The sequence below is a fragment of the Klebsiella sp. JN_Kp127 genome (assembly GCF_040062505.1).
In the GTDB taxonomy this organism is placed as follows: domain Bacteria; phylum Pseudomonadota; class Gammaproteobacteria; order Enterobacterales; family Enterobacteriaceae; genus Klebsiella; species Klebsiella quasipneumoniae.
The window spans coordinates 55,464-113,134 of sequence record NZ_JBEAHS010000036.1 but is presented as its reverse complement, the minus strand read 5'-3'; the positions used below and the strand labels follow the sequence as shown (position 1 = coordinate 113,134).

The window sequence follows — 57,671 nt, the reverse complement described above, 5'->3', positions numbered from 1 at the left end:
AGGATCTGCGTCCGTTTAATGCGGGCGACTTTATTGAGGCACTTTTTGCCCGAGAGGATTAAGAATGATTCGCTTTGAACAAGTCAGCAAAGCCTATCTCGGTGGGAGACAAGCGCTGCAGGGGGTGAACTTCCACCTGCAGCCGGGCGAGATGGCGTTTCTGACCGGCCACTCCGGCGCAGGGAAAAGTACCCTGCTGAAGCTTATCTGTGGTATCGAACGGCCCAGCGCCGGGAAAATCTTCTTCAGCGGTCATGAAATCAGCCGCCTGAAGAGCCGTGAGGTGCCGTTCCTGCGCCGCCAGATCGGCATGATTTTCCAGGACCACCATTTGCTGATGGATCGTACCGTGTATGACAACGTGGCGATCCCGCTGATTATCGCCGGCGCCAGCGGCGATGACATTCGTCGCCGGGTCTCGGCGGCGCTGGATAAGGTCGGGCTGCTGGACAAAGCGAAGAACTTTCCGATTCAGCTCTCCGGCGGCGAGCAGCAGCGCGTGGGGATCGCTCGCGCGGTGGTCAACAAGCCGGCGGTGCTGCTGGCGGATGAACCGACCGGTAACCTCGACGAGGCGCTCTCGGAGGGGATTTTACGTCTGTTTGAAGAGTTTAACCGCGTCGGGGTGACGGTACTGATGGCCACGCACGATCTGGGGCTTATCTCCAGCCGTCCGTACCGCGTGCTGACGCTCAGCGACGGCCATCTGCATGGAGGCATTCGGGGTGAATAAGCGCGACGCAATGAACCAAATCCGCCAGTTCGGCAGCAAGTTCGATCGCCTGCGCAACGCGGCGGGCGGCGGCGGCGGCGGGCGCAATGCGCCAAAACGGCCGAAAGCGGCGCCTAACCCGGCCTCGCGTAAGAGCAACGTGTTCAACGAGCAGGTGCGCTACGCCTGGCACGGCGCGCTCCAGGATTTAAAAAGCACGCCGCTGGCGACCTTCCTGACGGTGATGGTTATCGCCATCTCGTTGACCCTGCCAAGCGTCTGCTACATGGTCTACAAAAACGTCAGCAGCGCGGCGTCACAGTACTATCCCTCGCCGCAGATCACCGTGTATCTGGATAAAACGCTGGATGACGATGCCGCGGCGCGGGTGGTCGGCCAGCTGCAGGCGGAGCAGGGCGTCGACAAGGTGAACTATTTGTCACGTGACGAGGCATTGGGTGAATTCCGTAACTGGTCCGGCTTTGGCGGCGCCCTGGATATGCTGGAAGAGAACCCGCTGCCGGCGGTCGCCATCGTGGTGCCGAAGCTGGATTTCCAGAGCACGGAAGCGCTGAACACCCTGCGCGATCGGGTATCGCGGATCCAGGGGGTCGATGAAGTACGGATGGACGACAGCTGGTTTGCCCGCCTCTCCTCGCTCACCGGGCTGGTGGGCCGCGTGTCGGCGATGATCGGCGTGCTGATGGTGGCGGCGGTGTTCCTGGTGATCGGCAACAGCGTGCGCCTGAGCATCTTCGCCCGCCGCGATACCATTAACGTGCAGAAACTGATCGGCGCCACCGACGGCTTTATCCTGCGTCCGTTCCTCTACGGCGGGGCGATGCTGGGCTTCTCCGGCGCGTTTTTATCGCTGATCCTGTCGGAGATTCTGGTGATGCGCCTCTCGTCGGCAGTGACCGAGGTGGCGAAGGTGTTCGGCACCCAGTTTGAGCTGAGCGGCTTAGGCTTTGACGAGTGTCTGCTGATGCTGATCGTCTGCTCGATGATCGGGTGGGTGGCCGCCTGGCTGGCGACAGTGCAACATTTACGTCACTTTACTCCCGATTAAAAAAAGCGTGATATAATCTTTCCCTGCTGCAATGAGTTCCTGTTCGCAGGGAAAGATACCGCAAGCTTGTTCTCCTTTTCCTGCCCTCACTTTTTCATCGTGGTGTCACATTTTGTGCGTAATTTATTCACACCGTTGCAGGGAACTTGTGGATAAAATCACTGTCTGATACTAATGTGAGTGATATTCTCGTTGCTCATGAATGCTGGCATGCTTGTTGCCTGATGGGGACAAGACCACGTCAGAAGATATCAATTGAGAGGATTTGAATGACCAAAGAAATGCAAACTTTAGCTTTAGCCCCCGTTGGTAACCTGGAATCGTACATCCGGGCCGCTAACACTTGGCCGATGCTGTCGGCTGATGAAGAGCGGGAGCTTGCTGAAAAGCTGCATTACCAGGGCGATCTGGAAGCAGCGAAAAAGCTGATTCTGTCTCACCTGCGCTTTGTTGTTCACATTGCTCGTAACTACTCGGGCTATGGCCTGCCGCAGGCGGATCTGATCCAGGAAGGCAATATCGGCCTGATGAAAGCCGTGCGTCGCTTCAACCCGGAAGTGGGTGTGCGCCTGGTCTCCTTCGCCGTGCACTGGATTAAAGCCGAAATTCACGAATACGTGCTGCGCAACTGGCGTATCGTGAAGGTCGCTACCACCAAAGCACAGCGTAAGCTGTTCTTTAACCTGCGTAAAACCAAACAGCGTCTGGGTTGGTTCAACCAGGATGAAGTGGAAATGGTGGCCCGTGAGCTGGGCGTGTCGAGCAAAGACGTCCGCGAGATGGAATCCCGTATGGCGGCCCAGGACATGACGTTCGACATGTCGTCGGACGATGAATCCGACAGCCAGCCGATGGCGCCGGTTCTTTATCTGCAGGACAAAACGTCAAACTTTGCCGACGGCATCGAAGACGACAACTGGGAAGAGCAGGCGGCGAATAAGCTGACTGACGCGATGCAGGGCCTGGACGAGCGTAGCCAGGATATCATCCGCGCCCGCTGGCTGGACGAAGACAACAAGTCCACGCTGCAGGAGCTGGCTGACCGCTACGGCGTCTCCGCAGAGCGCGTGCGTCAGCTGGAAAAGAACGCCATGAAAAAACTGCGTGCCGCGATCGAAGCCTGATACGCCACCCCTGCCTGACGCCAGGCACCCCGATAACGCCCCACCTCAGGTTGGGGCGTTTTGTTTTTCTGCGCCATCCATGGGCAGCAGTACCTCTGGACAGTGCATCCGCAGGCAGCCTATCAGCACGCTGAACGCCGGCGCCATCTGCTCCTCGGGCTGGCTGGCAAATCCCATCAATAATCCTTTCTTACGCGCCGCCGTCAGGTAGTAGCGCGAGAGCGGCCGCACCAGAATGTGGCGCGCATTGGCCTCGCGGGCGATCGCCACATCGTCAGCCTCCTCCGGTAAATTGAGGATCAAATGCAGTCCGGCATTATCGCTGAAGTCCGACAGGGCGTCGGGCATACAGTGCCGCTGAATCAGCTCGGTTAAAAAGGCGCGACGACGGCTGTAGAGCAGCCGCATGCGGCGGATATGCGCCGAGTAGTGACCAGCGGTAATAAACTCCGCCAGCGCCATCTGGATCAGCGAATGGCCGCCGCGATAAAGCTCGGCGTGGGCGTGCTTCAGATCGCTGACCAGCGGGCGGGGGATCACCACATAGCCCAGGCGCAGGCCGGGATAGAGCGTCTTGCTGAAGGTGCCGACATAGACCACCGGCGCATCGGCCACCAGCCCCTGCAGGGCGGGGATGGGCTGCCCGGAAAAGCGAAACTCGCTGTCATAATCATCTTCGACGATCCAGCTGCCCTGCTGGCGGGCGAGCGCCAGCAGCCGCTGACGGCGTTCAAGGCTCATCACCGCGCCCAGCGGATACTGGTGAGAGGGGGTGACGAAGATGAGCCGCGGCGCATCGTCAACCGTTTCCGGCGGGCACAGCCCATTGGCATCGACGGTGATGGGGGCCGCCCGGACGTCGTTCATCGCCAGCACATGGCGAATGCCCCAGTAGGAAGGCTCCTCCACCCATGCCAGATCGCCGTTGTCGCACAGCATGCGAGTGACCAGGTCAATCGCCTGGTGGATCCCCTCGGTGATAAGAATTTGATCTGCCTGACAGTGGACGCCGCGCGATACCCGCAGATAATCCACCAGCGCCTGCTGCAGTTCCGGGGTACCGCCGTTGCAGCTGTAGCTGAGCCGCTCCGGCTTTGGCCGACGGCTGATGCGGGCCTGGATCTTGCTGAACAGCGGATGGGGAAAGGCGTTAACGTCCGGTACGCCGGGAATAAACGCTCCCCACTGGCGTGGGCTGGCGCTGACCTGGCCGAGCAGGTGCTGGCCACGGCGTGAAAGGTGCGCCGTCGATGTCGCGATACTGCTGTTTTCCCGCTTCCCCTTAGCGGTCAATGAACTTTCAGGCGCGGTTTGGGCAACGAATGTTCCGCTTCCCCGACGGGAAACCACATATCCTTCCGCCAGTAATTGTTCATAAGTTGTTAATATGGTGTTTCTTGATACGCCGAGTTCTCCCGCCAGGTCCCGCGACGGCGGCAGGCGGCTTTGCGGCGCCAGCGAACCGTCAAGGATCGCGCGGCGAAGCGCGTTGTATAAGCGTTTGTGCAGAAGAGGGTCGCGCTCTTCCTGCAGACGGACCAGCACCAGGTCACCCACCAGCGAACGCAATTGGATCCCTCAGATATTCAAAATTGGTACTCGATTATAGGGCCAACTCCTGTGTAAATAAACGACATCGTTTCTAATTTGTTGCGATAACGTGACATACACGACAGGAGATTCGCAGGTGAAAAGCTCAGAACTGAATCAACGTCGCCAGCAGGCGACGCCGCGCGGCGTAGGCGTAATGTGTAACTACTTTGTCGAGAAGGCGGAGAACGCCACGCTGTGGGATATCGAAGGCAATGAGGTGATCGATTTCGCCGCCGGTATCGCCGTGTTAAATACTGGTCACCGTCATCCGAAGGTGGTTGCCGCGGTCGCTGACCAGCTGCAGGCGTTCACCCACACCGCCTATCAGATTGTGCCGTACGAAAGCTATGTCACGCTGGCGGAACGTATCAACGATCTGGCGCCGATTGACGGGCCGGCAAAAACGGCCTTCTTCACCACCGGCGCGGAAGCGGTCGAGAACGCGGTGAAAATTGCCCGCGCTTACACCGGCCGTCCGGGGCTGATTACTTTCGGCGGCGGCTTCCACGGCCGTACCTTTATGACCATGGCGCTCACCGGTAAGGTCGCGCCCTACAAAATTGGCTTCGGCCCCTTCCCGGGCTCGGTGTATCACGGTGTCTACCCGAATGCGGCGCACGGTGTCTCCACCGCGGATGCGCTGAAAAGCCTGGAGCGCATTTTCAAAGCGGATATTGCGCCGGATCAGGTCGCGGCCATCATCCTCGAGCCGATCCAGGGAGAAGGCGGCTTTAACGTCGCGCCAGCCGATTTCATGCAGGCGTTGCGCGATCTGTGCGATACCCACGGCATTCTGCTGATCGCCGATGAAGTGCAGACCGGTTTCGCCCGTACCGGCAAGCTGTTCGCCATGCAGCACTATGATGTGAAACCGGATCTGATGACGATGGCGAAAAGCCTCGCCGGCGGTTTCCCGCTGTCGGGCGTCGTTGGTCGCGCCGAGGTGATGGATGCCCCTGCGCCAGGCGGCCTGGGCGGAACCTATGCCGGTAACCCGCTGGCGGTAGCCGCGGCGCACGCGGTGCTGGATGTGATTGCTGAAGAGCAGCTGTGCCAGCGCGCTGAACAGCTGGGTAGCCATCTGCAGGAAGTGCTCAACCAGGCGCGCGCCACCTGTCCGGCGATTGTCGATGTCCGCGGTCGGGGGTCGATGGTGGCGGTGGAGTTTAACGATCCGCAAACTGGCGAGCCGTCGCCGGAGTTTACCCGCCAGGTGCAACAGAAAGCGCAGGAGAACGGCCTGCTGCTGCTGAGCTGCGGCGTCTACGGCAACGTGATCCGCTTCCTCTATCCGTTGACGATTCCGGACGCCCAGTTCTCGAAAGCGCTGGATATTCTGGCGCGCGTACTGAAGAGCTAACGTCTCCCCGGTGGGCTGCGGCGGCAGGGAAGCCGAACAGAAACAGGAAGCCGCAGCCGGCTGTTCATGCTCAGCGTGAGTGGTTTATCACCCTGATATCACCTTTTTTCCGGCGGAGAAAACCGCCGGAGTAAAACGGAAAGTATTATGTCTGAAAACTCCACCTTTTCTCCCGTCCTCACCGGCCGGGAACGTACGGCTGTCCCTGCAAAATCTCTGAGCTTCGTCGAAGGGGTATCGATGATTGTCGGTACCAATATCGGCGCGGGTGTCCTCTCCATCGCCTATGCGTCAAGCAAAGCGGGCTTCTTACCGCTGCTGTTCTGGCTGGTGCTGGTGGGCAGCCTGACCACGGTGACCATGCTCTATGTCGCGGAATCTACGCTCCGCACGCGTAAACATCTGCAGCTCAGCGGATTATCAAAGCGCTACGTCGGCGGCTTTGGCGCGCTGATGATGTTCCTCTCCGTCTGCGTCAACAGCGTCGGCGCATTGACGGCTTATATGACCGGCAGCGGCAAGCTGCTCTACTCCCTGTTTGGCATTTCGCCGGCGCTGGGCAGTGTGCTGTTTTTCGTCCCGGCGGCAGGGGTGCTTTATCTGGGGCTGAAGGCGATCGGCCGCGGCGAGAAATTTATCAGCATCGGTATGGTGGTGATGATCTCGGTGCTGGTGATTGCCACGCTGTTGAAAGAGACCACCCGCGTGGGCTATCTGCTCGACGGCAACTGGCTGTATATGGTTCCGGTCTTCAACGTCGTGGCGTTCTGCTTCTCGGCACAGTATATCGTCCCGGAAATGGCGCGAGGCTTCGCCGACAAACCGGAAAAATTGCCTAAAGCCATTATGGTCGGTATGGCGCTGACCTTTACCCTGCTGGCGCTGGTGCCGCTGTCGGTGATCTCGCTTAATGGCCTGGACAATATTTCGGATGTGGCCACCATCTCCTGGGGCAGGGCGCTTGGCGAATGGGCCTTCTTCTCCGCCAACCTGTTTGCGCTGTGCGCGATGTTGACCTCCTACTGGGGACTGGGCGGCAGCTTCCTGACCAATATCTTCGATCAGTTCCGCCTGGGGAATGATGAACAGCCCGCCCGCCGCTTGATGGTGCTGCTGGTGGTGGCGATCCCGCCGTTCGCGCTGGCCTACAGCGGTATGGTCTCTTTCGTCAACGCGCTCTATTTTGCCGGGGTGTTCAGCGGCGTTATTTTATCGATTATGCCGATCCTGATGCTCAAGGGCGCCCGCCAGCGTGGCGACCTGACGCCGGGCTGGACCTGTCCGGCCTGGATGACCCATCCGCTTATCCAATGCTTCATTGTGTTGTTGTATCTTTGCAGCGCCGTCTACGCGGTAGCGTCCGCGGTAGGCTACCTGCCCGCTGGCTGGTAATCAGGGCCTGTTTTGCACCGCGTCCGGTTCATGCTGGCGCGGTTTTTTTATTTGTCACTTATCTGTTACATAGCCCGCAATTTAGTCGTTTCAAATTCCTCAGAATGACGGTATGTTTAGCATAGTGTGCTGCAAAAGCGCGAGCAGCCCCCGGTTGGTTAGCTATCATATGCTTTTCCTATCGATATAAACAAAATAATGCGCTAACAAACAACATCACAACAAATGCAAAAACCATAATAATGGGGAGCCTCAGGATGAATATGAAGGGTAAAGCGTTACTGGCAGGATGTATTGCCTTAGTTATGAGCAGCGCGGCGCTGGCGGAAGATATCAAAATCGCGGTAGTCGGGGCGATGTCCGGCCCGGTGGCCCAGTACGGCGATCAGGAGTTTACCGGCGCCGAGCAGGCGGTAGCGGATATCAACGCGAAGGGCGGCATTAAGGGCAATAAGCTGCAGATCGTAAAATATGATGACGCTTGCGACCCGAAACAGGCGGTAGCGGTCGCCAACAAAGTGGTCAACGACGGGATCAAATACGTTATCGGCCACCTGTGCTCCTCTTCCACTCAGCCGGCGTCTGACATCTATGAAGACGAAGGCATTCTGATGATCACCCCCGCTGCGACCGCGCCGGAGCTGACCGCGCGCGGCTATAAGCTGATCCTGCGCACCACCGGTCTGGACTCCGACCAGGGACCAACCGCGGCGAAATACATTCTCGACAAAGTGAAGCCGCAGCGTATCGCAGTCGTGCATGACAAACAGCAGTATGGCGAAGGTTTGGCCCGTGCGGTGCAGGATGGCCTGAAAAAAGGCGGGGCGAACGTGGTCTTCTTCGACGGGATCACCGCCGGTGAGAAAGATTTCTCCACTCTGGTGGCGCGCCTGAAGAAAGAGAATATCGACTTCGTCTACTACGGCGGTTACCACCCAGAAATGGGCCAGATCCTGCGTCAGGCCCGCGCTGCCGGTCTGAAAACCCAGTTTATGGGCCCGGAAGGCGTAGCGAACGTCTCCCTGTCTAACATCGCCGGCGAGTCGGCGGAAGGCCTGCTGGTGACCAAGCCGAAGAACTACGACCAGGTGCCGGCGAACAAACCGATCGTGGATGCGATCAAGGCGAAGAAACAGGATCCGAGCGGCGCCTTCGTCTGGACCACCTACGCGGCGCTGCAGTCGCTGCAGGCGGGCCTGAATCAGTCTGACGATCCGGCGGAAATCGCTAAATACCTGAAAGGCGCGACGGTAGACACCGTGATGGGCCCGCTGTCGTGGGATCAGAAAGGCGACCTGAAAGGCTTCGAGTTCGGTGTCTTTACCTGGCATGCTAACGGTACGGCGACCGACGCCAAATAATTTAACCGGCGCCTTTCACGCTGCAAATGCGTTGTCTGCGCCCCTCAACCCCGGTCACTTACTGATGTAAGCGCCCGGGGATGTCGGGTCTTGACGCCTTTTTGCAACGCGAAATGCTGGGTTAAATGGGTGGGCGCCTTTCACGCTGCAAATGCGTTGTCTGCGCCCGCTCGCGCTGCGCTTACCTGGGCTATAGTTGCCAGGTAGCCCGGCTAAGCGAAGCGCCGCCGGGTTTTTCCTTGGCCATGCTCCGCTTATTGGGGCTACGGCTTAATGCTTTTCCCAACCGGTCTGCTGGGCGCTAAAGCCGAGCGCCTGCATAAAGGCCGCCATCACGCCGCGGTCTTCCACCCCGCGGTCGGCGACGCGCCAGCTATTGATCGCCGGGTTATCACGCAATGTCTCTTCCACTAAATATTGCCCGACGCCGCGGCGGCGGGTCACTTCACGCACGCACAGATCGCTGAGCTCACCTTCGACGCCGCGCAGGGTAACGCGCACAGCGCCCAACAGGCGCTCGTTAAAACGGGCGGCATAGAGACGATGGTTTTCATCCAGGGTCAGCGTCGACAGATCCTGCGACGGCCAGATTTTCCCCAGATCAATGCGATCCTGATCGCTGAAGTGCTGTAAACGGATAATAGTCAGTTTCATGGGCGGCAAGTCCAGTGCAAAACAGAGGCGCCAGTGTACCCAAAATTGCTGTCTGGCGGAGCGCTGTTTTTTGCGCATACATCAGGGGATTCGTTTTCCTGGCGTTGTTGGGGTAGCGCAATCCGTCATGGATCGAAAAATAAGCAGGATTTTAACCTAATGTGCAGCGTTTTATTCCGCCTTATGTATCGTTATTTTATGCTGCCGCATGGACTTTTTTTGTTTATCTTCAGCAAAATACAGAATATTATCTTTGCTTAATCGACTGAAAAATAGAGATTTTAATCTGTTTTTTAGTGAAAAGCTGCGCTAAACCATTAAACTCAATGGTAAAAATGGCGTTGTTTAATAAAAGCACAGAATGCTTTTTAACCATAAAAATACAAAACATTTACACCACATCACGAACGGGGTTCTGCAGCATGAAAAGGAACGCGAAAACCATCGTCGCGGGCATTGTCGCATTAGCGATGTCGCACGCGGCGATGGCCAAGGATATTAAGGTCGCCGTGGTCGGCGCGATGTCGGGTCCGGTGGCCCAGTGGGGCGACATGGAGTTCAACGGCGCGCGTCAGGCGATTAAAGACATCAACGCCAGCGGCGGTATTAAGGGCGACAAGCTGGTGGCCGTCGAATATGACGACGCCTGCGATCCGAAGCAAGCGGTCGCGGTGGCCAACAAAATCGTCAACGACGGTATTCAGTACGTTATCGGCCACCTGTGCTCCTCTTCCACCCAGCCGGCTTCCGATATCTATGAGGATGAAGGCATCCTGATGATCTCCCCGGGAGCGACCAACCCGGAGCTGACCCAGCGCGGCTATCAGTACATCATGCGTACCGCCGGCCTCGACTCCTCGCAGGGGCCGACCGCGGCGAAATATATCGTCGAGAACGTCAAACCGCAGCGTATCGCCATCATTCATGACAAGCAGCAGTACGGCGAAGGGCTGGCGCGTTCGGTGCAGGACAACCTGAAAAAAGCCGGGGCCAACATCGTCTTCTTTGACGGCATCACCGCGGGCGAGAAAGATTTCTCCGCGCTGCTGGCGCGCCTGAAGAAAGAGAACATCGACTTCGTCTACTACGGCGGTTACTACCCGGAAATGGGGCAGATGCTGCGCCAGGCGCGCTCCGTGGGGCTGAAAACCGTGTTTATGGGGCCGGAAGGGGTCGGCAACGCCTCGCTGTCCAATATCGCGGGCGCCGCGGCGGAAGGGATGCTGGTGACGATGCCAAAACGCTACGATCAGGACCCTGCCAACAGCGCCATCGTCAACGCGCTGAAAGCGGAGAAGAAAGATCCGAGCGGGCCGTATGTCTGGATCACTTACGCCGCGGTTCAGTCGCTGGCGCAGGCGATGGACAGAACCGGCAGCCAGCAGCCGCTGGATTTAATCAAAGATTTGAAAGCGCACGGGGCGAAAACCGTGATTGGGCCGCTGACCTGGGATGAAAAAGGCGATCTGAAGGGATTTGAGTTTGGTGTCTTCCAGTGGCACGCCGACGGCTCTTCGAGCGCGGCGAAATAAGCGCTGAAGATGAGTTATCCCTCCGCCCGCGAGCCGCGGGCGGTTTGAAAAAGGTTACCTTATGTCCGAGCAGTTTCTCTATTTTCTGCAGCAGATGTTTAACGGCGTCACGCTGGGCAGTACCTACGCGCTGATCGCCATCGGCTATACGATGGTGTACGGCATTATCGGCATGATCAACTTCGCCCATGGCGAGGTCTACATGATTGGCAGCTATGTCTCCTTCATGATCATCGCCGCGCTGATGATGATGGGTATCGACACCAGCTGGCTGCTGGTCGCCGCCGGCTTCGTGGGCGCCATTGTGATTGCCAGCGCCTACGGCTGGAGCATTGAGCGCGTGGCCTATCGGCCGGTGCGTAATTCCAAGCGTCTGATTGCGCTGATCTCCGCTATCGGGATGTCTATCTTCCTGCAGAACTACGTCAGCCTGACCCAGGGCTCCCGCGACGTGGCGCTGCCGAGCCTGTTTAACGGCCAGTGGGTCGTCGGCCACAGCGACAGCTTCTCCGCGACGATCACCACCATGCAGCTGGTGATCTGGGTGGTGACCTTTATCGCCATGCTGGCCCTGACGCTGTTCATTCGCTACTCGCGGATGGGGCGCGCCTGCCGCGCCTGTGCCGAAGACCTGAAAATGGCGAGCCTGCTCGGCATTAACACCGATCGCGTCATTGCCCTGACCTTTGTCATCGGCGCAGCGATGGCGGCGGTGGCGGGCGTGCTGCTGGGTCAGTTCTACGGCGTGATTAACCCCTACATCGGCTTTATGGCCGGGATGAAGGCCTTCACCGCCGCCGTGCTCGGCGGTATCGGCAGTATCCCCGGCGCGATGATCGGCGGCCTGATCCTGGGTATTGCCGAGGCGCTCTCTTCTGCCTATCTCAGCACCGAATATAAGGATGTGGTTTCCTTTGCGCTGCTGATTCTGGTGCTGTTAGTGATGCCGACCGGCATTCTGGGCCGCCCGGAGGTGGAAAAAGTATGAAACCGATGCAAATTGCAATGGCGCTGCTCTCTGCTGCGATGTTCTTCATTCTGGCGGGCGTCTTTATGGGCGTGCAGCTGGAGCTGAACGGCACCAAACTGGTGGTGGATACCGCCGCCGATATTCGCTGGCAGTGGATCTTCATCGGCACCGCGGTGGTCTTTTTCTTCCAGCTGCTGCGGCCGCTGTTCCAGAAAGCGGTTAAGAACGTCTCCGGGCCGAAGTTTATTATGCCGGCGATTGACGGCTCGACGGTGAAGCAGAAGTTGTTCCTGATAGCCCTGCTGGTGATTGCCGTGGCCTGGCCGTTTATGGTGTCGCGCGGTACGGTGGATATCGCCACCCTGACGATGATCTATATCATTCTCGGCCTTGGGCTGAACGTGGTGGTCGGCCTTTCCGGCCTGCTGGTCCTGGGCTACGGCGGGTTCTACGCCATCGGCGCGTATACCTTCGCGCTGCTGAACCACTATTACGGTCTCGGCTTCTGGACCTGTCTGCCGCTGGCCGGCCTGGTCTCCGCGGCGGCTGGCTTCCTGCTTGGCTTCCCGGTGCTGCGTCTGCGCGGCGACTACCTGGCGATCGTGACCTTAGGCTTCGGCGAGATCGTGCGTATTCTGCTGCTCAACAATACCGAAATCACCGGCGGGCCAAACGGCATCAGCCAGATCCCGAAACCGACCTTCTTTGGCCTCGAATTCAGCCGCAGCGCCCGCGAAGGCGGCTGGGATACCTTCAGCAACTTCTTCGGCGTCAAATACGATCCCTCCGACCGGGTCATTTTCCTCTATCTGGTGGCGCTGCTGCTGGTGGTGCTGAGCCTGTTCGTTATCAACCGCCTGCTGCGGATGCCGCTGGGGCGGGCGTGGGAAGCGCTGCGTGAAGATGAGATCGCCTGTCGTTCGCTGGGCCTGAGCCCGACGCGCATCAAGCTGACCGCCTTTACCATCAGCGCCGCGTTTGCCGGCTTCGCCGGGACGCTCTTCGCCGCGCGCCAGGGCTTCGTCAGCCCGGAATCCTTTACCTTCGCCGAGTCCGCCTTTGTACTGGCGATCGTCGTGCTGGGCGGGATGGGCTCGCAGTTTGCGGTGATCCTGGCGGCTATTCTGCTGGTGGTGTCGCGTGAGCTGATGCGTGACTTTAACGAATACAGCATGTTAATGCTCGGCGGCCTGATGGTGCTGATGATGATCTGGCGTCCGCAGGGGCTTCTGCCAATGACGCGCGTGCAGTTGAAGCTGAAAAACGGTCAGGCGAAAGGAGAGCAGGCATGAGTCAGCCATTATTATCCGTCAGCGGCCTGATGATGCGTTTCGGCGGTCTGCTGGCCGTCAACAATGTGTCGCTGGAGCTCAAAGAGCGCGAGATCGTCTCGCTGATCGGCCCCAACGGCGCCGGGAAGACCACCGTCTTTAACTGCCTGACCGGTTTTTACAAGCCCACCGGCGGCACCATTCTGCTGCGCGACCAGCATCTGGAAGGGCTGCCAGGCCAGCAGATTGCCCGGATGGGCGTGGTGCGGACCTTCCAGCACGTGCGCCTGTTCCGCGAAATGACGGTGATTGAAAACCTGCTGGTGGCGCAACATCAGCAGCTGAAAACCGGGCTCTTCTCCGGCCTGCTGAAAACGCCGGCCTTCCGTCGGGCGCAGAGCGAAGCGCTGGACCGCGCGGCCACCTGGCTTGAGCGTATCGGCCTGCTGGAGCACGCTAACCGGCAGGCCAGCAACCTGGCCTATGGCGACCAGCGCCGGCTGGAGATTGCCCGCTGCATGGTGACCCAGCCGGAAATTCTAATGCTCGATGAACCGGCGGCGGGGCTGAACCCGAAAGAGACCAAAGAGCTGGACGAGCTTATCGCCGAGCTGCGTAACCATCACAACACCACCATCCTGCTTATCGAACACGATATGAAGCTGGTGATGGGCATTTCCGATCGCATCTACGTCGTGAACCAGGGGACACCGCTGGCCAACGGGACGCCGGAAGAGATTCGTAATAACCCGGACGTGATCCGCGCATACCTTGGTGAGGCATAAGATGGAAAACGCGATGTTAACTTTTGACAACGTCAGCGCCCACTACGGCAAGATTCAGGCGCTGCACAACGTCAGCCTGCATATCAAACAGGGCGAGATCGTCACGCTTATCGGCGCCAACGGCGCGGGGAAAACCACCCTGCTCGGCACGCTGTGCGGCGATCCGCGCGCCTCCAGCGGGCGTATTGTCTTTGACGGTAAGGATATTACCGACTGGCAGACGGCGAAGATCATGCGCGAGGCGGTGGCGATCGTCCCGGAAGGGCGGCGCGTCTTTTCGCGAATGACGGTGGAAGAGAACCTGGCGATGGGCGGTTTTTTTGCCGACCGCGATCAGTTCCAGACCCGCATCAAATGGGTGTATGAGCTGTTTCCGCGTCTGCACGAGCGCCATATCCAGCGCGCCGGCACCATGTCCGGCGGCGAACAGCAGATGCTGGCCATCGGCCGCGCCCTGATGAGCCAGCCGCGTCTGCTGCTGCTGGATGAACCGTCGCTGGGGCTGGCGCCGATCATCATTCAGCAGATCTTCGATACCATCGAGCAGCTGCGCGAGCAGGGGATGACTATCTTCCTGGTTGAGCAGAACGCCAACCAGGCGCTGAAGCTGGCCGATCGCGGCTACGTGCTGGAGAACGGCCACGTGGTGCTGGAGGATACCGGCGACGCGCTGCTGGCCAACGAGGCGGTGCGCAGCGCCTATCTCGGCGGTTAATTCATCGCAACCCGGCGTCATTCACTTCGCCGGTTTGTAGCCCGGGTGAGGCGCTTGCGCCGACCCCGGGAGCCGATCGCACAACTATTATCCGTGTCTCAGCTCCCACTTTACTTCCCCCGTCCTTTCATCGGCTTGTCATCTCTCTGACCCGTTACTATCTTTTTTTTGTAATAAAAAAGTTATTTTTCTGTAATTCGAACATGTCATGTTACCCCGCGAGCATAAAACGCGTGAAATCGCGCATCCGGCACAACAAGAGAGATAAACGATGATATCGTTACGACATACAGCTTTAGGACTGGCGCTGAGCCTGGCTTTTGCCGGTCAGGCCCTGGCGGTTACCACCATCCCGTTCTGGCACTCAATGGAAGGCGAACTGGGTAAAGAAGTGGATTCTCTGGCGCAACGCTTTAACGCGGCCAATCCTGATTACAAAATCGTTCCGGTATACAAGGGCAACTATGAACAGAGCCTGAGCGCCGGTATCGCCGCCTTCCGTACCGGCAACGCGCCGGCGATCCTGCAGGTGTATGAAGTGGGTACCGCCACCATGATGGCGTCAAAAGCCATTAAGCCGGTCTACCAGGTGTTCAGCGAGGCGGGCATCACGTTTGATGAATCGCAATTTGTGCCGACGGTCGCCGGGTATTACACCGATTCGAAAACCGGCCATCTGCTCTCCCAGCCGTTTAACAGCTCCACGCCGGTGCTGTACTACAACAAAGACGCCTTCAAAAAAGCCGGCTTAGATCCGGAGCAGCCGCCGAAGACCTGGCAGGATCTGGCGGCCTACACCGCGAAGCTGAAAGCCGCCGGAATGAAGTGCGGCTACGCCAGCGGCTGGCAGGGCTGGATCCAGATTGAGAACTTCAGCGCCTGGCACGGTCTGCCGGTGGCGACGAAAAACAATGGCTTTGACGGCACCGACGCGGTTCTTGAGTTCAACAAGCCGGAGCAGGTGAAGCATATCGCGCTGCTCGAAGAGATGAACAAGAAGGGCGATTTCAGCTACTTCGGGCGTAAAGACGAGTCCACCGAAAAGTTCTATAACGGCGACTGCGCCATTACCACTGCCTCGTCCGGCTCGCTGGCCGATATCCGCCAGTACGCCAAATTTAACTACGGCGTCGGCATGATGCCCTACGATGCCGACGTGAAAGGCGCGCCGCAGAACGCCATCATCGGCGGGGCCAGCCTGTGGGTGATGCAGGGTAAAGACAAAGAGACCTACACCGGCGTGGCGAAGTTCCTCGACTTCCTGACCAAACCGGAAAATGCCGCCGAATGGCACCAGAAAACCGGCTATCTGCCGATCACCACCGCGGCCTACGATCTGACCCGCCAGCAGGGCTTCTATGATAAGAACCCGGGCGCCGATATCGCCACGCGCCAGATGCTGAACAAGCCGCCGTTGCCGTTCACCAAAGGCCTGCGTCTGGGCAACATGCCGCAAATCCGCACCATCGTCGATGAAGAGCTGGAGAGCGTGTGGACCGGCAAGAAAACCCCGCAACAGGCGCTGGATTCCGCCGTTCAGCGTGGGAATCAGCTGCTGCGCCGCTTCGAACAAGCGACCAAATCGTAATCTGTAACTTGCCCGGTGGCGCTGCGCTTACCGGGCCTACGATGTGCCTTATGTAGGCCGGGTAGGGCGTAGCCGCCACCCGGCATTGTTCAGGAAACCAATCTCAATGTCATCATCCCGTCCGGTATTCCGCTCGCGCTGGCTGCCCTATGTACTGGTCGCGCCGCAGCTGATTATCACGCTGATTTTCTTTATCTGGCCCGCGGGCGAAGCGCTGTGGTATTCGCTGCAGAGCGTCGATCCGTTTGGCCTGTCCAGCCAGTTTGTCGGCCTGGATAACTTCGTGGCGCTGTTCCATGACCCGTACTATCTGGACTCGTTCTGGACCACTATCAAATTCAGCGCCCTGGTGACCGTCAGCGGCCTGCTTATTTCGCTCTTTTTCGCTGCGCTGGTCGACTACGTGGTACGCGGCAGCCGCTTCTATCAGACCCTGATGCTGCTGCCGTATGCCGTGGCTCCCGCGGTGGCGGCGGTGCTGTGGATCTTCCTCTTTAACCCCGGGCGCGGGCTGATCACCCATTTCCTCGGCGAGCTGGGCTACGACTGGAACCACGCGCAGAACAGCGGCCAGGCGATGTTCCTGGTGGTCTTCGCCTCGGTATGGAAGCAGATAAGCTACAACTTCCTGTTTTTCTTCGCCGCGCTGCAGTCGATCCCGCGTTCGCTGGTTGAGGCTGCCGCTATCGACGGCGCCGGGCCAATCCGCCGCTTCTTCAGGCTGGCGCTGCCGCTGATTGCGCCGGTGAGTTTCTTCCTGCTGGTGGTCAACCTGGTTTACGCCTTCTTCGACACCTTCCCGGTGATCGATGCCGCCACCGCCGGCGGCCCGGTGCAGGCGACTACCACCCTGATTTACAAAATCTATCGCGAAGGTTTCGCCGGGCTCGATCTTTCCGCTTCCGCCGCGCAGTCGGTGGTGCTGATGTTCCTCGTCATTATCCTGACGGTGGTGCAGTTCCGTTACGTTGAAAGTAAGGTGCGTTACCAATGATTGAGAACCGTCGCGGGCTGACGATTTTCAGCCACACCATGCTGATTCTGGGCATCGCCGTCATTTTATTCCCGCTGTACGTCGCCTTCGTGGCGGCGACGCTGGATAACCAATCGGTGTTCGAAACGCCGATGACGCTGATCCCCGGCGGACATCTGCTGGAGAACATGAAGACCATCTGGGTGAACGGCGTTGGCGTCAACAGCGCGCCGTTCTGGCTGATGATGCTCAACAGCTTCATCATGGCGTTCGCCATTACCGTGGGCAAAATCGTCGTGTCGATGCTGTCGGCGTTCGCCATCGTCTGGTTCCGCTTTCCGCTGCGTAACCTGTTCTTCTGGATGATTTTTATCACGCTAATGCTGCCGGTCGAGGTGCGTATTTTCCCGACGGTGGAAGTGATCGCCAATCTCAACATGCTCGACAGCTACGCCGGGCTTACGCTGCCGCTAATGGCCTCGGCCACCGCCACCTTCCTGTTCCGCCAGTTCTTTATGACCCTGCCGGACGAGCTGATTGAAGCAGCGCGTATCGATGGCGCTTCGCCGATGCGCTTCTTTCGCGACATCGTGCTGCCGCTGTCGAAAACCAACCTCGCGGCGCTGTTCGTCATCACTTTTATCTACGGCTGGAACCAGTATCTGTGGCCGTTGCTGATTATTCAGGATGTGAATCTTGGCACCGCCGTCGCCGGCATCAAAGGCATGATCGCCACCGGCGAAGGCACTACCCAGTGGAATCAGGTGATGGCGGCGATGCTGCTGACCCTGATCCCGCCGGTTGTCATCGTTTTAGCCATGCAGCGCGCATTTGTGCGTGGCCTGGTCGATAGTGAGAAATAAAATGGCTGGTTTAAAACTACAGGCAGTAAGCAAAAGCTGGGATGGCAAAACCCAGGTGATTCAACCGCTGACGCTGGACGTGGCGGACGGGGAATTTATCGTCATGGTCGGCCCGTCGGGCTGCGGGAAATCAACGCTGCTGCGGATGGTCGCCGGACTGGAGCGGGTGACCAGCGGCGATATCTGGATCGACCGCAAGCGGGTCACCGAGATGGAGCCGAAGGATCGCGGCATCGCCATGGTGTTCCAGAACTATGCCCTTTATCCGCATATGAGCGTGGAAGAGAACATGGCGTGGGGGCTGAAGATCCGCGGCATGGGTAAGGGATTGATCGCCGAGCGGGTGCAGGAGGCGGCGCGTATTCTTGAGCTGGACGGCCTGCTCAAGCGCCGTCCGCGCGAGCTCTCCGGCGGCCAGCGCCAGCGCGTGGCGATGGGCCGCGCCATCGTGCGTGACCCGGCGGTATTCCTCTTCGACGAACCGTTGTCAAACCTCGACGCCAAGCTGCGCGTGCAGATGCGTCTTGAGCTGCAGCAGCTGCATCGCCGCCTGAAAACCACCTCGCTGTACGTTACCCATGATCAGGTGGAGGCGATGACCCTCGCTCAGCGGGTGATGGTGATGAATAAAGGCGTTGCCGAGCAGATCGGCACCCCGGTGGAAGTGTATGAGAAGCCGGCCAGCCGCTTTGTGGCGAGCTTTATCGGCAGCCCGGCCATGAACCTGCTGGAAGGGCGCATCAGCGATGACGGCGGTCGCTTTGAGCTGGCGGGCGGCATCCAGCTGCCGACGAATCATGAGCACCGGCGCCACGCCGGGCGTAAAATGACCCTCGGTATCCGCCCGGAGCATTTTATCTTAAGCTCGCAGGCGCAAGGCGGCATTCCGCTGCTGATGGACTCCCTGGAAATTTTAGGCGCCGATAACCTTGCCCACGGGCGCTGGGGCGAACAGAAGCTGGTGGTCAGACTGCCGCACCAGCAGCGCCCGGCGGCAGGCAGCACGCTATGGCTGCATCTGCCTTTGGAACATCTGCACCTCTTTGATGGTGAAACAGGACAACGCGCATGAGTAACTGGCCTTATCCCCGTATCGTCGCCCATCGCGGCGGCGGTAAACTGGCGCCGGAGAACACCCTGGCGGCTATCGACGTCGGCGCTCGCTACGGGCACACGATGATTGAATTTGACGCCAAGCTGTCAAAGGACGGGCAGATCTTTCTGCTGCATGACGATAATCTCGAACGCACCAGCAACGGCTGGGGCGTGGCGGGGGAGCTGCCATGGGACGATCTGCTGAAGGTGGATGCCGGTAGCTGGTTCAGCCGTGAATTTAAGGGCGAGCCGCTGCCACTGCTCTCCCAGGTGGCGGAGCGCTGCCGCCGTCACGGCATGATGGCGAATATCGAAATTAAACCGACCACCGGCCTTGGGCCGCAGACCGGCAACGTGGTGGCCCTGGCGGCGCGGGAGCTGTGGGCGGGAATGGCCGCGCCGCTGCTGTCGTCGTTTGAAATCGATGCCCTGGAAGCGGCGCAGGAAGCCGCCCCCGAGCTACCGCGTGGGCTGCTGCTGGATGAGTGGCGTGAGGACTGGCGGGAGTTGACCACCCGGCTGGGCTGCGTCTCCATTCACCTTAACCACAAGCTGCTGGACGCCGGGCGGGTGGCAAGCCTGAAACAGGCCGGCCTGCATATCCTGGTGTATACCGTTAACAAACCCCAGCGCGCCGCCGAGCTGCTGCGCTGGGGCGTAGACTGCATCTGCACCGATGCCATTGACGTCATCGGGCCCCATTTCCAGCCTTAATAACCGCTGCGCGGCGGCTGGCCTTTACGGGTTGGTCTGCCGCAGCATCCCTCCGTTGTTGTTCGGCAGCACCTGCTGCGGCGGATTGAGATTCCCGCCCTGCGCCGCGCGCTGCTGATTGGTCTGCAGCTGGTTTTGCAGATGCTGCTGCTGGGAGCGAGTCTGATTGTTCAGATTCTGCTTCAGCATGCTCTGTTGCTGCTGTTGCTGCACCTTCATCTCATTTTGCATGCGCTGCTGGCTGGGGACCACGTAACCCGGCTGGTTGGGGTTGTTATCAATATTGATTGGCTGGGCTAAAACGCCGAGCGGCATCAGCGCCGCCAGAAATAACATCGCTTTCATGGTTTTCTCCTCCCGTGCGTGGGATCACTTAAGTGTACCTCGAATCCGCCATAACAATGATTTTTTAGGAGTTATCAACCAGGCTTAAGCGGGGAATGAAACCTACCTATCAGGAGTAAGACAATGATAAAAACAACAATCTGGCGTCAGGTGGTCATCGCTGCGTTGCTGGCGGGCGGTAGTTTTACCGTCGCCGCCAGTCCACCGCCGCCGCCGCCGGTCTCTTATGGCGTAGAGGAGGATGTATTCCACCCGGTGCGCGCCCGGCAGGGCATGGTGGCCTCGGTGGATGCGCTGGCCACCCGCGTCGGGGTGGATATTCTGCGCCAGGGCGGCAACGCCGTCGATGCGGCGGTGGCGGTTGGCTACGCGCTGGCGGTCACTCATCCGCAGGCGGGGAATATCGGCGGCGGCGGTTTTATGATGCTGCGGACGAAAGACGGCAAGACTACGGCGATCGATTTCCGCGAAATGGCGCCAGAGCAGGCCACCCGCGACATGTTCCTCGACGACCAGGGTAACCCGGACAGTAAAAAATCGCTCACCTCGCATCTGGCCTCCGGTACGCCAGGCAGCGTGGCGGGCTTCTCTCTTGCCCTGGAAAAATACGGCACCATGCCGCTGAACAAAGTGATCCGCCCGGCAATCAAGCTGGCGGAAGAGGGCTTTATTGTTAACGATGCGCTGGCGGACGATCTGAAGACCTACGGCAGCGAAGTGATCCCGCAGCACGAAAACAGTAAAGCGATCTTCTGGAAGAACGGCGAGCCGCTGAAGAAGGGCGACCGGCTGGTACAGAAGAACCTGGGGAAAAGCCTCGAGCTGATTGCCGAGCACGGTCCGGATGCCTTCTATAAAGGCGCTATTGCCGACCAGATCGCGGACGAGATGAAAAAGCACGGCGGGCTTATCACCAAAGCCGACCTCGCTAACTATAAGGCCGTGGAGCGCACGCCGATTAGTGGCGAATATCGCGGGTATGAGATCTACTCTATGCCGCCGCCCTCCTCCGGCGGGATCCACATCGTGCAGATCCTCAATATCCTCGAAAATTTCGATCTGCAGAAATATGGCTTTGGCAGCGCCGACGCTATGCAGGTGATGGCGGAGGCGGAGAAACACGCCTATGCCGACCGCTCTGAATATCTCGGCGACCCTGACTTCGTCAAAGTGCCGTGGCAGGCGCTGACCAGCAAAGCCTACGCCAAAGCGATTGCCGCCGAGATCGACGTCAATAAGGCGAAGCCTTCCAGCCAGATCCGCCCGGGCAAGCTGGCGCCCTATGAAAGCAACCAGACCACCCACTTCTCGGTGGTCGATAAAGACGGCAATGCGGTGGCGGTGACCTATACGTTGAATACCACCTTCGGCACCGGCATTGTGGCGGGGGACTCCGGCATTCTGCTGAATAACCAGATGGATGATTTCTCGGCGAAGCCCGGCGTACCTAACGTCTATGGCCTGGTGGGCGGCGACGCCAATGCGGTGGAGCCGAAAAAACGCCCGCTGTCGTCGATGTCGCCGACCATTGTGGTGAAAGACGGCAAAACCTGGCTGGTGACCGGCAGCCCGGGCGGCAGCCGGATCATCACCACTGTGCTGCAGATGGTGGTCAATACCATCGATTTCGGGATGAACGTCGCAGAAGCCACCAACGCCCCGCGCTTCCATCATCAATGGTTGCCGGATGAGCTGCGGGTGGAGAAAGGCTTTAGTCCGGATACCCTGAAGCTCCTGGAGGCGAAAGGGCAGAAAGTGGCGCTGAAAGAGGCGATGGGCAGCACTCAGAGCATTATGGTGGGGCCGGACGGGATGCTGTATGGCGCCTCCGACCCGCGTTCGCCGGATGATTTAACGGCGGGGTATTGATATGTTGCCCGGTGGCGCTGCTGCGCTTACCGGGCCAACCACTGCACGAACGTAGGTCGGGTAAGGCGAAGCCGCCACCCGGCAACATGCTACTTCATTCTCGCCATATAATATGCATCCACATATTCACCGTTGCGCAGCGCGTAACGCTTGCCGGTGCCTTCGATCTCAAATCCGTGTTTTTTGTATACCGCAATCGCCGGCTTGTTATCGGCGAACACCGTCAACTCAATGCGGTCAATGCGCAGCCAGTTATCGCACAGGTCGATCATCTCGCGCATCAGCGCGCTGCCGATACCGCGCCCCTGATGGCCGGCGGCAACCGCCATGCCAAAGGTCGCCACGTGGCTGCGACGAGGGCGCGGTTCGACATGGAGCGACAGATGCCCGGTAACCCGATCGTCCAGCGTCGCCACCAGATGGAAGGTATGAGGTTTGGGCTGTAGCTTCTCCTGCCAGGCTTCCATGGCGGGGTAAGGGATCTGTAGCGTGTCATGATAGACCTCCGGGTGCGCCATCAGCATACGTAAAGGTTCAGCATCGCGCGGTTCGGCATGGCGTATCACTATGTCACTCATTCCCTTGTCCTCTTTTTGGTGGTTGATTCTCCTTCACCATCTCTGACGGCAGCCGGGGAGTCAATGCCGTTTTTTGCAAAAAAAAGATAGACAAGTGCGAATGAGAATGATTATTATTGTCCTGCATTCAGGAAGACCCTTGCGGAAAGCCTGAAAGCACGACATTGCTCACATTGCTTCCAGTATTACTTTAGCCAGCCGGGTGCTGGCTTTTTTTTTGCTGCAACCTCAGGCGCTTTGCGGCCTGGCGGACATCACGCCGTCTTCCGCAACCAGGCCGATGAGATGACTTTTGCTTTCCGCCGCGGCCAGCACCTCGGCGCTGCCGGTGAACTGGCCGCCCTTTTTAATCGCCAGCGAGCGATAGGCGAGGGTGCCATCCAGATTGCCGTGCTCCTCAATGGTGATGCTGTCGCCGCGGCACTGGCCCTGAACCTTGCCATCAATAATCAGCTCACGGCAGCTGATGTTGCCCTCGACCTGACCTTCACGCATCACCTTAATCAGATGTTCTTTCGCCTCAATGTTGCCGGTAAGCTGACCGTGGATATAGACATGGCCGCTGGCGACAATATTGCCGACTAAATGCACCCCGCTGGCGATGACTGTAGTCTCTTGTTTTTTGCTGGCGACCGCCTGGGATTCTGGGTTGTTTGCCGGAGGCGTGGCCACTTCTGACGTCTGAGGTTCCGTTTTATTTTTCTTAATAAACATCGCGTTAATTTTGTTCCGTTGGCTATGGAGGAGAAAGGCGACCAGTGCGCAGGCGGCCGCCAGGCGCGCCGGCACGATCGCATCGACAGACCAGGCGATCAGCGCGAGAAGCCAGAAAAAAAGGGCGCCGTTTAAGGCGAGATACTGTTTGTCCATCCGTAGCGGCTGGCTACTCCGTTAGTCATCAGCAACGTCCTGGTTTGCCCTCCACTTATCCGCAGTTTCGCCATTGAGATCAAGATATTTAACCGAAAAATGTCGATTTAATCTGTTGTTAATCAATGAGTTATTAATAATTACGTATGGATGGTACGAGACCTATTTTTTTGACGAATCTTCACGGAAAACGGACTGAGAGGATGAAGTCATGTCCCGGCTTGCGCTATGGTTGAAGGTAGCTCATTAACTAAGGACAGCGTTATGACTCTGCACTGCGCATTTATTGGCTTCGGCAAAAGCACCACCCGCTACCATCTTCCTTACGTGTTACACCGCCAGGACCGCTGGCAGGTGGCGCACATCTATCGCCGTCGGGCGAAGCCCGAGGAGCAGGCGCCGCAGTATTCCCACATCCATTTCACCAGCGATCTCGATGAAGTATTAAACGACCCGCAGGTCAGGCTGGTGGTGGTCTGCACCCATGCCGACAGCCATTTTGACTATGCGAAAAAGGCGCTGGAGGCGGGGAAAAACGTGCTGGTGGAAAAGCCGTTCACCCCGACGCTGGAGGAAGCCAAGGCCCTGTTTGCGCTGGCGAACAGCAAAGGCCTGACGGTGACGCCCTACCAGAACCGCCGCTTCGACTCCTGCTTCCTGACCACTAAAAAGGTGATTGAGAGCGGCAAACTTGGCGAACTGGTGGAGATCGAAAGCCATTTTGACAACTACCGTCCGCTGGCGGAGACCAACCCCGGCGGCCCGCAAAACGGCGAGTTCTATGGCCTTGGTGTGCATACCCTGGACCAGATTATTTCGCTGTTCGGCCGCCCGGACCATGTCGCTTACGATCTGCGCTCGCTGCGCAACAAAGCTAACCCGGATGATACCTTTGAGGCCCAGCTGTTCTACGGCGATCTGAAGGCCATCGTTAAGACCAGCCACCTGGTGCAGATCGACTACCCGAAATTCATCGTCCACGGCCATAAAGGCTCGTTTGTGAAATATGGTATCGACCAGCAGGAGACCAGCCTGAAAGCCAATATCATGCCGGGCGAGCCGGGCTTTGGCGCGGACGACAGCGTCGGCGAGCTGGTGTATGTCAACGAGGCAGGGGAGACGGTGCGCGAAGCGGTCCCGCTGGAGAGCGGCGACTATGGCCGGGTCTACGACGCGCTGTACGACACCCTCGTCAACGGCCAGCCAAATTACGTCAAGGAATCTGACGTTCTTACCAATATGGAGATCCTGCAGCGCGGCTTTGAGCAGCCCTCACCGGCCACCATTACTCTGGTGAAATAAGCCTAAGCGGCTCCTCTGCGCTTGTTCATATTTTTTGAACAGAGGAGTCAATTTTCACCCTCTATGATCGTCGGCGAAATGGGTCCACACTGACTCCATCGAAAACATATGGGGGTGCAACATGATCTACTTACGCAAAGCGAACGAACGTGGCCACGCTAACCATGGCTGGCTGGATTCCTGGCATACTTTCTCTTTCGCCAACTACTACGACCCGAACTTTATGGGCTTCTCCGCCCTGCGGGTGATTAACGACGACGTCATCGACGCCGGTCAGGGCTTCGGTACCCACCCGCATAAAGATATGGAGATCCTGACCTATGTGCTGGAAGGGGCGGTGGAGCACCAGGACAGCATGGGCAACAAAGAGCAGGTGCCGGCGGGCGAGTTCCAGATCATGAGCGCGGGTACCGGGGTGCGTCACTCTGAGTACAACCCGAGCAAAACCGATCGTCTGCGTCTGTACCAGATCTGGATTATTCCGGAAGAAACCGGCATTACCCCGCGCTACGAGCAGCGCCGCTTCGACGCCGCCCAGGGCAAACAGCTGGTGCTGTCGCCGGATGCACGGGATGGCTCGCTGAAGGTCTATCAGGATATGGAGCTGTATCGCTGGGCGCTGCTGAAAGATGAGCAGTCGGTTCACCAGATTGCCGCGGAACGTCACGTCTGGATCCAGGTCGTCAAAGGCGAAGTGACCATCAACGGTACCAAAGCCACTACCAGCGATGGTTTGGCTATCTGGGACGAGCAGGCGATTTCGGTTCATGCCGACAGCGATAGCGAAATCCTGCTGTTCGATCTGCCGCCGGTTTGATCGTTATCTGAGGTCGTCTATACCCAAAATAATTTGAGTTGCAGAAAGGCGGCGACGCAGAGAATCCCCAGGAGCTTACTTAAGTAAGTGACTGGGGGTGAGTGAGGAAAGCCAACGCGCATGCAACTCGAAGTATGATGGGTATAAATAAATTGCGTAGCCTTCCCTCATGTTAGGGAAGGTTGCGCTTTGTCCGTGATAAACTGAGAAAATGTTCCCCGTTGATCACAGTCAGGACGATGAAAAAGAAAAGACCCGTACTTCAGGATGTAGCCGATCTTGTCGGCGTGACCAAAATGACGGTCAGTCGCTATTTACGCAACCCGGAGCAGGTCTCCGAAGCGCTGCGTGGCAAGATTGCCGTTGCCCTCGATGAACTGGGTTATATTCCCAATCGCGCCCCTGACATTCTCTCCAACGCCACCAGCCGCGCCATTGGCGTGCTGCTGCCATCGTTAACCAACCAGGTGTTCTCGGAAGTGCTGCGCGGGATTGAAAGCGTCACTGACGCCTTCGGCTATCAAACCATGCTGGCGCACTACGGCTACAAGCCGGAAATGGAAGAGAAACGCCTCGAATCGATGCTCTCCTGGAACATTGACGGCCTGATCCTCACCGAACGTACCCATACGCCCCGCACCCTGAAGATGATTGAAGTCGCCGGCATTCCGGTGGTGGAGCTAATGGACAGCCAGTCACCGTGCCTCGATATCGCGGTCGGTTTCGATAACTTCGAAGCGGCGCGGCAGATGACGGCGGCGATTATCGCCCGCGGCCACCGCCACGTTGCTTATCTCGGCGCGCGTCTTGATGAACGTACTATCATCAAACAGAAGGGGTACGAGCAGGCGATGCTCGAAGCGGGCATGACGCCCTACAGCGTGATGGTGGAGCAGTCCTCGTCCTATTCATCCGGGATTGAGCTGATGCGCCAGGCGCGCCGCGAATACCCGCAGCTTGACGGCATCTTTTGCACCAACGATGACCTCGCGGTCGGCGCGGCCTTTGAGTGCCAGCGCCTGGGGCTGAAGATCCCGGACGACATGGCGATAGCCGGTTTCCACGGCCACGATATCGGCCAGGTGATGGAGCCGCGGCTGGCCAGCGTCCTGACCCCGCGCGAGCGGATGGGGCGCATTGGCGCCGAACGTCTGCTGGCGCGCATTCGTGGCGAAGCGATTACCCCTAAGATGTTAGATTTAGGTTTCACATTGTCACCGGGCGGATCAATTTAAACTGACAAGTTTGAAGTAGATCACACATATTCACATCTGGCACGAATGGATATTGCTTCTCCACAGGTCCGGCATGACAATGTTACCGATAACAGTTACCCGTAACAATTAACCGATACGCCGCCTTCGCGCTCAATGAGTCAGCCCCGGCGCGGCGTACCTGTCCGGTGGGAGGATGCTTTGAGCACGACTAATCATGATCACCACGTCTACGTTCTGATGGGCGTTTCCGGCAGCGGGAAATCCGCTGTCGCCAGCGAAGTGGCGCATCAGCTGCATGCCGCGTTTCTCGACGGCGACTTTCTGCATCCGCGCAGCAATATCACCAAGATGGCCTCCGGTGAGCCGCTCAACGATGACGACCGTACCCCGTGGCTGCAGGCGCTAAATGACGCCGCGTTTGCCATGCAGCGTACCAATAAGGTGTCGCTGATCGTCTGTTCGGCGCTGAAGAAGAGCTATCGCGACATTCTGCGCAAGGGCAACCCGAACCTCTCCTTCATCTACCTGAAAGGCGGCTTCGAGGTGATCGAAAACCGTCTGAAGGCGCGTAAAGGGCACTTCTTCAAAACCCAAATGTTGGTGACGCAGTTTGAAACGCTGCAGGAACCAGGCGCCGACGAGAGCGATGTGCTTATCGTCGATATCGACCAGCCGCTGGAAGGCGTGGTGGCCAGCACCATTGAGGTGATCAACAAAGGCAGTCACTAGTGAGTACTTTAACGCTTGTTTTAACAGCAGTCGGCTCGGTATTGCTGCTGCTGTTTTTAGTCATGAAGGCGCGGATGCACGCCTTCGTGGCTTTGATGGTGGTTTCTATTGGCGCAGGTCTCTTCTCCGGCATGCCGTTGGATAAAATCGCGGCGACGATGGAGAAGGGGATGGGCGGTACGCTGGGCTTCCTGGCGATCGTCGTCGCGCTGGGCGCGATGTTCGGGAAGATCCTGCATGAAACGGGGGCGGTCGATCAGATTGCCGTCAAGATGCTCAAATCCTTCGGCCACAATCGCGCGCACTATGCGATTGGTCTCGCCGGCCTCATCTGCGCGCTGCCGCTGTTTTTTGAAGTGGCGATCGTGCTACTGATCAGCGTCGCCTTCTCGATGGCGCGCCATACCGGCACTAACCTCGTGAAGCTGGTGATCCCGCTGTTTGCCGGGGTGGCCGCCGCCGCGGCGTTCCTGCTGCCGGGACCGGCGCCGATGCTGCTGGCGTCGCAAATGCACGCCGACTTTGGCTGGATGATCCTGATTGGCCTGTGCGCGGCCATTCCGGGAATGATTATCGCCGGGCCGCTGTGGGGCAACTTCATCAGCCGCTACGTTGAGCTGCATATTCCTGACGACGTGACGGAGCCGCATCTCGGCGAAGGCAAAATGCCCTCCTTCGGCTTCAGCCTGTCGCTGATCCTGCTGCCGCTGGTGCTGGTAGGCCTGAAAACCATCGCCGCGCGCTTTGTGCCGGTGGGGTCGACCGCTTACGAATGGTTTGAATTTATCGGTCACCCATTCACCGCGATCCTGGTAGCCTGCCTGGTGGCAATCTACGGCCTGGCGGTACGTCAGGGGATGGCGAAAGACCGGGTGATGGAGATCTGCGGTCATGCGCTGCAGCCGGCGGGCATTATCCTGCTGGTGATCGGGGCAGGCGGCGTCTTCAAGCAGGTGCTGGTTGACTCCGGCGTCGGCCCGGCGCTGGGTGAAGCGCTGACCGGCATGGGGCTGCCGATCGCCATTACCTGCTTCGTGCTGGCGGCGGCGGTGCGTATCATCCAGGGCTCCGCCACCGTGGCGTGCCTGACGGCGGTCGGCCTGGTGATGCCGGTGATTGAGCAGCTGAACTACAGCGGCGCGCAGATGGCGGCCTTGTCTATCTGTATCGCCGGCGGCTCGATTGTCGTGAGCCATGTGAACGACGCCGGCTTCTGGCTGTTCGGTAAATTTACCGGCGCCACCGAAGCCCAGACGCTGAAAACCTGGACGATGATGGAAACCATCCTCGGCACCACCGGGGCGATTGTCGGCATGATTGCCTTCCAGCTGCTGAGCTAAGTCTGTTCGCCACCCGCTCGCGGGTGGCCAAAAGCCAGGGTAACGCCGTTTACCCTGGCTTCCCGGCGATAAGCCGCGCTTTTTCCCTCTTTTCTCTTCCCGCTCCTCGCCCTTATTAGCGCTACGACGATGCTCGTATCCTTCGGCAAGCCTTGCTGCACCTGGGTTTGTTGCCTCTTTTTGGCAAGGGGAAAATCAGCGGATTTCGCGCTTAATCCATAATCAGGATCAATAAAATCGCGACGGAAAATGTTCCATTCCCTGGGTGATTTCCCCGATAATCATTGCGCTTTGACGACGACCAGCGACGGTGGACAATGTGCAGGATAAGTTGCTTTTCTGATTGTTCAGCAATCATTGATTAATTTCACTTGCGACTTTAGCTGCATTTTGTAAGGTGAGGGATAATCCAGTTGGAAACTGGTCAGGCACAAACAGCACACACCTCGCAGGAATACGTTATGAAAAATGTTGGTTTTATCGGCTGGCGCGGAATGGTCGGCTCTGTTCTCATGCAACGCATGGTTGAAGAGCGCGATTTCGACGCCATTCGCCCGGTGTTCTTCTCTACCTCCCAGCTGGGACAGCCAGCGCCGTCTTTCGGCGGTAGCACCGGTGGCACGCTCCAGGATGCGTTCGATCTGGACGCGCTGAAGGCACTGGACATTATTGTCACGTGCCAGGGCGGCGATTACACCAACGAGATTTACCCGAAGCTGCGCGAAAGCGGCTGGCAGGGTTACTGGATTGACGCCGCCTCTTCGCTGCGCATGAAGGACGATGCGATCATTATCCTCGACCCGGTTAACCAGGACGTGATCACCGCCGGCCTGAACAACGGCGTAAAAACCTTTGTCGGCGGCAACTGTACCGTCAGCCTGATGCTGATGTCCCTCGGCGGCCTGTTTGCCCAGGATCTGGTGGAGTGGGTCAGCGTGGCGACATACCAGGCGGCTTCCGGCGGCGGCGCGCGTCATATGCGCGAACTGCTGAGCCAGATGGGCCAGCTGCACAACCACGTCGCGGCAGAGCTGGCGGACCCGGCTTCCGCCATTCTGGATATCGAGCGCAAAGTGACGTCGCTGACCCGCAGCGGCGAGCTGCCGGTGGATAACTTCGGCGTACCGCTGGCGGGCAGCCTGATCCCGTGGATCGACAAACAGCTGGATAACGGCCAGAGCCGCGAAGAGTGGAAAGGCCAGGCGGAGACCAACAAGATCCTCGCCACCTCGTCCGTTATCCCGGTAGACGGCCTGTGCGTCCGCGTTGGCGCGCTGCGCTGCCACAGCCAGGCGTTCACCATCAAGCTGAAAAAAGATGTCTCTATCCCGACCGTTGAGGAGCTGCTGGCCGCGCACAACCCGTGGGCCAAAGTGGTACCGAACGATCGCGACATTACTATGCGCGAGCTGACCCCAGCCGCGGTGACTGGCACCCTGACCACCCCGGTAGGTCGCCTGCGTAAACTGAATATGGGGCCGGAGTATCTGTCGGCCTTTACCGTTGGCGACCAGCTGCTGTGGGGCGCCGCGGAGCCGCTGCGCCGGATGCTTCGCCAGCTGGCGTAAGCGCAGGATAAACAGAAAGGGGGTCTTCGAGCCCCCTTTTTTTTTGCGTAATACAAGGAGTAAACGCGGATGTTAGATTTTTCCCCACGGAGGTAACTCAGCCTTGGCTATGCTTTAAGTAAGGAATTCCTTACCTGAAGGTGGGACGGAGCAGAAGGATGCAGAAAGCGCTGCGCCGTTCAGGTCAAAAAAAGTCGCCAGTTACAGGAATGAGCGACACTTACAACAGGATGAAAGCATGTCTAATCATATCGATAGAGACGTGATTAATGCGCTAATCGCCGGTCATTTCGCGGACCCTTTTTCCGTGCTCGGCATGCACCGTACCGACGCCGGGCTGGAAGTGCGCGCATTATTACCCGATGCCACCGATGTGTGGGTTATTGAACCGAAAACCGGACGCAAAGTCGGCAAGCTCGAATGCCTCGACTCGCGTGGTTTCTTCAGCGGCGTTCTGCCGCGGCGTAAAAACGCCTTTCGCTATCAGCTGGCCGTCACCTGGCACGGGCAGCAGAATCTGATTGATGACCCTTATCGCTTTGGTCCGCTGCTGCAGGATCTTGACGTCTGGCTGCTGTCGGAAGGGACCCACCTGCGCCCTTACGAAACGCTGGGCGCGCACGCCGCCACCATGGACGGCGTCACCGGCACCCGTTTCTCGGTATGGGCGCCGAACGCCCGTCGCGTCTCAGTGGTGGGGCAGTTTAACTACTGGGACGGCCGGCGCCACCCGATGCGATTCCGCAAAGAGTCCGGCATCTGGGAACTGTTCGTCCCCGGCGCGCACAATGGCCAACTGTATAAATTCGAGCTGATTGACGCCCACGGCCATCTGCGGGTCAAAGCCGACCCTTACGCCTTTGAATCGCAAATGCGTCCGGAAAGCGCCTCGCTTATCTGCGACCTGCCGCCTAAAGTCGAACAGCCGGCGGACCGCAAAGCGGCGAACCAGTTCGATGCCCCTGTCTCTATCTATGAAGTGCATCTTGGCTCATGGCGTCGTCATACTGACAATAATTTCTGGCTGAGCTACCGCGAGCTGGCCGACCAGCTGGTGCCCTACGCGAAATGGATGGGCTTCACCCATCTCGAGCTGCTGCCGGTTAACGAGCACCCGTTCGACGGCAGCTGGGGCTATCAACCCACCGGCCTCTATGCGCCGACCCGCCGTTTCGGCACCCGCGATGATTTCCGTTACTTTATCAACGCCGCGCACGCCGCCGGGCTAAATGTCATTCTGGACTGGGTGCCTGGCCACTTCCCGGCGGATGATTTTGCCCTTGCCTCTTTCGATGGCACAGCCCTGTATGAGCACAGCGATCCGCGCGAGGGGTATCACCAGGACTGGAATACCCTGATCTACAACTACGGACGCCGCGAAGTCAGCAACTTCCTGGTGGGAAATGCGCTGTACTGGATCGAACGCTTCGGCATCGATGCTCTGCGCGTCGACGCGGTGGCCTCGATGATCTATCGCGACTATAGCCGCAAGGCGGGGGAGTGGATCCCCAACGAATACGGCGGCCGGGAAAATCTGGAAGCCATTGAATTTCTGCGCAACACCAACCGCATCCTTGGCGAACAGACGCCGGGCGCGGTCACCATGGCGGAAGAGTCCACCGATTTCGCCGGGGTAACCCGTCCGCCAGCCGGCGGCGGCCTCGGTTTCTGGTTCAAATGGAACCTCGGCTGGATGCACGACACCCTGGATTACATGAAACTCGATCCGGTGCACCGCCGCTACCATCACGACAAAATGACCTTCGGCATGCTCTACAACTACACCGAGAACTTTGTGCTGCCGCTCTCCCACGATGAAGTGGTGCACGGCAAAAAATCGATTCTCGACCGCATGCCGGGGGACGCCTGGCAGAAGTTCGCCAACCTGCGCGCCTACTACGGCTGGCTGTTCGCCTTCCCGGGGAAAAAGCTGCTGTTTATGGGCAATGAGTTCGCCCAGGGCCGCGAGTGGAACCACGACGGCAGCCTCGACTGGCATCTGCTGGAGGGCGGCGACAACTGGCACCACGGCGTCCAGCGGCTGGTGCGCGACCTGAACCATACCTATCGCCACCATAAGGCGCTGCACGAGCTGGACTTTGACCCGTACGGCTTCGAATGGCTGGTGGTGGATGACCACGAGCGCTCAGTGTTTGTCTTTGTGCGCCGCGACCGGGCGGGGAACGAGATTATCGTCGCCAGCAACTTCACGCCGGTGCCGCGCCACGACTACCGCTTCGGCATCAACCAGCCGGGCCGCTGGCGCGAGGCGTTGAATACCGACTCAATGCACTATCACGGCAGCAACCAGGGCAACGGCGGGGTGGTGGAAAGTGATGCCCTCCCCAGCCACGGTCGCGAACATTCGCTGTCCCTGACCCTGCCGCCGCTGGCGACGATCTGGCTGGTCCGGGAGGCGCAATGACCAACCTCGCGGCAGGCAAGCCTGCGCCGTTGGGCGCCAGCTATGACGGCAAGGGGGTGAACTTCGCCCTCTTCTCCGCCCACGCGGAACGGGTGGAGCTGTGCGTGTTCGACGAGCAGGGCAACGAGCAACGCTTCGATCTCCCGGCGCGCAGTGGCGACATCTGGCACGGCTGGCTGGCTGCCGTCGGGCCGGGCCTGCGCTACGGCTACCGGGTTCATGGCCCCTGGGATCCGGCGCAGGGACACCGCTTTAACCCGGCCAAGCTGCTGCTCGATCCCTGCGCTCACCGGGTTGAGGGCGATCTGCCGGACGACGAGCGCCTGCACGGCGGAATGTGGCAGCCGGATCATCGCGATAGCGCCGCGATAGCGCCAAAATCGCAGGTAGTGGATCTGCGTTACGACTGGCTGGGCGATAAACCGCCGCGTACCCCATGGGGGGAAACGGTGATTTATGAAGCGCACGTGAAAGGGCTCACCCTGCTTAATCCGCAGCTGCCGGAAGCCATTCGCGGAACGTATAAGGCGCTGGGCCACCCGGTGATGATCGCTTACTTCAAATCGCTGGGCATCAGCGTCCTTGAACTGTTGCCGGTGGCGCAGTTCGCCAGCGAGCCGCGACTGCAGCGGATGGGGTTGAGCAACTACTGGGGCTACAACCCGCTGGCCTGGTTCGCGCTGGATCCGCGCTATGCCAGCGACCCGACGCGCGCCCTGGATGAGTTTCGCGATGCGGTTAAGGCGCTGCACGCCGCCGGTATCGAGGTGATTCTGGATATCGTGCTCAACCATAGCGCGGAAATCGATCTTGAAGGTCCCACCGTCTCCCTGCGCGGAATCGACAACCGTAGCTATTATTGGGTAAGGGAAGATGGCGATTATCACAACTGGACCGGGTGCGGGAATACGCTCAATCTCAGCCACCCGGGGGTAGTGGAACTGGCGCGCCAGTGTTTGCGCTTCTGGGTGGATGAGTGCCATGTCGACGGTTTTCGCTTCGATCTCGCCTCAGTGATGGGACGGACGCCGGAATTCCGCCAGGATGCGCCGCTGTTCGAGGCTATCCGCCACGACAGCGTGCTGTCGCAGGTGAAACTGATCGCCGAACCCTGGGATATCGGCCCGGGGGGCTACCAGGTGGGCAATTTTCCCCCGCTGTTCGCCGAGTGGAACGACCATTTTCGCGATAGCGCCCGCCGCTTCTGGCTGCAGCAAAACGTCTCCCTGGGGGATTTCGCGCAACGCTTCGCGGCCTCCAGCGATCTCTTTGCCCGTGATGGCAAGCCGCCATCGGCGACGGTCAATCTGGTGACGGCCCACGATGGCTTCACGCTGCGCGACTGCGTTTGTTTCAATCAGAAACACAATGAGGCGAACGGGGAGGAGAATCGCGATGGGACTAACAATAACTACAGCAACAATCATGGTATAGAAGGATTAGAAGCTAATTTTGCGGTGATTGAACGGCGACGCGCCAGCGTGCATGCGCTGCTGACGACGCTGCTGCTGGCTCAGGGGACGCCGATGCTGTTGGCGGGCGATGAGCAGGGTCACAGCCAGCACGGCAACAATAATGCCTACTGTCAGGACAACGCCCTGACCTGGCTCGACTGGCGCCAGGCGAACCCGGGATTAACCGCCTTTACCGCGGCGCTGATCCACCTGCGCCGGCGCATTCCGGCGCTCACCCGCAACCGCTGGTGGCAGGAGGGGGATGGCAGCGTCCGCTGGCTTAATCGCCATGCCCAGCCGCTGACTGCCGGGGAGTGGCAGCAGGGGGCAGCGTGTATGCAGATCCAGTTGTCGGATCGCTGGCTGCTCACGCTGAACGCCACCGCAGAGGTGGTCGATATGGTTTTACCCGAGGGGGAATGGCGCGCCGTTCCTCCATTCGCCGGAGAGGATAATCCGGTCATCATGGCTGTCTGGCATGGGCCCGCGCACGGAGTGTGCGTATTTCAAAGGTCGTAAGCCCTGAAGCTTCCGGTTGAACCCGTGGCGGCGGCGCGGCGGGATGAGCAGGAAAGCGGGGGTGTAAAAAGGAGTTAATCATGGTTAGGCTTGAAAAAAACGATCCGCTGATGCTGGCGCGTCAATTACCTATCAAATCCGTGGCGTTGATCCTCGCGGGCGGCCGTGGCACCCGGCTTAAGGATCTCACCATTAAGCGTGCGAAACCTGCCGTTCACTTCGGCGGCAAGTTCCGTATTATCGATTTCGCATTATCTAACTGCATTAACTCAGGGATCCGCCGCATCGGCGTTATTACCCAGTATCAGTCGCATACGCTGGTGCAGCACATCCAGCGCGGCTGGTCGTTCTTCAGCGAAGAGATGAACGAGTTTGTCGATCTGCTGCCGGCCCAACAGCGCGTACACGGCGAAAACTGGTATCGCGGCACGGCGGACGCGGTGACGCAGAACCTGGACATCATCAGCCGCTACAAGGCCGAGTACGTGGTGATCCTCGCGGGCGACCATATTTATAAGCAGGACTACTCGCGCATGCTGATCGACCATGTCGAAAAAGGGGCGCGTTGCACCGTGGCCTGCATGCCGGTGCCCATTGAAGAGGCATCCGCCTTCGGCGTCATGGCGGTCGACGAAAACGAAAAAATCATTGAGTTTGTCGAGAAACCCGCCAACCCGCCGGCGATGCCGACCGACCCGACCAAATCGCTGGCCAGCATGGGCATTTATGTCTTCGACGCCGCCTATCTTTATGAGCTGCTGGAGGAAGACGATCGCAACGAGAACTCCAGCCATGATTTCGGCAAAGACATCATTCCGAAGATCACCGAAGCTGGCATGGCTTATGCACATCCTTTCCCGCTCTCCTGCGTGCAGTCCGACCCGAACGCCGAGCCGTACTGGCGCGACGTGGGGACGCTGGAGGCCTACTGGAAGGCCAACCTCGATCTGGCGTCAGTCACGCCGGAGCTGGATATGTACGACCAGAACTGGCCGATCCGTACCCATATGGAATCGCTGCCGCCGGCGAAGTTCGTGCAGGACCGTTCCGGAAGCCACGGCATGACCCTGAACTCGCTGGTCTCCGGGGGCTGCATTATCTCCGGGTCGGTGGTGGTGCAGTCGGTGCTGTTCCCGCGCGTGCGGGTGAACTCATTCTGTAACATTGATTCGGCAGTCTTGTTGCCAGATGTCTGGGTGGGGCGCTCATGCCGCCTGCGTCGCTGCGTGATTGACCGCGCCTGCGTCATCCCGGAAGGTATGGTGATTGGTGAGAACGCGGAAGAGGATGCACGCCGCTTCTATCGCTCAGAGGAAGGTATCGTGCTGGTGACCCGCGACATGCTGCGGAAATTGGGGCACAAACAGGAGCGCTAATGCAGGTCTTACATGTATGTTCTGAGATGTTCCCGATGTTAAAGACGGGCGGTCTGGCGGACGTCATCGGCGCGCTGCCGGCGGCGCAAATCGCGGAGGGTATCGATACGCGCGTGCTGTTGCCGGCGTTTCCCGATATCCGCCGCGGCGTGGTGGATGCCCAGGTGGTGACCCGCCGGGATACGTTCGCCGGGCGGATCACGCTGCTGTACGGCCACTTTAACGGCGTGGGGATCTATCTGATAGACGCCCCGCATCTCTATGACCGGCCGGGGAGCCCTTACCACGATACCAACCAGCACGCTTATACCGACAACGTTCTGCGCTTTGCGCTGCTGGGCTGGGTGGGAAGCGAAATGGCCAGCGGACTGGATCCGTTCTGGCGCCCGGATGTGGTCCATGCCCACGACTGGCACGCCGGCCTGACGCCGGCCTACCTGGCGGCGCGCGGGCGTCCGGCTAAATCGGTCTTTACCGTGCACAACCTGGCGTACCAGGGGATGTTTTACTCCTGGCATATGAATGATATCGAGCTGCCGTGGTCGTTTTACAACATGCATGGCCTCGAGTTTAACGGCCAGATCTCGTTTCTGAAGGCCGGCCTTTACTACGCCGACCATATTACGGCGGTGAGCCCGACCTACGCGCGCGAGATCACCGAGCCGCAGTACGCCTACGGCATGGAGGGGTTGCTGCGTCAGCGCCATCATGAAGGGCGGCTGTCGGGAATTCTCAACGGCGTTGACGACGGTATCTGGAGCCCGCAAAACGACCTCCTGCTGCCGATGCGCTACGATCGCGACACGCTGGAGGAGAAGGCGGAGAACAAGCGTCAGCTGCAGATCGCCATGGGCCTGAAGGTCGATGATAAAGCGCCGCTGTTTGCCGTCGTCAGCCGTCTCACCAGCCAAAAAGGGCTGGATCTGGTGCTCGAAGCGCTGCCGGGCCTGCTTGAGCAGGGCGGCCAGCTGGCGCTGCTGGGCGCCGGCGATCCGGTGCTGCAGGAAGGGTTCCTCGCCGCCGCTGCCGAGCACCCGGGCAAGGTGGGGGTGCAGATTGGCTATCATGAGGCCTTCTCCCACCGCATTATGGGGGGCGCCGACGTCATTCTGGTCCCGAGCCGCTTTGAACCCTGCGGTCTGACCCAGCTGTACGGTCTGAAGTACGGTACGCTGCCGCTGGTGCGCCGCACCGGCGGGCTGGCGGACACGGTCTCTGACAGTTCGCTGGAGAACCTTGCCGATGGTCTGGCGACAGGTTTTGTCTTTGAGGACAGCAATGCGCTGTCATTGCTGCGCGCTATACGTCGCGCCTTTGTCCTCTGGTCGCGCCCATCGCTCTGGCGCTATGTGCAGCGTCAGGCGATGAATATGGATTTTAGCTGGCAGGTTGCCGCGAACTCCTATCGCGAACTTTATCAACGCTTGATGTAATCACTGGAGTCATTGTTATGAATGTACCCTTTAGCTATGCATCACCGACGCTGAGCGTTGAGGCGTTAAAACATTCTATTGCCTATAAGCTGATGTTTATCATCGGTAAAGATCCGGCCATCGCCAACAAGCATGAATGGCTTAACGCCACGCTGTTTGCCGTTCGCGATCGCATGGTGGAGCGCTGGCTGCGCTCCAACCGCGCGCAGCTCTCGCAGGAAGTGCGCCAGGTATACTATCTGTCGATGGAGTTCCTGATCGGCCGTACCCTCTCGAATGCCCTGTTGTCGCTCGGCATCTATGACGATGTGAGCAGCGCGCTGGCGGAGATGGGGCTCGATCTCGAAGAGCTGATCGATGAAGAGAACGACCCCGGACTTGGCAACGGCGGTCTGGGCCGCCTGGCGGCCTGCTTCCTTGACTCCCTGGCGGCGCTGGGTCTGCCGGGACGTGGCTACGGGATCCGCTACGACTACGGGATGTTTAAACAGAATATCGTCGATGGCCGGCAAAAAGAGTCCCCTGACTACTGGCTGGAGTACGGTAACCCGTGGGAGTTTGAGCGCCACAACACCCGCTATAAAGTGCGCTTCGGCGGCCGCATTCAGCAGGAGGGGAAGAAAACCCGCTGGATAGAGACGGAAGAGATCATTGCCGAAGCCTACGATCAGATTATCCCCGGCTTTGACACCGACGCCACCAACACGCTGCGTCTGTGGAGCGCGCAGGCCAGTAGCGAAATTAACCTCGGTAAGTTTAACCAGGGCGACTACTTCGCCGCGGTAGAGGATAAGAACCACTCCGAAAACGTCTCCCGCGTCCTCTATCCGGACGACTCGACCTACTCCGGCCGCGAGCTGCGCCTGCGCCAGGAGTATTTCCTCGTCTCGGCCACGGTGCAGGATATTCTGAACCGCCACTATCTGTTGCATAAGACCTATGACAACCTGGCGGACAAGATAGCCATCCACCTGAATGACACCCACCCGGTGCTGTCGATACCGGAGCTGATGCGCCTGCTTATCGACGAGCATAAATTCAGCTGGGACGAGGCGTTCGAGGTGACCTGTCAGGTCTTCTCCTATACCAACCATACCTTGATGAGCGAAGCGCTCGAGACCTGGCCGGTGGATATGCTGGGCAAAATTCTCCCGCGCCATCTGCAGATTATCTTTGAGATTAACGACTACTTCCTCAAGACCCTGCAGGAGCAGTATCCCAACGATACCGCGCTGCTCAGCCGGACCTCGATTATCGACGAGTCAAATGGCCGTCGCGTGCGGATGGCCTGGCTGGCGGTGGTGGTCAGCCACAAGGTCAATGGGGTGTCGGAGCTACATTCCCGATTGATGGTGGAGTCGCTGTTTGCCGAATTCGCCAAAATTTTCCCGATGCGCTTTATCAACGTGACCAACGGCGTCACGCCGCGCCGCTGGCTGGCGCTGGCCAACCCGCCGCTGTCGAAAGTGCTGGATGAGCATATCGGCCGCACCTGGCGGACCGATCTGAGCCAGCTTGACGAGCTGAAGCAGCATATCGACTATCCGACGGTCAATCAGGCAGTGCGTCAGGCTAAACTGGAAAACAAACAGCGGCTGGCCAGCTATATTGCGCAGCAGCTTAATGTGGTGGTGAATCCGAAGGCGCTGTTTGATGTGCAGATCAAACGCATTCACGAGTACAAACGCCAGCTGATGAATGTGCTGCACGTCATTACCCGCTATAACCGGATCAAAGCCGATCCGCAGGCGGAGTGGGTGCCGCGGGTGAACATTTTCGCCGGTAAGGCGGCTTCAGCCTACTACATGGCCAAGCATATTATTCACCTGATCAACGATGTGGCGGCGGTGATCAATAACGATCCGCAGATTGGCGACAAGCTGAAGGTCGTTTTTATCCCCAATTACAGCGTCAGCCTGGCGCAGCTGATCATTCCGGCGGCAGACCTGTCGGAACAGATCTCGCTCGCAGGCACGGAAGCCTCCGGCACCAGTAATATGAAGTTTGCCCTTAACGGCGCGCTGACGATCGGCACCCTCGACGGGGCGAACGTGGAGATGCAGGAGCACGTGGGCGAAGAGAATATCTTTATCTTCGGCAACACCGCGGAAGAGGTGGAGGAGCTGCGTCGCAGCGGCTATAAACCTCGCGAATATTACGAGCAGGATGAAGAGCTTCACCAGGCGCTGACGCAGATCGGTACCGGCGTTTTCAGTCCGGCGGAACCGGGGCGCTACCGCGACCTGCTGGATTCGCTGATTAACTTTGGCGACCACTACCAGGTGCTGGCGGACTATCGTAGCTATGTGGACTGCCAGGATCGCGTCGACGAGCTGTATCAACATCCGGAAGAGTGGGCCTACAAGGCGATGCTGAATATTGCCAATATGGGCTACTTCTCTTCCGACCGGACGATCCAGGAGTACGCGAAATATATCTGGCATATCGACCCGGTAAGGCTGTAAGCCAGTCAAGGCAACACAACGGGGCCATTTGGCCCCGTTGTTTCATTATTGCGGTTGGATCCGGCCTCAGGCGTTTGCGCAGGGCCGCGCAACCGGGCGCGTTAAGACGCTAACGACAGCTCAGACTTTCCCGCATGCTGCGCCAGCCATTCGCTGATGCGCGCCTGCTGCTCGCCATTCAGCCACATGCCCTGTTTGGTTCGACGCCAGATGGCGTCATCCAGGCTGCGCACCCATTCATGCTCAACCAGATACTTCAGCTCGGCTTCATAAAACTCATGGCCGAAATCTTCCCCCAGATCGCTCAGGGCGCTGGCTTCCTTGAGGATCCACTCGCTGTTGCTCCCGTAGGTGCGGGCATAATGGCGGGCCAGTGATTCACTGATGAACGGGAAGCGACGGCGCAGTTTTGCCGCGTAGTCGTCGCGGTCGCCGCCGATATCGCCGCCGGGGAGCACCGCGGTTTTGGTCCATGCCGGGCCGATCCCTTTGTAATAGGGGGTCAGTTTTTCCAGCGCATGCTCGGCCAGTTTGCGATAGGTGGTCAGCTTCCCGCCGAAGACGGAGAGAAGCGGCGCCTGGCCGTTCTCATCGTGAATATCCAGCGTGTAGTCGCGGGTGATCGCCTGCGGTGAATCCGACTCGTCATCGCACAGCGGACGGACGCCGGAGTAGGTCCAGACGATATCGTCCCGGCTGAGGGTCTTTTTAAAGTGCGCGTTATAGACGTTCAGCAGGTAATTAATCTCTTTATCATCAATGGCCACCGCTTTCGGATCGCCCTTATACTCGACGTCCGTCGTGCCGATGATGGAGAACTCATCCATCCACGGGATAACAAACACAATACGTTTATCTTCGTTTTGCAGAATGTAGGCCTGCTTCTGGGTATGCACCCGCGGCACCACGATGTGGCTGCCCTTGATCAGGCGGATACCGTAAGGCGAGCGGAGATGCATCCCTTCGTCGAAGAACTGTTTGACCCATGGACCGGTGGCATTGACCAGACCGCGCGCCTTCCAGGTAAACTTCTCGCCGCTATCGATATCTTCCGCTTCCACCACCCACAGGCCGTTCTCCCGTTTTGCCGAGATGGCGCGAGTGCGGGTCCGCACCTCGCCGCCTTTGCGGACGACCATCTGCGCGTTGGCCAGCACCATGCGGGCATCGTCGACCCAGCAGTCGGAATATTCGAAACCGCGCACAATTTCCGGCTTAAGTACCGATTCTGCGCCAAAACGCAAGCCGGTGGATCCCGGCAGACTGGTGCGTTTGCCCAGATGATCGTACATAAACAAGCCGATGCGGATCATCCATGCCGGACGCAGATGCGGGCGATGCGGGAGACGAAAGCGCATCGGGAAGGCGATATGCGGGGCCATTTTTAACAGCACTTCGCGTTCGGCCAGCGCTTCGCTGACCAGGCGGAACTCGTAGTGTTCGAGGTAGCGTAGCCCGCCGTGGATCAGTTTGGAACTGGCGCTGGAGGTGGCGCAGGCGAGATCGCGCGCTTCCAGCATCAGTACGGATAAACCACGCCCGGCGGCATCTGCCGCGATACCGGCACCGTTGATGCCTCCGCCTATCACAATCAGATCTTTGGTTTCCACGTTCTTACCCTCTCACACTTTCGTTTAAGCTCACAAATGCTCGATATCGCTCACTATAGCAAACAAACGCGCTTTTGGTAACATCAAAAAAACATTTTGGAGTGATGGGTGTAACATATTGGCGTTTCTTTACCGCCTGACGGTACACTACAGGGTAAAATTGGGCCGGCCACTGCCCGTCATGACGAGAAAGAGAAGAGAACCATGGAACAGTTTGAATGTATCAACGTTGAAGAAGCGCACCAGAAACTGCATCAGCAGACGGCGGTTTTGGTCGATATCCGCGATCCGCAAAGCTATGCGATGGGCCATACGCCGGGCGCGTTTCATCTGACCAACGATACCCTGGGCGCGTTTATGCGTGACAACGACTTTGACACGGCGGTGATGGTGATGTGCTATCACGGCAACAGCAGCAAGGGCGCCGCGCAGTATCTGCTGCAGCAGGGGTTTGATAAGGTCTACAGCGTTGACGGCGGGTTCGACGCCTGGCATCGCCATTTCCCGGCGGAAGTGGCGCACGGGACGTTTTAACGACTGGCAGGTATACTATCTCCCTTTGTGTGGAATAAGCGATTCGCTGCATGTTAATGATTACCTCTTTTGCCAACCCGCGCGTGGCCCAGGCGTTTGTCGATTATATGGCGACGCAGGGGATTATCCTGACTATCCAGCAGCACACCCAGAGCGACGTCTGGCTGGCTGATGAGAGTCAGGCCGGACGCGTCAGGGCTGAGCTGGCGCGTTTTCTCGAAAACCCGGCGGACCCGCGCTATCTGGCGGCGAGCTGGCAGTCCGGTCAGACCAACAGCGGGTTGCGCTATCAGCGCTTTCCTTTCTTTGCCACGCTGCGGCATAACGCCGGCCCGTTCACCTGGGCGATTCTGCTGATCTGCATCGCGGTGTTCATCCTGCAAAATCTGCTGGGCGATCAGCCGGTGATGATTTGGCTGGCCTGGCCCTACGATCCTTCGCTGCAGTTCGAAGCCTGGCGCTATTTCAGCCATGCTTTCATGCATTTCTCGCTGATGCATATTCTCTTCAACCTGCTATGGTGGTGGTATCTCGGCGGCGCGGTGGAAAAGCGCATCGGCAGCGGCAAGCTGGTGGTGATCACCGTCATCAGCGCCCTGCTGAGCGGCTTTGTGCAGCACCAGTTTAGCGGCCCGTGGTTTGGCGGGCTGTCGGGCGTGGTTTACGCGCTGATGGGCTATGTCTGGCTGCGGGGCGAGCGCGATCCGCAGAGCGGTATTTATCTGCAGCGCGGGTTGATACTCTTCTCTTTAGTGTGGTTAATTGCTGGCTGGTTTGACGTTTTCGGCATGGCGATCGCCAACGGCGCGCACGTGGCTGGTCTGGCGACCGGCCTGGCGATGGCGTTTGTCGATACCTTGCATGGGCGAAAACGCGCATAAAGACTTACCGACAGGGGTCGGGTAGGCGACATTTTTCCAGGGATATTTCATGAAACAAACACAACGTCATGACGCCATTATCGAGCTGGTAAAAAAACAGGGTTACGTCAGCACGGAAGAGCTGGTTGAGCAGTTCGCGGTCAGCCCGCAGACCATCCGCCGCGACCTGAACGATTTAGCCGAACAGAAAATGATCCTCCGTCATCACGGCGGCGCGGCGCTGCCCTCCAGCTCGGTGAACACCTCCTGGCACGATCGCAAAGCGACCCAGACGGCGGAGAAAGAGCGTATCGCCCGGCGGGTGGCCAGCGAGATCCCGGACGGGGCGACGCTGTTTATCGATATCGGCACCACGCCGGAAGCGGTGGCGCACGCCCTGCTCGATCACAACGATTTGCGGATTGTGACCAATAACCTGAACGTCGCCAACACGCTGATGGTGAAAGAGGACTTCCGCATTATTCTCGCCGGCGGCGAACTGCGCAGCCGCGACGGCGGGATCATTGGGGAAGCCACCCTCGACTTTATCTCGCAGTTCCGTCTCGACTTCGGCATTCTCGGCATCAGCGGCGTCGACAGCGATGGCTCGCTGCTGGAGTTTGATTATCATGAAGTGCGCACCAAGCGCGCGATTATTGAGAATTCACGCCACGTGATGCTGGTGGTGGATCATACCAAGTTTGGCCGTAACGCGATGGTCAACATGGGCAGCATCAGCATGGTCGATGCGGTCTATACCGATGTGCTGCCCCCGGCGGGCGTGCTCAAGGTCATCACCGATAACAACCTCCAGCTCGAGCTGTGCTAAGCGACAACGGCGTCGTCAGACGCCGTATCCCATCATCTTAAGCAACTGCTGGGCATGCTGCACCGCGTCCTGACGGTGGGCTACGCCCAGTTTCTGATACAGGTTGCGAATATGGGTCTTGATGGTGGTGGCCGCCACGTCAAGCTCGCCGGCAATCTGCTCGTTGCTGTAGCCGGAATAGATTAAGCCAAGCACCTGCCATTCGCGCTGGGTCAGCGGGCTGGTGCGGATAAGCTCCGGCACCTCGGGGTGATTCAGCAGCCGCTCGACGAACCCTTCGTCAAAGTGGGCGAATTTGTGGCGATGATGCTGGTTGATGTCGCGCAGAATACGCTGGGCGCGATGCTGCTCCAGCTCCGGCAGGGTGTTCAGCTGGATCAGCTGGCGCAGCTGCTGGGCCATCGCCTCGCCTTCAATCACAAAGTGGTTGATAAAGCCGGTGCGGTTGGCGAGCGTCAGGGCTTCCAGCAGGGCTTTCTGCGCTTCGCTCTTGCGTCCTGCCTGCCAGTACAGCTGGTTGAGCAGCAGCAGGTTGCGGTTGAGATCGCTCATCAAACGCAGTGAGCGCGCATTTTCGTTCAGCTCTTCCAGCACCATTTCCGCCGGTTCGAAATCGCCCAGCAGGATCTGCGCGCGGGCAATATTGCGCCACTGGCTCTGCAGGAAGTGGTTATTGGCGAATTCCGGCTTCGGCGTCTGGCGCAGCCAGTTGGCCGCCGCGGTTTTATCGCCGGTCATCTGCCAGTAGATCACCCGCACCTTGTCGGCGTTGGAGACCCAGTCGCTGTGGTAGTGACCGTTACCGAGCAGGTTTTCCAGCCGGTTCAGGTGGCTACGGGCATTATCCAGATCGCCGCGCGCCAGCGAGCATTGCACCATCAGCGCCAGACACTGCAGCTGCTGCTGCGGTTGATAAGTTGAGAGAACCGCCATCCCCTGGCGGGCGCAGGCTTCAGCCTCGTCGAGGCGCGCCCATGCCCACAGCAGCTGAGAGCGGATGCGCAGCAGGAACTCATGCATCGGCAGCTGCTCAAGATGCTGTTCGCGTACCAGATGGAAGGCTTTCTCCTGGCTCTCCCAGGCGGCCTGCAGGAAGCCCTGGGCGAACAGAATTTCGCTTTGCTGAATGATGCTCCACAGGGCGTAATGCCAGACGTCGTGACGGCGGGCCATCTGTTCGGTCTGCTGCATCACGGCGAGAGATTTGGTCAGTTTCCCCTTACAGTGGAGGACTTCGCCATGTACTGAGGTGGCGACGATGCGGCTGTAATAGTTGGCCAGCGGCAGCTCTTCCAGCGCCACCATCGACAGTCGTTCCGCTTCGTCCTGGTCGCCGTCGTTAATCGCCACCTGCGCGCGCAGGGCGTTGAAGTCGCCATGCATCGCGGTATCCATTTCGACGCTCATCTCCTGCTCGGCGCGCGCCAGCAGGGTGTTGACTTCGCTGTAGCGATGCTGGCTCTGCATCAGCCAGGCCTGCAGCAGGATCAGGCGCGGATTTTCCAGCAGATTTGACCAGGGCAGCGCCGACAGCGACTGCTCCAGCAGACCCAGTTCGCTATGGTTGAACATGCCCCAGGCGTGATTGAGCAAGATATCGCGCAGCATTTTGGCATCGCCGGCCGCCAGCGCATGGTGGATGGCCTCGCTGGGGAAGCCTTGCGCCATCCAGCTCTCCGCCGCGGCGCGGTGGATCTCCGGCAGTTCAACCGCCAGCTCCCACTGACAGCGCTGGCGCAGGAAACTGCCAAACAGCGGGTGATAGCGGAACCATTCGCCGGAATCATCCATCCGCTGCAGGAACAGCCCCTGACGTTCGATCTCCTCCAGCTGCATCTGGCCATTCTCTTCGCCGGTGACGCGCACGATTAACGCGTCGTTCATTGAGCGCAGCAGAGAGCTCTTCAGCAAAAAGTTGCGCGTGCGGGCGTCGACGTTATCCAGCACTTCATCCACCAGATAATCCGACAGATGGCTGGCGTTAATCCCGGCGAGGCGACGGGCGGAGTGTTGGGCGGAGGAGTTATTCTGGCGGGCGGAGAGGGCGATGAGCTGCAGCGCGGTGGCCCACCCGGCGACGTCGTCGCACAGCCGACTGCTGTCGTCGGCTTCGATAGGCGACGTCAGACGACAGTCGAAAAATTGTTTCGCTTCCTGGTGGGTAAAGGCCAGCTGCTGGCTGCCAATCTCCAGCAGCTGATCGCGGACGCGCAGGTTGGCAATGCCCAGCTGCGGCAGGTTCCGCGACAGGACCACGAGGGTCATATTCTCCGGCTGATGGCGCAGGAAAAAGCGCATCGCGTCATGGATCACCGGATTATTGATCAGGTGATAATCATCAATGACGAGGTACAGCGGGCGCTGCCAGTCGGCGAGTTCAATAAACAGCTGCGCAAAAAGAGAGGAGAGGCTGGCGTACTGGCGCTTTTGCACCATCGCTTCACTGGCCGCGCAGTGGTTGCCGGTGGCCTGCTGGATCGCCGCGATCAGATAGCTGGCAAAACGCTCCTGCTGGTTGTCGCCTTCGTCCAGCGAAAACCACCCAAGATCGTTTTTACCTGCGGCCCACTGAGAAATGAGCGTTGTTTTACCGTACCCGGCAGGACTGGTGATCAGCACGAGACGATAATTGTTCGCGCCGGAAAGTTTCGCCAGTAAACGCTCACGAACCACGGTGTGTTCAAGGCGAACCGGACGACTTAATTTGGACGGAATCAACATAGTTCTACATTTCGCTGTGCAAGAGAGAGGTTGCGATTTTTTTTGCGCTTCGTAATTAATATCTAATAAGGTCGGTGATTATGAAATTTATTGCAAGTTATGTCCGAAGTTTATGCTCTTGAATTTGCTCTATGTCACAAATTTCGACATTGGTTGCGAATGGGTAAAAATCGCAGGCAGGACTCGTCCTCAGCGGTTTTTAGCCGGCAGCTGGCGGAGCGGGGAGAGATTTATTTTATATCGGGAGTAGTTGTTTGTTTTTATTAAATTATTGTCAGTGATTTCTTAGAAGTAATCTTTTTTGCGGATTAATGTGATGAAATGTGCTTATTTTCCCGGAGGTCGCAATTCATTTTTTTAATAACCAGGCGAAAGGCGGGAAGCGTTTTGCCGCGTAGTGGCCTGTAACAAATTTTTACCCTGCACAGGTGACATCTCGACTGTCATACAGCGGTGATTTTTACAGCATATTTTGGCCTTCTCACCCACACTATAGTGGCCAGGATCACACTTTTCGCTCATCCCCGGTACTCCTCCCTGTCTAATCCCCGTCGGGATGAGGACGATGAATCGGGAGGTCGGCACACTAGCGCCATCGTTTTAGTAAAGGACCCGGATCTCATTATGTCACAGACTTCATTTAACAAAGCTCAGTTTCAGGCTGCACTGACGCGTCAGTGGCAGCGTTTTGGTTTACAGTCCGCTTCCGAGATGACGCAGCGTCAATGGTGGCGCGCCGTCAGCGGAGCGCTGGCGGAACTTCTGTCGGCGCAGCCGGTGGCAAAACCAGCGCAAGGACAACGTCACGTTAACTACATCTCGATGGAGTTTCTGATTGGTCGCCTGACCGGCAACAACCTGCTCAACCTGGGCTGGTACGAGGGCGTAAGCGACGCGCTGAAAGGCTATGACGTCAACCTCACCGATCTGCTGGAAGAAGAGACCGACCCGGCGCTGGGTAACGGCGGCCTGGGCCGTCTGGCAGCCTGCTTCCTCGACTCCATGGCGACCGTGGGGCAGTCGGCGACCGGCTACGGCCTCAATTACCAGTATGGTCTGTTCCGCCAATCCTTTGACGATGGCCAGCAGAAGGAAGCCCCGGACGACTGGGGTCGCAGCAGCTACCCGTGGTTCCGCCATAACGAGGCGCTGGATGTCCAGGTCGGCATCGGCGGCAAAGTCAGCAAAAACGGCGAATGGCAGCCGGCGTTCGTCATTACCGGCGAAGCCTGGGATCTGCCGGTGCTCGGCTATCGCAACAACGTCGCCCAGCCGCTGCGTCTGTGGCAGGCCAAACACGCCCATCCGTTTAACCTGACCAAATTCAACGACGGTGATTTCCTGCGCGCCGAGCAGCAGGGCATCGACGCGGAAAAACTGACTAAGGTGCTGTACCCGAACGACAACCATCAGGCCGGTAAAAAACTGCGCCTGATGCAGCAGTACTTCCAGTGCGCCTGCTCAGTGGCCGATATCCTGCGTCGTCATCATCTGGCAGGCCGCAAGCTGGCCGAGCTGGCGGATTACGAAGTGATCCAGCTGAACGATACGCACCCGACCATCGCCATCCCGGAACTGCTGCGCGTGCTGATCGACGAGCACCAGCTGAGCTGGGACGACGCCTGGGCGATCACCAGCAAAACCTTTGCTTACACCAACCATACCCTGATGCCGGAAGCGCTGGAGTGCTGGGATGAGAAGCTGGTGAAAGCGCTGTTGCCGCGCCATATGCAGATCATCAACGCGATTAACGACAAATTTAAACTGCTGGTGGACAAAACCTGGCCGGGCGATAAGCAGGTCTGGGCGAAACTGGCGGTAGTGCATGACAAGCAGGTGCGGATGGCCAACATGTGCGTGGTGGGCGGTTTTGCCGTCAACGGCGTGGCGGCGCTGCACTCGGACCTGGTGGTGAAAGATCTGTTCCCGGAATATAACCAGCTGTGGCCGAACAAATTCCATAACGTGACCAACGGCATCACGCCGCGCCGCTGGATCAAGCAGTGCAACCCGGCGCTGGCCACGCTGCTGGATGAGACGCTGAAAAAAGAGTGGGCCAATGACCTCGACCAGCTGATCAATCTGGAAAAATACGCTGACGATGCGGCATTCCGTCAGACTTATCGCGATATCAAGCAGGCCAACAAAGTTCATCTGGCTGAGTTTGTGAAGCAACGTACCGGGATTGAGATCAACCCGCAGGCGATTTTCGACATTCAGATCAAACGCCTGCACGAGTACAAGCGTCAGCACCTCAACCTGCTGCATATCCTTGCGCTGTACAAAGAGATCCGCGAAAACCCGCAGGCCGACCGCGTTCCGCGCGTCTTCCTGTTCGGCGCGAAAGCGGCGCCGGGCTACTATCTGGCGAAAAACATTATTTTTGCCATCAACAAGGTAGCGGAAGCGATCAACAACGACCCGAAAGTCGGCGATAAGCTGAAAGTGGTCTTCCTGCCGGACTATTGTGTATCGGCTGCGGAAAAACTGATCCCGGCGGCGGATATCTCCGAGCAGATCTCCACCGCGGGCAAAGAAGCCTCTGGCACCGGCAACATGAAGCTGGCGCTGAACGGCGCGCTGACCGTCGGGACGCTGGATGGCGCCAACGTGGAAATCGCCGAGCAGGTCGGTGAAGAGAACATCTTTATCTTCGGCCACACGGTAGAAGAAGTGAAAGCCCTGAAAGCGAAAGGCTACGATCCGCTGAAATGGCGTAAAAAAGACAAACTGCTCGATGCAGTGCTTAAGGAGCTGGAGAACGGCACCTATAGCAACGGCGATAAGCATTCCTTCGACCAGATGCTGCATAGTCTGCTGCAGGGCGGCGACCCGTATCTGGTGCTGGCCGATTTCGAAGCCTACGTGGCGGCGCAAAAACGGGTAGATGAGCTGTATCGCGACCAGGAGGCCTGGACCCGCGCGACAATCCTCAACACCGCGCGCTGCGGCATGTTCAGCTCCGACCGCTCGATCCGCGATTATCAGCAACGTATCTGGCAGGCGAAACGCTAAAGGAAGGCCTATGGAGAGTAAACGCCTCGATAATGCCGCGCTGGCGGCGGGCATCAGCCCCAGCTATATCAACGCGCACGGCAAGCCGCAGTCTATCGCGGCTGTCACCAAACAGCGTCTGCTGGATGCGATGCATCGCTCAACCGCCGCCACGAAAGTGGCGGTTAACCCGCTGCCGAACGTGAAGATCTTCACCCACGGCAAAAAAATGTCGCTGCCGGTGGCAGGACGCGGTGAGTATCAGTGGATCCTGACCACTGAGGACGGTAAGCAGTATCAGGGTAAAACCCGCGGCGGCGAGACGCTGCCGCTGCCGGCCAGACTGCCGGAGGGGTATCACTCCCTGACGCTCACCCAGGAGGGGGAGCGCTGGCACTGCCGGACCATCGTCGCCCCGGCCCGCTGCTATGAGCCGCAGCCGCTGAAAGAGGGGAAAAAGCTGTGGGGCACCTGCGTGCAGCTGTATACCCTGCGTTCGGAGAAAAACTGGGGGATCGGCGATTTTGGCGATCTGCGCGCCATGCTCCCGGAAATCGCCCGCCGCGGCGGGTCGTTTATTGGCCTCAACCCGATCCATGCCCTCTATCCGGCGAACCCGGAGAGCGCCAGTCCGTATAGCCCGTCTTCACGGCGCTGGCTGAACGTCATCTACATCGACGTCAACGCGGTTGAAGATTTCCAGCGTAGCGAAGAGGCGCAGGCGTGGTGGCAGTCCGCTGCGACCCAGCAGGCCTTGCAGGCGGCGCGGCAAACGGATGATGTGGATTACACCGCCGTCACCACGCTGAAAATGACCGCGCTGCGTATGGCGTGGAAACGATTCTCCCGTCGTGAAGATGAACAGATGACGGCGTTCCGCGAGTTTGTTCTGCGCGAAGGGGAAAGCCTCTACTGGCAGGCCGCTTTCGATGCGCTGCACGCCTGGCAGGTTCAACAGGACCCGCTGCGCTGGGGCTGGCCGGCCTGGCCGAAGGCCTTTCAGGATATCGACAGCCCGGAGGTGAAAGCCTTCTGCGTCGAGCATGAGGACGATGTCAGTTTCTATCTCTGGCTGCAGTGGCTGGCCTGGAGCCAGTTTGCCGCCTGCTGGGAAACCAGCCAGCGCGACGGGATGCCGATCGGCCTCTACCGCGATCTGGCGGTGGGCGTCGCCGAAGGCGGGTCGGAGACCTGGTGCGACCGTGAGCTGTACTGTCTGAAAGCGTCCGTGGGCGCGCCGCCGGATATTCTGGGCCCGCTGGGCCAGAACTGGGGCCTGCCGCCGATGGATCCGCATATTATTGCCGCTCGCGCCTATGAGCCGTTTATCGACCTGCTGCGCGCCAATATGCAGAACTGCGGCGCGCTGCGTATCGATCACGTGATGTCGGTGCTGCGTCTGTGGTGGATCCCCTATGGTGAAACCGCCGACCATGGCGCTTACGTTCAGTATCCCGTCGACGATCTGCTGTCGCTTCTGGCGCTGGAAAGCCAGCGTCATCGCTGCATGGTGATCGGCGAAGATCTGGGCACGGTACCGGTGGAGATCGTCAGCAAGTTACGCAACAGCGGCGTCTATTCGTATAAGGTGCTCTATTTTGAGAGTGATGCAGAGAAAACGTTCCGCGCGCCGGCGCTGTACCCGGAGCAATCAATGGCTGTGGCGACGACGCACGACCTGCCCACCCTCCGCGGCTACTGGGAAAGCGGCGATCTGACGTTAGGCAAAGCGCTGGGTCTCTATCCTGATGAGGTGGTGCTGCGCGGGCTGTACCAGGACCGTGAGCTGGCGAAGCAAGGGCTGCTGGATGCGCTGCATAAGTACGGCTGTCTGCCCAAGCGTGCCGGCCATAAGGCCTCCCTGATGAGCATGACGGGGATCCTCAACCGGGGGATGCAACGTTATATTGCCGACAGCAACAGCGCCCTGCTGGGCCTGCAGCCGGAAGACTGGCTGGAGATGGCGTCGCCGGTCAATATTCCGGGCACCAGCACTGAGTACCCAAACTGGCGCCGGAAGCTGTCCGTCACCCTTGAGCAGATGTTTGCCGATGAACAGGTCAATAAGCTGATTAAGGATCTGGATAAACGGCGCAAGGCGGCGAGCAAAAAAGCCGCCTCCTGATGACTCCCCGCCGCGCACACCTCAGCGCGGCGAAGAGTATGTCCGATAAAAAAGGCCGGTCCGCATCATGCGGACCGGCCTTTTTCTATGGCGGGAGTAACCTTACACCACCATCCCCAGCAGCAGACAGCCTACCAGGCCGCAGACCGAGATAATGGTTTCCAGCACCGACCAGGACCTGATGGTCTCGCCAATGGTCAGGTTAAAGTACTCTTTGAACAGCCAGAAGCCCGGATCGTTCACGTGGGAGAAGATAACGCTGCCGGAGCCGACCGCGATAACCATCAGCTCCGGGCTGACGCCGGTGGTGGCGATCAGCGGCGCGGCGATCCCGCCCGCGGTGATGGCGGCAACGGTCGCCGAACCCAGCGCGATACGCAGCACCGCGGCGATGGACCAGGCCATAAACAGCGGAGACATATTCGATTCGTGCATGATAGAAGCGATATATTTATCCATGCCGCTATCCACCAGCACCTGTTTGAAGGCGCCGCCGCCGCCGATGATCAACAGCATCATGGCGATGATTTTAATCGAAGAGGTCAGGGTATCGTTGATCTGCTCCATGGAGCGGCCGCGGTTCAAACCGAAGGTGAACAGCGCGATCAGTACCGCAATCAGGGTGGCCATGACCGGGTCGCCGAAGAACTCGGCAATCGGCAGGAAGGCGTGGCCCTTCGGCAGGATCATCTCGGCAACGGCGCGCATCGCCATCAGGATCACCGGAACCAGCGAGGTCCAGACGCTGACGCCAAAGCCAGGCATCTCTTCTTCAGTGAACACTTTCGGGTTATGCAGGCCTTCCGGGATCGGCTTATCAATGCCTTTCAGGAATCGGGCGAAAACCGGGCCGGCGAGAATAACCGTCGGGATAGCCAGAATGGTGCCGTAGAGCAGCGTTTTACCCATATCGGCGTGGAAGATGGTGGCGATCGCGGTCGGACCCGGGTGCGGCGGCAGGAAGCCATGGGTGACGGAGAGCGCGGCGGCCATCGGTACGCCGACGTACAGCAGCGGAATACGGGCCGAGGCGGCGATGGTAAACACCAGCGGCAGCATCAGCACGAAGCCCACCTCATAGAACAGGGCGAAACCGACGGTGAAGCCGGTCAGGACCACGGCCCATTGAATATGCTTCTTACCGAATTTATTGATAAGCGTGGTGGCGATACGCTGCGCGCCGCCGCAGTCTGCCAGCAGCTTACCGAGCATAGCGCCGAAGCCCATGATCAGCGCGAGGCTGCCAAGGGTACCGCCGACGCCGTTCTTGATGGAGACGATCACTTTATCCAGCGGCATACCCTGCATTAATCCGACGGCGAGCGCCACCAGAACCAGCGCAATGAAGCCGTTCATTTTGAAACGGATCATTAACAGCAATAACAGGGCAACCCCGATAGCAACGATGATTAATGGCATGATTTACCTGGCCTTAATTTGTTATGGGTAACGTCAAAGTTTCAACCTTTACAACATTCGCTCCGTCAGGGAGCAAAATAGTCTGGCACCGTAAACGCTTGCATTATCCTTACCCAGAGAAAGGATAGCTGGCTATTTTTTTGCCGGTGGCGCCTGAAGGGGATGATACGGGTAACATGTGAGGGTTGAGAATCACCTGGCGGGGGAAAATGTTAAATATGAGACTTAAGTCATACTCTTTCCCCGGTTTTTGCCGGTCGTGTAGCGGGAGATGTTGCGCGGTAACACAGAAAGGAGAAAGGAGAGCCGGCGACAGGCTGCCGCCGGAGGGAAGGCTTAGTAGTAGGAGTGCTCGCCGCGCTGGTGCTCGGTCAGATCGCGAACCCCTTTCAGCTCCGGAAACTCGTTCAGCAGCTGTTTTTCAATACCTTCTTTCAGGGTCACGTCGACCATCGAGCAGCCGTTGCATCCGCCGCCGAACTGCAGGATAGCCAGACCGTCGTCGGTGATCTCCATCAGCGACACGCGGCCGCCGTGCCCGGCCAGCTGCGGGTTAATCTGCGACTGCAGCAGGTACTCGACGCGCTCCATCAGCGGGGCATCGTCAGCGACTTTGCGCATTTTGGCGTTCGGCGCTTTCAGGGTCAGCTGCGAGCCAAGCTGGTCGGTGACGAAATCAATTTCAGCGTCTTCCAGATAGGGCGCGCTGAGCTCATCGACATAGGCGGTCAGCTGTTCAAATTTCAGCGCCGTGTCGGTGTCTTCCACCGCATCCGGTGGGCAGTAGGATACGCCGCACTCAGCGTTTGGGGTGCCGGGATTAATCACAAATACGCGAATTTGCGTCCCTTCTTCCTGATTTGCCAGCAGTTTGGCAAAGTGCGCTTGTGCAGCATCGGAAATACGGATCATAGCGTTGGCCTAATAGTTGACTATTTTACTGGGTTATAATACCCCCATCAGCGGGGGTCTACAAGGTACGGCATACACACCATACCTGAACCGTCGCGGCGCCGTTTCGCAAAAGCAGGCGGGATATCTCGGCGACGGTGCTGCCGGTCGTGACGACATCATCCACCAGAGCGATATGGAGTCCCTGCACGGCAAATTCAAGCTGAAAGGCATTTTTCAGGTTCTGCCTGCGCAGGCGGGCATTAAGCGAATGCTGCACGGCGCCCGCTCGCTGGCGCGTCAGGCCGTCGCGACGCCAGACGCACCCACGCCAGCGGGCTAACGGTCGGCACAGCTCATCGCACTGATTATAACCCCGGCGCCAGCGGCGGCGATGCCCCAGCGGCACGCCGACCAGCGCGTCTACCGGCGGCAAATCGTCACGCTGTTTAAGGCGCAGCAGCAGCAGGCGCGCCAGGGCGGGGCCCAGTTCCGGACGATGGTGAAACTTCAGCTGCCGCACCAGATCGCTCAGCGGCGGACGATAGTCATTGACCGCCACCATCCGATGCCAGGGAGGCGGCTTTTGCAGGCAGCGGCCGCAGGGATGCCGGGACATTGCCGACGGCAGGCCGCATTGCGGGCAGAGCGGGGGGCAGGCGAGCAGGGCGCGGCTGCAGCGAGAGCAGATCCCCCAGCGGGCGACCGCCAGCGGCATTTGGCATAGCCAGCATAAGCTGTGTGCTGTTAGCATATTTGGCCTTCTGTACAGTAAAAAAGAGAACGGTAACGGATGAACGACATCTGGTGGCAAACAATCGGCGAAGGTGATTGTCATCTTGTGCTGCTGCACGGTTGGGGGCTGAACGCTCAGGTCTGGGATTGCATCACGCCGCAGCTGGCTTCGCATTTTACCCTTCACCTGGTGGACCTGCCGGGCTATGGCCGTAGCGGCGGGTTTGGGGCGATGTCGCTAGAGGCGATGGCGCAGCGGGTGCTTGAGCAGGCTCCGCCTCAGGCGGTGTGGCTGGGCTGGAGCCTGGGCGGGCTGGTGGCCAGCCAGATAGCGATAAGGTGCCCGCAACGGGTGCAGGCGCTGGTAACGGTCGCTTCTTCCCCCTGTTTCGCGGCCCATGAGGACTGGCCGGGCATCAAGCCGGAGGTGCTGGCCGGGTTTCAGCAGCAGCTGAGCGAGGATTTCCAGCGTACCGTCGAGCGGTTCCTCGCCCTGCAAACCATGGGAACGGAGAGCGCCCGTCAGGATGCGCGGGCGTTAAAGCAGGCGGTGCTCTCGCTGCCGATGCCTTCCGCTGAGGCGCTGAACGGCGGTCTGGAGATCCTCAGAACCGTCGATCTGCGTCAGGCGCTGGTCGGACTGCCGATGCCGTTTCTGCGGCTGTACGGTCGGCTGGACGGGCTGGTGCCGCGCAAGATTGTCCCGCTGCTGGATAAGCTATGGCCGGAAAGTGAGTCCATTCTCTTTGACAAGGCAGCGCATGCGCCGTTTGTTTCCCATCCCGCAGCCTTCTGCGAGCCGCTGCTGGCGTTGAAAAAACGGCTGGGGTAATTTTTTTTGCCGCGCCATGGTAAAAGGGCCATTCACAGCAATACTTAGGTTGTTACGGTGGTTGATTATTTCATTCCGCCACCGTGACCTAAAATAACAACCTAATGGAGAGTAGAGGCTATGAAACTTGTTACAGGAATGGTTGCATCTCTGGTGATTGGCTGTCTGTCTTTTGGCGCATTCGCAGCGAAAGAGATCCAAAAAGAGGACGTGGCGAAGATGAATCTGACCAAGGTCGGCAGCATCACGACCTCAAGGACGACCTCGCCGATGGACGCCCGACGCGATCTGTCGAAAAAAGCCGATGAGCTGGGTGGAAAATACTTTGTGGTGATTGCCGGGCAGAAAAACGAAAAAACCGTTCACGCTAACGCTGACGTGTATAAATAATCCAGTCATAAAAACGGGCCTGCTGGCCCGTTTTTCCCTGCCGTCGCACTCGTTTTATCCCGTGGCGCTGGCAGGCCTTACTCCCTTCATCGCAGCGCCCACCACTCCTGCTGGCACGCCGCTTTCCCTTCAGGACAGCTTTTACAGCTGCCGGAGAGACAGCCCTCGCTGGTTTCGCTGATCCGTACCACCTTACCCATGGCTTCCATGCGTTCGAGCATGGCGTCAATCAACGGCTGAGGCGTCCGCAGGCGGGCGCTGAGCTGTTTCGCCTCCATGCGGCCCTGCAGGGCCAGCATATCGCGGACTTCCATTAACGACGCCACAGATCCTCCTTAGTGGCAATCGCCAGCCGGGCTGGAACAGCAGGAGGCCGGCGTTTTCCGGGTGGCCAGCAGCGAGACGTCAACCCGGCTGCGCGCCCGACGCAGCAGACCGAAGAGCACCACGTTGAACAATATCACCGCCAGGATACACACCAGGCTGTAGCGCGGATGGTCGCTAAAGCTGACGGTCTGGTAGTAGAGCGTCGAGAGCGAATAGGCGATATTCAGTCCCCACAGAATGGAGAAGGTCATCCAGCCGCGGCTCGATTCGCGGGCGATGGCCCCCATCACCGAGATGCAGGGGATATAGAGAAGAACGAAGATCAGGTAGCTGTAAGCCGCCGCGGCGCTGCCAAATTTACTGCCCATCACGCCCATCGCGCCGGTGGCCATTTCGCCATCGCCTTTGCTGGCTTCGATGGGGTTGGCCAGGACGCTGAGGCTGAAGGTGTCTTTCAGTCCCTGCCATGTTTCGTCGACAGCGGCCAGCAGTTCCTCGCCGAGGCTGAAGGTCTGCGGATTGAACTCCTCGTTCTGGATATCTTCGGCGGTATAGAGGGTGTTCAGCGTACCGACCACCACCTCCTTCGCCATTGCGCCGGTAAACAGGCCCACGGTGGCCTGCCAGTTATCTTCATGCACGCCGATCGGCTTAAACAGCGGAGTAATGACCCGGCTCACCGAGGCCAGCGCGGAGTCGTTGATGTTGTCGACGACCTTACCGCTCAGCGAGAAGCTGTTCAGCGCGCTGAGGAAGATGCTGACAATGACGATCACCTTCCCGGCGCGCAGCACAAAGCCTTTCAGGCGCTGCCAGGTCTGGATAATCAGGCTCTTAATATGCGGGACGTGGTACACCGGCAGCTCCATCACGAACGGCGAGGCTTCGCCGCGCATAATGGTGTGCTTCAGCATCAGGCCGGTGAGAATGGCCATCACAATGCCCAGCACGTAGAGCGAGAAGACCGCCAGCGCGCCGTTCTGACCAAAGAAGGCGGCCGCGAAGACGGCGAAGATCGCCAGCCGCGCGCCGCAGGACATAAACGGCGCCATCATAATGGTCATCAGACGTTCGCGCGGGGCGTCGAGGGTGCGGGCGCCCATCACCGACGGCACGTTGCAGCCGAAACCGACAATCAACGGGACAAAGGATTTCCCCGGCAGGCCGAGAGCTTGCATCAGGCGGTCCATGACAAAGGCGGCGCGCGCCATGTAGCCGGAGTCCTCGAGGAAGGAGAGGAACAGATACATCATGCCGATCTGCGGCACCAGCGGCAGTACGGTGTTGATACCGCCGCCGATCCCCTGGGCGAGGAAGACGGTCAGC

The 57,671-nt window shown here is 58.9% G+C and carries 48 protein-coding genes and 1 pseudogene (2 of these 49 cut by a window edge); 36 read left to right on the top strand and 13 right to left on the bottom strand.

Features of this window, described 5'->3' with window-relative positions; all coding sequences use genetic code 11:
• The 4 genes from ftsY to rpoH form a co-directional block, all read left to right on the top strand.
• Nucleotides 1–62, top strand: partial view of a signal recognition particle-docking protein FtsY gene (gene ftsY / locus ABLV04_RS13500; RefSeq protein WP_050533999.1) — the final stretch only. Its footprint begins 1,471 nt before the window's first position; the window shows 62 of its 1,533 coding nt (coding positions 1,472–1,533); the start codon falls outside the window, past its left edge; the stop codon is at nt 60–62.
• 2 nt (nt 63–64) lie between these two features.
• Nucleotides 65–733 carry a cell division ATP-binding protein FtsE gene (gene ftsE, locus ABLV04_RS13495; RefSeq protein ID WP_004202097.1) on the top strand — a complete coding sequence of 223 codons (669 nt, stop codon included), beginning with the start codon at nt 65–67 and terminating at the stop codon, nt 731–733.
• Entirely contained in the window at nt 726–1,781 is a 1,056-nt protein-coding gene (gene ftsX / locus ABLV04_RS13490; RefSeq protein WP_064158299.1) for a permease-like cell division protein FtsX, read from the top strand. The genes ftsE and ftsX overlap by 8 nt, the downstream gene beginning before the upstream one ends.
• Before the next feature lie 269 nt (nt 1,782–2,050).
• Complete coding sequence (gene rpoH / locus ABLV04_RS13485) at nt 2,051–2,905, top strand: RNA polymerase sigma factor RpoH (RefSeq protein WP_002920815.1); 855 nt, start codon at nt 2,051–2,053, stop codon at nt 2,903–2,905.
• A gap of 45 nt (nt 2,906–2,950) precedes the next feature.
• Here rpoH and ABLV04_RS13480 read toward each other — a convergent pair whose 3' ends face one another.
• The gene (locus tag ABLV04_RS13480; RefSeq protein WP_180266248.1) at nt 2,951–4,474 is read right to left on the bottom strand and encodes a PLP-dependent aminotransferase family protein; all 1,524 of its coding nucleotides are present in this window, start codon (nt 4,472–4,474) and stop codon (nt 2,951–2,953) included.
• A gap of 118 nt (nt 4,475–4,592) precedes the next feature.
• Here ABLV04_RS13480 and ABLV04_RS13475 point away from each other — a divergent pair, with 118 nt between their 5' ends.
• From ABLV04_RS13475 to livJ, 3 genes are all read left to right on the top strand, one after another.
• Nucleotides 4,593–5,858, top strand: a complete 1,266-nt coding sequence (locus ABLV04_RS13475) for a 4-aminobutyrate--2-oxoglutarate transaminase (protein WP_023291230.1) — start codon at nt 4,593–4,595, stop codon at nt 5,856–5,858.
• A gap of 147 nt (nt 5,859–6,005) precedes the next feature.
• The gene (locus ABLV04_RS13470; protein WP_180266249.1) at nt 6,006–7,250 is read left to right on the top strand and encodes an amino acid permease; all 1,245 of its coding nucleotides are present in this window, start codon (nt 6,006–6,008) and stop codon (nt 7,248–7,250) included.
• Between the two features lie 257 nt (nt 7,251–7,507).
• A complete protein-coding gene (gene livJ, locus ABLV04_RS13465) occupies nt 7,508–8,611 on the top strand; it encodes a branched chain amino acid ABC transporter substrate-binding protein LivJ (RefSeq protein ID WP_002920812.1) in 1,104 nt (367 codons plus the stop codon).
• Between the two features lie 270 nt (nt 8,612–8,881).
• Here the strand turns inward: livJ and panM are convergent, their stop codons facing one another.
• A complete protein-coding gene (gene panM / locus ABLV04_RS13460) occupies nt 8,882–9,265 on the bottom strand; it encodes an aspartate 1-decarboxylase autocleavage activator PanM (RefSeq protein WP_023291228.1) in 384 nt (127 codons plus the stop codon).
• Nucleotides 9,266–9,687: 422 nt separating this feature from the next.
• Here panM and livK point away from each other — a divergent pair, with 422 nt between their 5' ends.
• The 10 genes from livK to ugpQ all read left to right on the top strand — a co-directional run bounded on the left by livK (nt 9,688) and on the right by ugpQ (nt 19,771).
• Nucleotides 9,688–10,797, top strand: coding sequence for a high-affinity branched-chain amino acid ABC transporter substrate-binding protein LivK (livK, locus tag ABLV04_RS13455; protein WP_048298510.1), 1,110 nt, complete (start codon nt 9,688–9,690; stop codon nt 10,795–10,797).
• A 61-nt stretch (nt 10,798–10,858) separates the two neighbouring features.
• A complete protein-coding gene (livH, locus tag ABLV04_RS13450; RefSeq protein ID WP_002920807.1) occupies nt 10,859–11,785 on the top strand; it encodes a high-affinity branched-chain amino acid ABC transporter permease LivH in 927 nt (308 codons plus the stop codon).
• Entirely contained in the window at nt 11,782–13,059 is a 1,278-nt protein-coding gene (livM, locus tag ABLV04_RS13445; protein WP_004202111.1) for a branched chain amino acid ABC transporter permease LivM, read from the top strand. The genes livH and livM overlap by 4 nt, the downstream gene beginning before the upstream one ends.
• A complete protein-coding gene (gene livG, locus ABLV04_RS13440; protein WP_023291227.1) occupies nt 13,056–13,823 on the top strand; it encodes a high-affinity branched-chain amino acid ABC transporter ATP-binding protein LivG in 768 nt (255 codons plus the stop codon). The genes livM and livG overlap by 4 nt, the downstream gene beginning before the upstream one ends.
• A 1-nt stretch (nt 13,824) precedes the next feature.
• Nucleotides 13,825–14,538, top strand: coding sequence for a high-affinity branched-chain amino acid ABC transporter ATP-binding protein LivF (livF, locus tag ABLV04_RS13435; protein WP_109232738.1), 714 nt, complete (start codon nt 13,825–13,827; stop codon nt 14,536–14,538).
• Between the two features lie 271 nt (nt 14,539–14,809).
• Nucleotides 14,810–16,126 carry a sn-glycerol-3-phosphate ABC transporter substrate-binding protein UgpB gene (gene ugpB / locus ABLV04_RS13430; RefSeq protein ID WP_032454248.1) on the top strand — a complete coding sequence of 439 codons (1,317 nt, stop codon included), beginning with the start codon at nt 14,810–14,812 and terminating at the stop codon, nt 16,124–16,126.
• 106 nt (nt 16,127–16,232) lie between these two features.
• On the top strand, nt 16,233–17,120 hold the full coding sequence (gene ugpA, locus ABLV04_RS13425; protein WP_032454247.1) for a sn-glycerol-3-phosphate ABC transporter permease UgpA: 888 nt from the start codon (nt 16,233–16,235) through the stop codon (nt 17,118–17,120).
• Nucleotides 17,117–17,962, top strand: a complete 846-nt coding sequence (gene ugpE, locus ABLV04_RS13420; RefSeq protein WP_008806976.1) for a sn-glycerol-3-phosphate ABC transporter permease UgpE — start codon at nt 17,117–17,119, stop codon at nt 17,960–17,962. The genes ugpA and ugpE overlap by 4 nt, the downstream gene beginning before the upstream one ends.
• Before the next feature lies 1 nt (nt 17,963).
• Nucleotides 17,964–19,034, top strand: a complete 1,071-nt coding sequence (locus ABLV04_RS13415) for a sn-glycerol-3-phosphate import ATP-binding protein UgpC (RefSeq protein ID WP_023291224.1) — start codon at nt 17,964–17,966, stop codon at nt 19,032–19,034.
• Entirely contained in the window at nt 19,031–19,771 is a 741-nt protein-coding gene (gene ugpQ, locus ABLV04_RS13410; RefSeq protein ID WP_110238273.1) for a glycerophosphodiester phosphodiesterase, read from the top strand. The genes ABLV04_RS13415 and ugpQ overlap by 4 nt, the downstream gene beginning before the upstream one ends.
• A gap of 24 nt (nt 19,772–19,795) precedes the next feature.
• Here the strand turns inward: ugpQ and ABLV04_RS13405 are convergent, their stop codons facing one another.
• The gene (locus tag ABLV04_RS13405; RefSeq protein WP_023291222.1) at nt 19,796–20,116 is read right to left on the bottom strand and encodes a DUF2756 family protein; all 321 of its coding nucleotides are present in this window, start codon (nt 20,114–20,116) and stop codon (nt 19,796–19,798) included.
• Between the two features lie 123 nt (nt 20,117–20,239).
• On the opposite strand from ABLV04_RS13405, the gene ggt reads away from it, so the two are divergent.
• Nucleotides 20,240–21,985: a gamma-glutamyltransferase gene (gene ggt / locus ABLV04_RS13400; RefSeq protein ID WP_023291221.1), complete on the top strand. Its 1,746-nt coding sequence runs from the start codon at nt 20,240–20,242 to the stop codon at nt 21,983–21,985.
• Nucleotides 21,986–22,074: 89 nt separating this feature from the next.
• On the opposite strand, the gene yhhY is transcribed toward ggt, so the two are convergent.
• Nucleotides 22,075–22,551, bottom strand: coding sequence for an N-acetyltransferase (gene yhhY, locus ABLV04_RS13395; RefSeq protein WP_072421083.1), 477 nt, complete (start codon nt 22,549–22,551; stop codon nt 22,075–22,077).
• 240 nt (nt 22,552–22,791) lie between these two features.
• Nucleotides 22,792–23,433, bottom strand: a complete 642-nt coding sequence (locus tag ABLV04_RS13390) for a polymer-forming cytoskeletal protein (RefSeq protein WP_180266251.1) — start codon at nt 23,431–23,433, stop codon at nt 22,792–22,794.
• Nucleotides 23,434–23,697: 264 nt separating this feature from the next.
• Between ABLV04_RS13390 and ABLV04_RS13385 the strand changes: the two genes are divergently transcribed.
• From ABLV04_RS13385 to gntU, 5 genes are all read left to right on the top strand, one after another.
• Complete coding sequence (locus ABLV04_RS13385; RefSeq protein WP_180266252.1) at nt 23,698–24,735, top strand: oxidoreductase; 1,038 nt, start codon at nt 23,698–23,700, stop codon at nt 24,733–24,735.
• A gap of 121 nt (nt 24,736–24,856) precedes the next feature.
• A complete protein-coding gene (locus ABLV04_RS13380; RefSeq protein WP_117050331.1) occupies nt 24,857–25,552 on the top strand; it encodes a pirin family protein in 696 nt (231 codons plus the stop codon).
• A 239-nt stretch (nt 25,553–25,791) separates the two neighbouring features.
• Entirely contained in the window at nt 25,792–26,787 is a 996-nt protein-coding gene (gene gntR, locus ABLV04_RS13375) for a gluconate operon transcriptional repressor GntR (protein WP_049013518.1), read from the top strand.
• A gap of 180 nt (nt 26,788–26,967) precedes the next feature.
• Complete coding sequence (gene gntK, locus ABLV04_RS13370) at nt 26,968–27,498, top strand: gluconokinase (RefSeq protein ID WP_065812634.1); 531 nt, start codon at nt 26,968–26,970, stop codon at nt 27,496–27,498.
• Nucleotides 27,498–28,838 (top strand): gluconate transporter, encoded by a 1,341-nt coding sequence (gene gntU, locus ABLV04_RS13365; RefSeq protein WP_004202127.1) that lies wholly within the window; start codon nt 27,498–27,500, stop codon nt 28,836–28,838. Before gntK ends, gntU begins: the two co-directional genes overlap by 1 nt.
• On the opposite strand, the pseudogene ABLV04_RS13360 reads toward gntU, so the two are convergent.
• A pseudogene (locus ABLV04_RS13360) lies at nt 28,835–29,196 on the bottom strand (hypothetical protein). The gene gntU and the pseudogene ABLV04_RS13360 sit on opposite strands and share 4 nt — an antisense overlap.
• Before the next feature lie 103 nt (nt 29,197–29,299).
• Here ABLV04_RS13360 and asd point away from each other — a divergent pair.
• The 6 genes from asd (at nt 29,300) to glgP (ending at nt 40,078) form a co-directional block, all read left to right on the top strand.
• Complete coding sequence (gene asd / locus ABLV04_RS13355; protein ID WP_023291215.1) at nt 29,300–30,406, top strand: aspartate-semialdehyde dehydrogenase; 1,107 nt, start codon at nt 29,300–29,302, stop codon at nt 30,404–30,406.
• Nucleotides 30,407–30,644: 238 nt separating this feature from the next.
• Complete coding sequence (gene glgB / locus ABLV04_RS13350) at nt 30,645–32,831, top strand: 1,4-alpha-glucan branching enzyme (RefSeq protein ID WP_180266253.1); 2,187 nt, start codon at nt 30,645–30,647, stop codon at nt 32,829–32,831.
• On the top strand, nt 32,828–34,804 hold the full coding sequence (glgX, locus tag ABLV04_RS13345) for a glycogen debranching protein GlgX (protein WP_180266254.1): 1,977 nt from the start codon (nt 32,828–32,830) through the stop codon (nt 34,802–34,804). The genes glgB and glgX overlap by 4 nt, the downstream gene beginning before the upstream one ends.
• An 80-nt stretch (nt 34,805–34,884) precedes the next feature.
• Complete coding sequence (gene glgC / locus ABLV04_RS13340) at nt 34,885–36,180, top strand: glucose-1-phosphate adenylyltransferase (protein WP_002920566.1); 1,296 nt, start codon at nt 34,885–34,887, stop codon at nt 36,178–36,180.
• Nucleotides 36,180–37,613, top strand: a complete 1,434-nt coding sequence (gene glgA / locus ABLV04_RS13335; RefSeq protein ID WP_348815798.1) for a glycogen synthase GlgA — start codon at nt 36,180–36,182, stop codon at nt 37,611–37,613. The genes glgC and glgA overlap by 1 nt, the downstream gene beginning before the upstream one ends.
• Nucleotides 37,614–37,630: 17 nt before the next feature.
• Nucleotides 37,631–40,078 (top strand): glycogen phosphorylase, encoded by a 2,448-nt coding sequence (gene glgP, locus ABLV04_RS13330; protein ID WP_023291212.1) that lies wholly within the window; start codon nt 37,631–37,633, stop codon nt 40,076–40,078.
• A gap of 101 nt (nt 40,079–40,179) precedes the next feature.
• Here glgP and glpD read toward each other — a convergent pair whose 3' ends face one another.
• Nucleotides 40,180–41,688 carry a glycerol-3-phosphate dehydrogenase gene (glpD, locus tag ABLV04_RS13325; RefSeq protein WP_049013519.1) on the bottom strand — a complete coding sequence of 503 codons (1,509 nt, stop codon included), beginning with the start codon at nt 41,686–41,688 and terminating at the stop codon, nt 40,180–40,182.
• 204 nt (nt 41,689–41,892) lie between these two features.
• On the opposite strand from glpD, the gene glpE reads away from it, so the two are divergent.
• Genes glpE through ABLV04_RS13310 form a run of 3 tightly spaced genes read left to right on the top strand, consistent with a single transcriptional unit; the run spans nt 41,893 to nt 43,911 of the window.
• Complete coding sequence (glpE, locus tag ABLV04_RS13320) at nt 41,893–42,222, top strand: thiosulfate sulfurtransferase GlpE (protein ID WP_023291211.1); 330 nt, start codon at nt 41,893–41,895, stop codon at nt 42,220–42,222.
• Nucleotides 42,223–42,272: 50 nt separating this feature from the next.
• Nucleotides 42,273–43,103 (top strand): rhomboid family intramembrane serine protease GlpG, encoded by an 831-nt coding sequence (gene glpG / locus ABLV04_RS13315; protein WP_004151408.1) that lies wholly within the window; start codon nt 42,273–42,275, stop codon nt 43,101–43,103.
• A gap of 49 nt (nt 43,104–43,152) precedes the next feature.
• Nucleotides 43,153–43,911: a DeoR/GlpR family transcriptional regulator gene (locus ABLV04_RS13310; RefSeq protein ID WP_002920548.1), complete on the top strand. Its 759-nt coding sequence runs from the start codon at nt 43,153–43,155 to the stop codon at nt 43,909–43,911.
• A gap of 15 nt (nt 43,912–43,926) precedes the next feature.
• Here the strand turns inward: ABLV04_RS13310 and malT are convergent, their stop codons facing one another.
• The gene (malT, locus tag ABLV04_RS13305; protein ID WP_023291210.1) at nt 43,927–46,632 is read right to left on the bottom strand and encodes an HTH-type transcriptional regulator MalT; all 2,706 of its coding nucleotides are present in this window, start codon (nt 46,630–46,632) and stop codon (nt 43,927–43,929) included.
• Nucleotides 46,633–47,256: 624 nt separating this feature from the next.
• Here malT and malP point away from each other — a divergent pair.
• Together malP and malQ are read left to right on the top strand one after the other, a co-directional pair.
• Nucleotides 47,257–49,647: a maltodextrin phosphorylase gene (gene malP, locus ABLV04_RS13300; RefSeq protein ID WP_348815796.1), complete on the top strand. Its 2,391-nt coding sequence runs from the start codon at nt 47,257–47,259 to the stop codon at nt 49,645–49,647.
• A gap of 10 nt (nt 49,648–49,657) precedes the next feature.
• Nucleotides 49,658–51,751: a 4-alpha-glucanotransferase gene (gene malQ, locus ABLV04_RS13295; protein WP_023291208.1), complete on the top strand. Its 2,094-nt coding sequence runs from the start codon at nt 49,658–49,660 to the stop codon at nt 51,749–51,751.
• A gap of 102 nt (nt 51,752–51,853) precedes the next feature.
• Here the strand turns inward: malQ and gntT are convergent, their stop codons facing one another.
• The 3 genes from gntT to gntX form a co-directional block, all read right to left on the bottom strand.
• The gene (gntT, locus tag ABLV04_RS13290) at nt 51,854–53,170 is read right to left on the bottom strand and encodes a gluconate transporter (RefSeq protein ID WP_008806999.1); all 1,317 of its coding nucleotides are present in this window, start codon (nt 53,168–53,170) and stop codon (nt 51,854–51,856) included.
• A gap of 336 nt (nt 53,171–53,506) precedes the next feature.
• Nucleotides 53,507–54,082 (bottom strand): Fe-S biogenesis protein NfuA, encoded by a 576-nt coding sequence (gene nfuA, locus ABLV04_RS13285; protein WP_004202143.1) that lies wholly within the window; start codon nt 54,080–54,082, stop codon nt 53,507–53,509.
• A gap of 58 nt (nt 54,083–54,140) precedes the next feature.
• Nucleotides 54,141–54,815, bottom strand: a complete 675-nt coding sequence (gntX, locus tag ABLV04_RS13280; RefSeq protein ID WP_023291207.1) for a DNA utilization protein GntX — start codon at nt 54,813–54,815, stop codon at nt 54,141–54,143.
• Nucleotides 54,816–54,854: 39 nt separating this feature from the next.
• Here gntX and bioH point away from each other — a divergent pair, with 39 nt between their 5' ends.
• Both bioH and ABLV04_RS13270 read left to right on the top strand, forming a co-directional pair.
• Nucleotides 54,855–55,628, top strand: a complete 774-nt coding sequence (gene bioH, locus ABLV04_RS13275; protein WP_049013521.1) for a pimeloyl-ACP methyl ester esterase BioH — start codon at nt 54,855–54,857, stop codon at nt 55,626–55,628.
• Nucleotides 55,629–55,748: 120 nt separating this feature from the next.
• Nucleotides 55,749–56,018 (top strand): YdgH/BhsA/McbA-like domain containing protein, encoded by a 270-nt coding sequence (locus ABLV04_RS13270; protein WP_004202149.1) that lies wholly within the window; start codon nt 55,749–55,751, stop codon nt 56,016–56,018.
• A gap of 86 nt (nt 56,019–56,104) precedes the next feature.
• Here the strand turns inward: ABLV04_RS13270 and feoC are convergent, their stop codons facing one another.
• Together feoC and feoB are read right to left on the bottom strand one after the other, a co-directional pair.
• Nucleotides 56,105–56,344: a [Fe-S]-dependent transcriptional repressor FeoC gene (gene feoC / locus ABLV04_RS13265; RefSeq protein ID WP_004202151.1), complete on the bottom strand. Its 240-nt coding sequence runs from the start codon at nt 56,342–56,344 to the stop codon at nt 56,105–56,107.
• Between the two features lie 9 nt (nt 56,345–56,353).
• A protein-coding gene (gene feoB, locus ABLV04_RS13260) for a Fe(2+) transporter permease subunit FeoB (protein WP_032454235.1) crosses the window boundary here: on the bottom strand, nt 56,354–57,671 show its 3' portion. 1,001 nt of this gene lie beyond the right edge of the window; 1,318 of the gene's 2,319 nt are visible here — the last part of the coding sequence; the start codon falls outside the window, past its right edge; the stop codon is at nt 56,354–56,356.

What these genes read in the sequence shown, in the direction of transcription:
- ABLV04_RS13270 (WP_004202149.1), top strand. Translation starts at nt 55,749, where the DNA reads ATGAAACTTGTTACAGGAATGGTTGCATCTCTGGTGATTGGCTGTCTG.
- ftsE (WP_004202097.1), top strand. Translation starts at nt 65, where the DNA reads ATGATTCGCTTTGAACAAGTCAGCAAAGCCTATCTCGGTGGGAGACAA.
- malQ (WP_023291208.1), top strand. Translation starts at nt 49,658, where the DNA reads ATGGAGAGTAAACGCCTCGATAATGCCGCGCTGGCGGCGGGCATCAGC.
- glpE (WP_023291211.1), top strand. Translation starts at nt 41,893, where the DNA reads ATGGAACAGTTTGAATGTATCAACGTTGAAGAAGCGCACCAGAAACTG.
- glpG (WP_004151408.1), top strand. Translation starts at nt 42,273, where the DNA reads ATGTTAATGATTACCTCTTTTGCCAACCCGCGCGTGGCCCAGGCGTTT.
- bioH (WP_049013521.1), top strand. Translation starts at nt 54,855, where the DNA reads ATGAACGACATCTGGTGGCAAACAATCGGCGAAGGTGATTGTCATCTT.
- ABLV04_RS13385 (WP_180266252.1), top strand. Translation starts at nt 23,698, where the DNA reads ATGACTCTGCACTGCGCATTTATTGGCTTCGGCAAAAGCACCACCCGC.
- gntR (WP_049013518.1), top strand. Translation starts at nt 25,792, where the DNA reads ATGAAAAAGAAAAGACCCGTACTTCAGGATGTAGCCGATCTTGTCGGC.
- nfuA (WP_004202143.1), bottom strand. Translation starts at nt 54,082, where the DNA reads ATGATCCGTATTTCCGATGCTGCACAAGCGCACTTTGCCAAACTGCTG.
- glgX (WP_180266254.1), top strand. Translation starts at nt 32,828, where the DNA reads ATGACCAACCTCGCGGCAGGCAAGCCTGCGCCGTTGGGCGCCAGCTAT.
- ABLV04_RS13310 (WP_002920548.1), top strand. Translation starts at nt 43,153, where the DNA reads ATGAAACAAACACAACGTCATGACGCCATTATCGAGCTGGTAAAAAAA.
- glgA (WP_348815798.1), top strand. Translation starts at nt 36,180, where the DNA reads ATGCAGGTCTTACATGTATGTTCTGAGATGTTCCCGATGTTAAAGACG.
- ugpB (WP_032454248.1), top strand. Translation starts at nt 14,810, where the DNA reads ATGATATCGTTACGACATACAGCTTTAGGACTGGCGCTGAGCCTGGCT.
- glgC (WP_002920566.1), top strand. Translation starts at nt 34,885, where the DNA reads ATGGTTAGGCTTGAAAAAAACGATCCGCTGATGCTGGCGCGTCAATTA.
- livJ (WP_002920812.1), top strand. Translation starts at nt 7,508, where the DNA reads ATGAATATGAAGGGTAAAGCGTTACTGGCAGGATGTATTGCCTTAGTT.
- ABLV04_RS13415 (WP_023291224.1), top strand. Translation starts at nt 17,964, where the DNA reads ATGGCTGGTTTAAAACTACAGGCAGTAAGCAAAAGCTGGGATGGCAAA.
- rpoH (WP_002920815.1), top strand. Translation starts at nt 2,051, where the DNA reads ATGACCAAAGAAATGCAAACTTTAGCTTTAGCCCCCGTTGGTAACCTG.
- ABLV04_RS13470 (WP_180266249.1), top strand. Translation starts at nt 6,006, where the DNA reads ATGTCTGAAAACTCCACCTTTTCTCCCGTCCTCACCGGCCGGGAACGT.
- livH (WP_002920807.1), top strand. Translation starts at nt 10,859, where the DNA reads ATGTCCGAGCAGTTTCTCTATTTTCTGCAGCAGATGTTTAACGGCGTC.
- gntT (WP_008806999.1), bottom strand. Translation starts at nt 53,170, where the DNA reads ATGCCATTAATCATCGTTGCTATCGGGGTTGCCCTGTTATTGCTGTTA.
- ABLV04_RS13380 (WP_117050331.1), top strand. Translation starts at nt 24,857, where the DNA reads ATGATCTACTTACGCAAAGCGAACGAACGTGGCCACGCTAACCATGGC.
- malT (WP_023291210.1), bottom strand. Translation starts at nt 46,632, where the DNA reads ATGTTGATTCCGTCCAAATTAAGTCGTCCGGTTCGCCTTGAACACACC.
- livK (WP_048298510.1), top strand. Translation starts at nt 9,688, where the DNA reads ATGAAAAGGAACGCGAAAACCATCGTCGCGGGCATTGTCGCATTAGCG.
- ABLV04_RS13405 (WP_023291222.1), bottom strand. Translation starts at nt 20,116, where the DNA reads ATGAAAGCGATGTTATTTCTGGCGGCGCTGATGCCGCTCGGCGTTTTA.
- gntX (WP_023291207.1), bottom strand. Translation starts at nt 54,815, where the DNA reads ATGCTAACAGCACACAGCTTATGCTGGCTATGCCAAATGCCGCTGGCG.
- ugpA (WP_032454247.1), top strand. Translation starts at nt 16,233, where the DNA reads ATGTCATCATCCCGTCCGGTATTCCGCTCGCGCTGGCTGCCCTATGTA.
- ugpQ (WP_110238273.1), top strand. Translation starts at nt 19,031, where the DNA reads ATGAGTAACTGGCCTTATCCCCGTATCGTCGCCCATCGCGGCGGCGGT.
- ABLV04_RS13390 (WP_180266251.1), bottom strand. Translation starts at nt 23,433, where the DNA reads ATGGACAAACAGTATCTCGCCTTAAACGGCGCCCTTTTTTTCTGGCTT.
- livF (WP_109232738.1), top strand. Translation starts at nt 13,825, where the DNA reads ATGGAAAACGCGATGTTAACTTTTGACAACGTCAGCGCCCACTACGGC.
- ggt (WP_023291221.1), top strand. Translation starts at nt 20,240, where the DNA reads ATGATAAAAACAACAATCTGGCGTCAGGTGGTCATCGCTGCGTTGCTG.
- panM (WP_023291228.1), bottom strand. Translation starts at nt 9,265, where the DNA reads ATGAAACTGACTATTATCCGTTTACAGCACTTCAGCGATCAGGATCGC.
- livG (WP_023291227.1), top strand. Translation starts at nt 13,056, where the DNA reads ATGAGTCAGCCATTATTATCCGTCAGCGGCCTGATGATGCGTTTCGGC.
- ugpE (WP_008806976.1), top strand. Translation starts at nt 17,117, where the DNA reads ATGATTGAGAACCGTCGCGGGCTGACGATTTTCAGCCACACCATGCTG.
- glgP (WP_023291212.1), top strand. Translation starts at nt 37,631, where the DNA reads ATGAATGTACCCTTTAGCTATGCATCACCGACGCTGAGCGTTGAGGCG.
- glgB (WP_180266253.1), top strand. Translation starts at nt 30,645, where the DNA reads ATGTCTAATCATATCGATAGAGACGTGATTAATGCGCTAATCGCCGGT.
- livM (WP_004202111.1), top strand. Translation starts at nt 11,782, where the DNA reads ATGAAACCGATGCAAATTGCAATGGCGCTGCTCTCTGCTGCGATGTTC.
- malP (WP_348815796.1), top strand. Translation starts at nt 47,257, where the DNA reads ATGTCACAGACTTCATTTAACAAAGCTCAGTTTCAGGCTGCACTGACG.
- asd (WP_023291215.1), top strand. Translation starts at nt 29,300, where the DNA reads ATGAAAAATGTTGGTTTTATCGGCTGGCGCGGAATGGTCGGCTCTGTT.